We start from the raw sequence: 57671 nt of genomic DNA on the forward strand, positions 1-57671 counted from the left end.
CGCTGTTCTCCGCACCGCACACCACCGTGCTGCTGCGCGCCCAGTACGTCACCGCCGGCCTCGCCATCGAGGTCGAGGACCGCGGCCTGGGCATGCCGGTCACCGAGCAGAACAAGATGAACGCGCTCCTCGCCGACCCCGACCAGGTGAACGTGGCCCACCTGCTCCAGGACGGCCGCATCGGACTCTTCGTCGTCTCCGCGCTCGCCCGCCGCCACGGCATCGCGGTACGGCTCCAGTCCAACATCTACGGCGGTGTCCAGGCCGTTCTCGTCCTGCCGCAGGGACTCCTCGGTGCCGACCCCGAGGGGCTCGCGCGGAGTGAGAACCAGGCGGCCGCGGTGGCCGCGGGCCAGCAGGCCGCCCAGGCACGACAGACCCAGCCGATCCAGCAGGCCCAGCCGGCTCACGCGGGCCAGGCCCAGCCGATCCAGGCTCACACCGGCCAGGCCCAGCATGCTCAGCAGGCCCAGCCGCACGGCGGCCAGGTCCAGCATGCTCAGCCGCACGGCGGCCAGGCCCAGCACGTCCAGCGGGCTCCCCAGGCGATGCCCCCGGCCGTCCACGGAGGCCCCCCGGCCCCTGCACCGGCCCCGGTCGCCGCCCCCGCTCCCGTACAGCCGCCCGCGCACACCCCCGTACAGCCCCCCGTGCACGAGCCCGTGCGGACCTCCGCCCACCTGCCCGCGCCGACGCCGGCCGAACTCCCGCACCGGCCCCTGACGTACACCACCTCCGCCCCCGCGATCCCCCTCCAGCAGGCGGAGACCAACGAGCGAGCCCAGCCGCCGGGGCGCCCCACGCTCCCCAAGCGGCGTGCCCAGGAGCACCTCGTCCCGCAGCTGCGCGACGAGCCCGTGGCCCGCAAGCCCGAGGAGCACGCCCTGCACGACCCGGGTCTGATGGCCGCGTTCCAGCGCGGCATCGGGCTCGCCGAATCCCAGCCGTCCCCCCAAGAACCGCTGCGTCCCGGTGACGCGCGCAAGGAGTAGATGCACCATGGCGAGCAATGTGCCGACCGGCCATTCCTCGGATCTCGACTGGCTGCTGAGCGGTCTGGTCCAGCGCGTCCCGTACACGCGGAGCGCGGTTCTGCTCTCCTCCGACGGCCTGGTCAAGTCCGTCCACGGCCTCGACACCGATGCCGCCGACCACATGGCCGCGCTCGCCTCCGGGCTGTACTCGCTCGGGCGCAGCGCCGGCGCGCGGTTCGGGGACGGCGGGGAGGTGCGGCAGGTGGTCGTCGAACTCGACTCCACCCTGCTGTTCGTCTCGACGGCCGGTTCCGGCACGTGTCTGGCGGTCCTCGCCGGGCGGGAGGCGGACGCCGCCGTCCTCGGCTACGAGATGGCGATGCTGGTCAAGAGCGTGCGACCGTATCTCGTCACTCCCGCCAGACAGGCGGCGGGCGCCGCGGGCAGCACGGGACGGTGAGCGTGGTGTCCCCCCAGGAGGGGCCCTGGCTCGACGACGCGGCAGGCCGGCTGATCCGTCCGTACACCGTCATCGGAGGCCGGACCCAGCCGACCACCGCGCTGGACCTCCTCTCCATGGTGATGGCGACCGGCTCCTCCCCGCAGCCACATATGGGTCCCGAACACAGCCTGGCCCTCGGGCTGTGCGGCGGACCCACCTCGGTGGCGGAGATCGCGGCGCACTTACGGTTGCCGGCCGTCGTCACCAAGGTCCTGCTCTCCGATCTCGTGGACTGCGGGGCGCTCACCGCCCGCGCGCCCCGCTTCCACGCCAACCCAACCGACCGTTCCTTGCTGGAGGCAGTGCTCGATGGCCTACGACAACGGCTCTGAGCGCCACGAGAGTTTCGCGGCCGACCCGTTCCCCACCGCGCTCAAGATCCTTGTGGCGGGTGGCTTCGGCGTGGGCAAGACGACCTTCGTGGGCGCGGTCAGCGAGATCGAACCGCTGAGCACGGAAGAGCTGCTGACCCAGGTCAGCGCGGCCACCGACAGCCTGGAGGGCGTGGAGTCCAAGACCACGACCACGGTCGCGATGGACTTCGGGCGCATCACGCTCGACGACAGGAACGTGCTGTACCTGTTCGGCACCCCCGGCCAGGAACGTTTCTGGTTCATGTGGGACGAGCTCTCCGAGGGAGCCCTCGGAGCGGTCGTCCTCGCCGACACCCGCCGGCTGCAGGAGTGCTTCTCCGCCGTCGACTTCTTCGAGCGGCGGGGCATCGGATTCGTCGTCGCGGTCAACGAGTTCGACGGCGCCTACCGCTACGAGCCCGACGAGGTCAGGGCCGCGCTCGACCTCAAGCCCGAGGTGCCGGTCGTGCTCTGCGACGCCCGGATCTCCAGCGCCGGCATCCGGACCCTCCTCACCCTCGTCAAGCATCTGCTCACCACCCTTCCGGCCCCCGTGCCGAGCTACGGAGCACCGTCATGACCTACGACCCGACCGGTCATCTGCTGCTGACCCCCGTCGACCAGGAGGCGCCCGCCCGTGTGCGGCGGCTGCGGGAACTGGGTCTCGGGGAGCGGCCGGAGCCGGCGTTCGACGAGTTCGCCCGGCGGCTCGCGGAGGTGACCGGCGCCCCGTTCTCGATGGTCAACTTCATCGACGAGAACCAGCAGTTCTTCGCCGGGCTGCACACCCCGGCAGGCACCCACACCGGCAGCGACCTGGGCGCGGCGGCGGCCGGCGGGAACGTAGGCCGCTATATGGCCCGCGACCATGGTTACTGCCCCCATGTGGTGGTGCGACGCAAGGCGCTCGTCCTGGAGGACGTCTGCGACTACCCGCGGTTCGCGGGGAACCCGGTCGTGGACGAGATCGGCATCCGCTCGTATATGGGCGCGCCGCTGATCGACCGTACGGGGATAGCGCTGGGCACGATCTGCGTGGTCGACACGGACGTACGACCGTGGGGCCGGGCAGGTCTGGAGACCATCAAGTCGCTCGCGGCGGAGCTGGTGGAGAAGATCCACCGCCGCGAGGAGGGCCTGATCTGAGGCCTGCCACGGACGGGTGGCGCCCCGGGACGGCTTTCATGGGAGCCGGGCCGGGGCGCCTCTGTGTCCGTGTGCGGTCATGCGTGGGCGGGCTCCAGCCTGAGCAGGTCCGAGAGCTTCTCCGACCAACTGCCCTTGCCGTGGCCGAGAGCGACCTCGGCCAGGCGCAGCAACTGGATGTCGGAGGTGCCGGCCGGGGCGAAGATGTGGTGCGCGTCGCGGAGGTAGCGCTCGATCGGGCGGTCGGTGAAGAGACCGGCGGCCGCGTGGATCTCCATGGCGTTGCGGCCGGAATCGATCGCCGACTCCACGTTGACCAGCTTCGCGTTCATCAACTCGGCGTCGCAGGAGAGGCCTTGGTCGAGCAGGTGGACGGCGTGGTACGCGGCCAGCCGGGCGGTCATCAGCCGGGACTGCATCTGACCCAGCTTCAGCTTGACGGTGGGCAGGTGGTGCAGCGGGTTGCCGTAGCGGTGCCGCTCCGCGCAGAACCGGGTGGTCTCCTCCATGATCGCCTGGTGGATGCCGAGCGAGACGGCGGTGAGGTTGGCCCGGCCGTACAGCACGCTGGAGGAGTACGCGACGGACAGCCCGTCGCCCTCGTCCCCCAGCCGGTTTGCGGCCGGGACCCGGCAGTTCTCGAAGATGAGCTCGCCGAAGCTGAAGCCGTGCAGGCCCATGGCGGGCTGCTGGGGGCCCGTCCTGAACCCGGGGCGATCGGATTCGACCAGGAAGGCGGTCAGGCCCTTCGATCCGGGTCCGGTCCTGACCACGACGCCGTGCAGATCGCCGACATGGCTGTTGCCCACATACACCTTGCTGCCGTTGAGGATGTAGTCGTCGCCGTCGCGAACCGCGGTGGCGGACATCCCGAGAACGTGCCCGCCGGACTCCGGCTCGGTGACCGCGATGGTCGGCAGGCACTCACCGGCGGCGACGGCGGGCAGCCAGGTCTTGCGCTGCTCGTCGCTGCCGAAGTGGACGATCTTGGCGGTGCCGAGCTGGGAGGCCTGGACCATGGCGCCCATCGCGCCGCTGACCCGGGAGAGCTCCTCGATGATGATCGTCTTGGCGAGATGTCCCGCCCCCATTCCTCCGTACTCCTGGCTGATTGTCGCTCCCAGCCAGCCCTGTTCGGCGATCATCCGGGACAGTTCGTGGTGCACCGTCCTGGACGCTTCCATCTCGGCTATTCGTGGCCGAACCTCACGCTCTGCGAAGTCCCTTACTGTTGCTCGGAGTTGATGATGAAGTCGACTGCTGAAGTAGCTGTCCACGCGAGTCCCTCCCCTGCGAATCTCCTGCTCGATCGAGTGTTCGAGCAGGGTGTGCATCGGCAGTGGTCCCGTCCCGAACAGGCCGACACTTCATGGTGTTGATCTTTCCGGGGCGGAGCAATATCGCCACCGAGTTTGTCTGAAACCGGAGTGGTTGACGCCAGCAACTGAACGTGTTTGGGGTGGAGTTGGCCTGTTCGAGCGGGTCACCAGGGCATTCCCTGTGGGCATCTTTCTGCCACATGCCAACGGCAAACGGTTCGAGGGCATATGGCGGTGAGGGGGGTCGGTTCGCCTCATAGGCCACCTGTTCACCAAAGGGGCGGTATCTCGGAAGAGTCCCGGAGTGTGGACGGAGCCGGAATCCCGGGGCCGGGTGCGCGCGAACCCTCGCGGCGGGGGCGGTGAGCGGCGTACCGGTGTGCGTGGAGGCGTAAGGGCGCGTAACGGGGAGTGACGGGCGCGCGCCTCGGCGCAGAGGGGGAGGCAGGCGCCGGAAGGCCTCGGGTCTCCGCTCCTCGGGGAGTGTGGCTGTCAGTGGGGGGTCGTACGGTCGCGGTATGGCCACTGCCGACGACGTACGCCGCATCGCACTCTCGCTGCCCGGGGCGGTCGAGAAGCTCGCCTGGGGCATGCCCACGTTCCGGGCGGGCCCCGGCGGCAGGATATCCGCCTCGCTGGACGACGACGACCAGGCGATCGGGGTGAAATGCCCCAAGGAGGAGCGCGCGGAGCTCCTCGCGACCGAGCCCGCCAAGTTCTTCATCCGCGAGGGCCACGACGACGGCTACGCCTGGATACGTGTCCGGATCGGCGCCCTTGACGACGAGGACGAGTTGCGCGCCATCCTGGCCGATTCCTGGCGCCAGGCGGCCCCGCGCCGGCTGGCGGCGGAGTATCCGGAAGTGGGCGTACCGCCGGAGTCGGAGGAGGAGCGCTGAGTCGGCGCCGCCGAGCGCGCTGGGGCGGCTGAGCCTGCGGGGTCGGCTGGATCGGCCGGATGTCTCAGCCCTGCCGCGTCAGCTGGGCCGACCGGGGCCGAGGTCCAGGAAGGCCGAGACGCGCTCGCGCAGTCCGGCCGGGTCGAGGCCCTGCCCCGCCAGGTGCTCGTCGAGCGTGCCGTACCGGCGCAGCTCCCGGCGGGCGACCCCGAGCCCGAGGACCCGGTGGGGGAGCGCGGCGAGGGCGTCGTTGGCGGCGGCGGTCGACGTACCGGCGAGGTACGGCTCGACCAGGACGACGTCCGGGCGGGCCGCGCCGACCGCCCGGCGCAGGGCGGCGGCGTCGAACGGGCGGACGGTGGTGGCGTAGAGGACGGTCACGTCCAGGCCCTCGGTCGCCGCGAGGACGTTGTCGAGCATGGGCCCGACGGCGACGACGACGCCGGCGCTCCCCTCGCGGACGGTACGGAAGCCGAAGGAGCCGGGGGAGCCGGTGGAGACCGGGCGGGCGGCGGCGTTGGACTGGTTCGAGAGCCGGACGTAGACGAGGCCGTCGCCCACGACGGCCTGCCGCAGCAGGGCCTCCGCCTCGTCCGGGTGACCGGGGACGTGGATCGTCCAGCCGTCCAGGGTGTCGAGCAGGGCCACGTCTCCGGGCGCCATGTGGGTCAGGCCGCCGGCGGGCCAGTCGTACGACGCGCCCGCGCTCACCAGCACGCCGCCCACTCCCTGGTGGCCGAAGTCCAGCTTGACCTGTTCGAAGGGCCGCTCGACCAGGAAGCTCGCGAAGGTGTGCACCACCGGCCGCATCCCCGCCAGCGCCAGCCCGCCGCCGACACCGATCTGCAGTTGCTCCCGGATACCGACGTTGATCACGCGGTCCGGATGGCGCCGCTCGGCCTCCTTGAAGCCGTCCCTGCTGATCTCGGCGAGAACGAGCGAGAGGCGGGGGTCCTCGTCGAGCAGACGGCTGGTGGTGGAGATGAAGCGGTCACGCATCGTGTCCATGGGACGGGCTCCTCAGACGGGTCTTGTGGTGTGTGGGGGATCAGGCGTTCTTGGGCTCGACACGGGCGACGACGGCACGCGGCCGGCCGGGGTGCGGCGCGGTGAAGGCGGCGTACAGCGCGTCGTGGTCCCGGCCGTCGACGGTCTCGGCGGACCATCCGGCGGCCTCGAACCGGGAGGCGATCCCGCCGGGCCAGCCGTATGTGGCGGAGCCGTTGTCGATCACCAGCGTGTGCAGCTGCTCCAGGCCGGCGGGGCCGGCGTAGGCGATGGCCTCGTGATTGCTGCCCTCGTCCAGCTCGGCGTCGCCGATCAGCACCCACACCCGCGGCTCGGTGAGCCCCCGCGCCCGCAGTCCGAGGGCGCTCCCCACGGCGAGCGGCAACCCGTGCCCGAGCGACCCGCTGCCGATCTCGGCCCCCGGCACGAGGGTCCGGTCGGGATGGTGCCCGAGGGGCGAGTCGTACGAGCCGAAGCCGGTGAGGAGCTCCTCGGGGAAGAACCCCTTGGCGGCGAGCACGGCGTAGTACGCCATCGGCCCGTGCCCCTTCGAGAGCAGGAACCGATCCCGGTCCGCCCGGTCGGCGGTCGCGGGCGAGACGCGCAGGACCCGGTCGTAGAGCACCCAGAGGGCGTCGAGCGTGGAGGTGGCGGCGGGCGAGTGCTTCTCGTCACCGGTCATCAGGCCCATGAGGCCGTGAAGCCGTTCGATGTCCGTGTTCGTCATGCCACCCACCGTGCAACCTCAAGCAAGCTTGAGGTCAACCGCGCAAAGCGGTTCGTGACCACCCAGGGAAGTGCGGTATTGTTCTCATGCGCGTTCGACCTGGGGAAACCCCAGGTCAGGCGGGCACCGGGACGTGGCGCAGCTTGGTAGCGCACTTGACTGGGGGTCAAGGGGTCGCAGGTTCAAATCCTGTCGTCCCGACTGTGCGGAAACGCAGGTCGGAGGCCGTTCTCTCATCCATGAGAGGACGGCCTTTCGTGCGTCCGGGGTCGTGCTGGCCGAGGTGTGGTCGCACGACCGATACGGGGCCGGTTCGCGGCAGCGGTGAAGGGGCCATCTCGGGATCGGCCCGGTGGAAATGGGGAGGAAACGGGCGGCCCTCTCCGTGGCCCGGATCCGCCGTTCCGGGGGCGGCGGTCGGCTCGCGGGACAGTCGGGGCAACGAACTGCATACGTGAGTCAGGCTGCGTCGGGTGTCTGTTGTCGGCTCATCCGGTCCTGCATGTGACCGAAGAACTCCTCGGGCGGGGTCATCCCCGCTGTGACTCTGACGAACTCGTCGCATGCCGAGGGACTTTGGGACACGGCGAGGAGCAGTTGCTGCATCTCAGGGGGAGGCGGTTCCATCGTCGCGAACTCGGCCGTGAACTCGTACATGCTCGTGACCTGGGCGTCCCTGGCTGACTGGGCGGTCTGCATCGCTTCGTCGAAGGACTGGTGTCCGGTGAGTACGTCGTCGAGTGCGCGGGTGCACCGCTCCGCGTCCCGGAAGGCATCCAGGATGCCCTGGGCGGTGATGGGGTCCTTCAGATATCCGGCGTCGCCGACCAGGACCCAGCCGGGTCCGTAGGGCTTGCGGAAGTAGTTCGGGATGGCCGTCCCGACGAATCGCTCGGACCGGGTCGCCTCGGCGACCCGTTCGGCGAAGGCCGGCGCCCGCGCCAGCGTGGCGTGGTAATTGCCTTCGACGTCGCCGCGGTTGGCCTCGAAGTCACGCATGGGCCAGCCGCAAATGACCATGGTCAGGCCCTCGTTGGTGGGCCACGCGGCGAAGGCGCGGTCGCCCCGGTCGTATGCCTCGAAGGTGCCGTGCATGGGCAGTCCCGCCCAGTACGTGTAGTAGTAGGCGTTGATCTTCGGTTTCTGCGCGTAGCCGACGGCATCGGTCGCCCTGGCGACGGACGAGTGAAGTCCGTCCGCGCCCACGGTGATTCGGGCGTGGTCGATGGCTTTACCGCCGTCCTTGCTGTGGCCCTTTACCCCGGTCACCGTAGGCCCGTCGAACAGAAGCTCCTCGACGGTGAACTCCTCGCGCACCTCGGCACCATCTTCCGCGGCGGCGTCGACGAGGATCTTGTCGAGGACCGTACGCCGCGGCGCGTACGAGGCGTCGAAGCCCTCGCCGGCCGGGACCCCACGATCGCGAACGGCCCGAGGTCGAACGCATAGGTGTCGATGGGTGGACATCCCGTCGCTATGACCCGCTCCAGCAGTCCCCACCGGTCCAGCGCGGCCAGTCCGGGGGATGGATCAGATGCATGGAGATCGTGTCGCTCGGGAATGTCGCCCGGTCGACCAGAAGAACCCGGTGACCCAGACGGGCCAGAAGCATCGCGGTCGGTGCGCCCGCACAGCGTGCGCCGACGACGATCACGTCGTGCTGGTGGTTTGCGTCACCGACCGAGCCGGCTGTGCTGGTCATTGCTCTCACCTGTCGATCGGACGCATCGCCTGAGGGCGGCCCCGCCGGACGAGTGGAAGGTCCCTGCCATCGCGGCTGCGGCGTGTATGTCCCCTTCTACGCTAGAACAGCTTCCCCCTCCGGTCTCGGCGCGGCGGCCCCGGACCAGCTCAGGCGTAGGACAACCAGGTCGAGCGGGCGGACGGCAAGGGCTGTGGGAGGCTTTCGCGGCACGAGATGGGGTCGGCGAGTTCCTCGGCGCGGACGGCCGGCGCGCCGCGGGTGCACCCGGTAGCGGTCGCAACTAGGACGTTTGCTGTCTACGGTGAGATTGGGGCAGTCGATCGGCTGGGCTGAGAGGAGTGGTCATCATGGCCGGCCGTAGCCGAGGCGAAGTCGAATCGGAGATCAAGGAGACGCTGGGACTTGTTCCGCATTTCTTCTCCCAGATCCCCGACGAGCTGCTGGACTACGAGTGGGAGATATTCAAGAAGATCGAGCTCGGCGAGACACTCATCCCGAACAAGTACAAGGAATTGATCGGGATCGCTCTGCACTCCGAGACGAAGTGCCGGTACTGCACGCTCTTCCATACGGAGGCCGCGAAGCTGTTCGGAGCCACGGACGCAGAGATTCAGGAAGCCGTCCACTACGCGAAGAACAGCCTCGGCTGGAGCGCCTACCTCAACGGTATGCGTGAGGACTACGACGAATTCGCGCAGGAGCTGGGGCAGATCAAGGACTACCTCGCGTCGAAGGGCTGAGCATGCAACTCGAGTGGGCGCGGCCAGGTGTTCTGCGTGCGACTGCTCACGCCTTCGAATTCGCGGCGCTTGTGGCCGCAGCTCGATTCGTGGCCGAGTCCGCTCCGTCCGAAATCCCTGCCGAGGCGCTTGACCAGCTTCGGAGGATCCTGGACGAGTACGATGCGCAGACAGCGCGCCTCCGCGACGATACGCCTGCTGCGGACGGCGGCTGATTCGGCGAACAGCACCGTGTAGCTGAGCACGCCGTCGACGATTGCCGTCAGGGGTGGCGGCCGGGAGAGGGCGGCCTTTCGTGCGTCCGGGGTCGTGCCGGCCGCAGTGTGGTCGCACGACCGGGGCGGGGTCGGCGACCGCGTCGTCCCGCTCGTCCGCGCACTCGAACCCTTCACCGGACACCACATGGTCACATCGGTCCGTAACTACCGCACCGCGTGACGGCAGGAGCGCTTCCACCCGCTGAGCCTCCGCAACGCGGCACCAGCGGACAGGGACCACGGCTGCGGTGTCAGTCTGCTGAGCTATCCTTCCCGCCACCGCACACCGACTGTAGGGATCACGAGAATTGACCGGCCTGTCTGCTTTCCCGCTGCCCTTTCACGCTTCCCGTTCCATATCGTTCGCAACACCCCGAACGCTGCGGGAAGTTCAGATGATGCAGTGCAGCGCGCACATTCGGGCGAAGCCCGGGTGGTTCGACAAGATCAACGATCCCGACATCGTCGCCAGGTGGACGCAGGAAGCGGTCGCCCAGGGTCTCACCGAAGCGCAGGTTCGTTACGTGCTCGCCGAACTCGGGCACTACGCCGCGCTGCGGGACGGACGAACCGGCATCGAGGTGTCCGCCGTCGACGGGGTGTGGCAGTCGGACACACTGGTCGACGACAAGCTCGGATCCCGGCTGCGCGAGGCGGTTCGGGTTCTGGAGCAGGTCCCCGAAGCAGAACTGGACTGGCATCCCGGATCCGACGGGCAGGTGCTGGATCTGGTTCATCCCTCACTGTTCTGCCTGGTGAGAGAGGCGAGCGGCACGCCCGAACGGGCCTGGCAGAACCCGACGGACCGCTACTCGAAGTACGAGTTCTCGGAGAAGTTCCAGTGGCTGCCCACGGAAGTCGACGTCAGTGACGACGGCGATGTCGCCTTCCGTTCGTACGTCAACAACGTCCACCCCGAGACTCATCACGAACTGGCCTCCGTCCTGCCGGACTTGTTCGCGCGCATGCGCCCGCTGTGGGAGAACGTGCTCACCGATCTGCGCCATCCGCGGCCCCTGCGGATCGAGGCCGATCCTTACGGGTGGTACGACTCGGAACCGGAGTATCCGGACAGGTCTTCCTACGGCGATGCTGCGGCCTACGCAGAAGCCCGCAGTGCATGGGGAGAGGCCCATGACGAGTGGTGGGAGAACCGCCGCCCGACCATCCCGGACGCCCCGGCCTTCACCCCGCCCGAGTCGCCCGATGAATCCGTCCGGGTCGACCTGCGCGGCCGCCGTCTTCAGGTCATCGTCAAGCTCGCCACCGTTCATCTCACCCCGGAGAAGCCCGAGTACCCGGGCGGTTCCTGGCATGTGGAGGGGATGTTGAACGAGCGGATCGTCTCGACCGGCATCTACTACTGGGACAGCGAGAACATCACCGAAAGCCGGCTGAGTTTCCGGGCGGCACTCGACGACCCGCAATACGAACAGAGCGACGACGACGGTATGCGTGAGGTCTACGGCCTGGAGAACGAAGACGCACTGAACCAGGTGCTGGGATCGGCGTCGACGCCGGCGGGTCGCTGCCTGGCGTTCCCGAACATCCTGCAACACCGCGTCGGCTCGTTCCGCCTCATGGACCCCACCCGCCCGGGGCACCGCAAGATTCTTGCGTTCTTCCTGGTCGACCCGTCGGAGAAGATCGTCTCGACATCCGATGTGCCGCCGCAGCAACCGTGGTCCGACACCTCGACCATGACGCTTGAACAGGCGAAGAGCTACCGCGAACAACTCATGCAGGAACGCAAGTTCTTCGTCGCCGAACACAACGAGCAGCTCTACGAGCGAGAGTTCTCCCTCTGCGAGCACTGAACCTGTTCTGTCCGGGCATGGACTGAGGGGTGAGCGCGTGGCCGAGGGGCCGTTTCAGAGTGATCTGAAGCGGCCCTCGGTCGTTGCGCATGTGGTCAGGCGTGGGGGAGGGGTTCGGGGAGGAGTTCGTCGAGGAGGGTGCGGACGCGGGACTCGATGGCGTCGCGGATCGGGCGGACGGCCTCGATGCCCTGGCCGGCCGGGTCGTCGAGTTCCCAGTCGAGGTAGGTCTTTCCGGGGAAGACCGGGCAGGTGTCGCCGCAGCCCATGGTGATGACGATGTCGGAGGCCTGGACCGCTTCGGTGGCGAGGATCTTCGGGGTCTCGGCCGAGATGTCGATGCCGACTTCGGCCATCGTCGCGACGGCGGTCGGGTTCACGGTGTCGGCCGGCGCCGAGCCCGCCGAGCGGACCTCCACGCGGCCTTCGGCGAGGTGGGTGAGGAAGGCGGCGGCCATCTGCGAGCGGCCCGCGTTGTGGACGCAGACGAACAGGACCGATGGGCGCGGCGGGGGCGGCGGGGGCGGGTTCACGGCTGGGGGCTCCTGGAATCAGCGGGTGGGGGCGGCGGTGGGTGAGGCTTCGAGGCCGGGTGACTCGGCGGCTGCCGGGCCGGGCGGCGCCGATCAGTTGCGCGGCGATGAACGGGGTGACCGAGGCCGGGGCGATGCCGGCGAAGGAGTCGGTGAAGGCGCGGCCGATGGTCACCGCCGGGTTCGCGAACGAGGTGGACGAGGTGAACCAGTAGGCCGCGCCGATGAACGCCGCCACCCCGGCCGGCGCCAGGTTCGCCCGGCCGACCCGGGCCAGGCCGTCGCCGGTGTCGGGGGTGCCGGACGCGCCGCCGGCGTCGGAGGCTGCGCCCGTCTCCCGCCCGAGCACCACGAACTCCTGATTCGACATGCCTCTATGTTGACGAAGTTCGATCCAAGGCGCAAGCTTGCATTGAGAACCGTCGATACAGCCTGGCTGGTCCAGCGGGCCGGCCCGTCCGCCGGGAGTCGTCGTCATGACCGAGCAGTCCACCGACCTGCGCGAGACCGTCCGTCGCCGCTATGCCGCCGCAGCCGTCCAGGTCGCCGAAGGAGGGACCGCCTGCTGCGGACCACAGGCTGTCGAGATCGACGAGAACTTCGGTTCCACCCGGTACGGAGCCGCCGATCGGGACGTGCTGCCGGCCGAGGCCGTCGCCGCCTCGCTCGGCTGCGGCAACCCCCTCGCCGTCGCCGACCTCGGCGAGGGCGAGCGTGTCCTCGACCTCGGCTGCGGCGGCGGTATCGACGTCCTGCTCTCCGCCGCCCGCGTCGGTCCCACAGGCAAGGCGTACGGCCTGGACATGACCAACGAGATGCTGGCCCTGGCCCTGAACAGCGCCGAGAAGGCAGGCGCCACCAACGTCGAGTTCCTGAAGGGGACCATCGAGGCCATCCCCCTGCCCGCCGCCACCGTCGACGTCGTGATCTCGAACTGAGTTGTGGTGCCTTGCCGCCGCCGTCGCCGACCAGTTGGACGTCGGCGGCCGGCAGGACCCCCGCTCCAGGAGGAGCAGGGCCGCCATCGAGACCGAGTCGGCCGGCTCCGCCGCGCGGGCCGGGTGCTCGTACGGGTCGCTGAGCAGCGGCTCAGCTCAGTCGCCCGTGTCCGTCGGCTGTTCGAAGGCGCGCAGGAGGCGTTCGGCTGCCGTCGTGGCGGTCAACTTGCCGTCTCTGAGCTGTTGTTCGACCGAAGGGGCCGCGGCGCGTACGGCGGGGTGGGTGTGGAGGCGGTCGAGGAGTTCGTCGCGGACCATCGTCCAGGTCCAGTCGACCTGCTGGTCCCGGCGGCGGGCGGTGAGGCGGCCGGTCGAGTCGAGCAGGGTGCGGTGCTGTTCGAGCCGCTCCCAGACGGTGTCGAGGCCCGTCGACTCGCGGGCGCTGCAGTGCAGGACGGGTGGGGTCCACGCGGCGTCCGCGCCGTGCATCAGGCGGAGTGCGCCCGAGAGTTCGCGCGCGGCGGCGCGGGCGTCGCGTTCGTGCGGGCCGTCCGCCTTGTTGACGGCGATCACGTCCGCCAGCTCCAGGACGCCCTTCTTGATGCCCTGGAGCTGGTCGCCCGTACGCGCCAACGTGAGCAGCAGGAAGGAGTCGACCATCTCGGCCACGGTCGTCTCGGACTGGCCCACGCCCACGGTCTCGACGAGGATCACGTCGTACCCCGCGGCCTCCATCACCAGGATCGACTCGCGCGTCGCCTTCGCGACCCCGCCGAGCGTCCCGGCCGTCGGCGAGGGCCGGACGAAGGCCGCCGGGTCCACGGCCAGGCGCTCCATCCGCGTCTTGTCGCCCAGGATCGAGCCGCCCGTCCGCGTCGACGACGGGTCGACGGCGAGCACCGCGACCCGGTGGCCCAGGCCGGTCAGCATCGTGCCGAAGGCGTCGATGAACGTGGACTTGCCCACGCCCGGCACGCCGCTGATGCCGATCCGCCGCGCCTTGCCGCTGTGCGGCAGCAGTTCGGTCAGCAACTGCTGGGCGAGGAACCGGTGTTGGGGGCGGGTGGACTCGACGAGCGTGATCGCGCGCGCGACGATCGCCCGCTTCCCGTCGAGTACCCCCTTCACATACGCGTCGAGGTCGATCACAGCTCGTGCCCGAGGCCGTCCGACAGTCGCCGTACCAGGTCGTGGGCCGCGTCCGGGATCACCGTCCCGGGCGGGAACACGGCGGCGGCGCCCATCTCCAGGAGGGTCGGCACGTCCTGCGGCGGGATCACGCCGCCGACGACGATCATGATGTCCTCGCGGCCCTCCGCCGCCAGCTCCTCGCGCAGCGCCGGTACGAGCGTGAGGTGGCCGGCGGCCAGCGACGACACCCCGACGATGTGCACGTCCGCCTCGACGGCCTGCCGCGCGACCTCGCCCGGGGTCTGGAACAGCGGGCCGACGTCGACGTCGAAGCCCAGGTCGGCGAAGGCGGTGGCGATCACCTTCTGGCCGCGGTCGTGCCCGTCCTGGCCCATCTTGGCCACCAGGATGCGCGGTCGGCGGCCCTCGGCCTCGGCGAAGGCGTCGACCAGGGTGCGGGTGCGTTCGACGGACGGGGACTCGCCGGCTTCGGTGCGGTACACACCGGAGATCGTACGGATCTGGCTCGCGTGCCGCCCGTACACCTTCTCCAGGGCGTCGGAAATCTCGCCGACCGTCGCCTTCGCGCGGGCCGCGCGCACCGCCAGCTCCAGCAGGTTGCCCTCGCCGCCCGCCGCCCGGGTGAGCGCGTCCAGCGCGTCCCGGCACGCCGTCTCGTCCCGCTCCTCACGCAGCCGCCGCAACTTGGCGATCTGCTGGGTGCGTACGGAGGAGTTGTCGACCTTGAGCACGTCGATCTGCTCGTCGGAGTCCACCCGGTACTTGTTCACACCGATCACCGGCTGGCGCCCGGAGTCGATGCGCGCCTGGGTACGGGCGGCGGCCTCCTCCACGCGCAGCTTGGGGATGCCGGCGTCGATGGCCTGTGCCATGCCGCCCGCCCGCTCGACCTCCTGGATGTGCTTCCAGGCGCGGCGGGCCAGGTCGTACGTCAGCTTCTCGACGTACGCGCTGCCGCCCCAGGGGTCGATGGACCGGGTCGTGCCGGACTCCTGCTGGATGAGCAGCTGGGTGTTGCGGGCGATCCGCGCCGAGAAGTCGGTCGGCAGGGCGAGCGCCTCGTCGAGGGCGTTGGTGTGCAGCGACTGGGTGTGGCCCTGGGTCGCCGCCATCGCCTCGACACACGTCCGCGTCACGTTGTTGAAGACGTCCTGCGCGGTCAGCGACCAGCCGGAGGTCTGCGAATGGGTGCGCAGGGAGAGCGACTTGGCGTTCTGCGGATCGAACTGCTTCACCAGCTTGGCCCACAGCAGCCTGGCCGCCCGCATCTTGGCGATCTCCATGAAGAAGTTCATGCCGATCGCCCAGAAGAAGGAGAGTCGCGGCGCGAACGCGTCGACGTCCAGGCCCGCTTCGCGCCCGGCCCGGATGTACTCCACGCCGTCGGCGAGGGTGTACGCCAGCTCCAGGTCGGCTGTCGCGCCCGCCTCCTGGATGTGGTAGCCCGAGATGGAGATCGAGTTGTAGCGCGGCATCCGCTGCGAGGTGAAGGCGAAGATGTCGGAGATGATCCGCATCGACGGCTTCGGCGGATAGATGTAGGTGTTGCGGACCATGAACTCCTTGAGGATGTCGTTCTGGATGGTCCCGGCCAACTTCTCGGGCGGTACGCCCTGTTCCTCCGCCGCGACGATGTACAGCGCGAGGACCGGCAGCACTGCGCCGTTCATCGTCATCGACACGGTCATCTTGTCCAGCGGGATGCCGTCGAAGAGCTGGCGCATGTCGTAGATCGAGTCGATCGCCACGCCCGCCATGCCGACGTCACCGGTCACGCGCGGGTGGTCGCTGTCGTAACCCCGGTGCGTGGGCAGGTCGAAGGCGACGGACAGGCCTTTCTGACCGGCCGCCAGATTGCGCCGGTAGAACGCGTTGGACTCCTCGGCCGTGGAGAAGCCCGCGTACTGACGGATCGTCCAGGGCTGGTTGACGTACATCGTCGGGTACGGGCCGCGCAGGTACGGCGCCATGCCCGGGTGCGTCCCCAGGAAGTCGAGGCCCTCCAGGTCCTGCCCGGTGTACAGCGGCTTGACCGCGATGCCCTCCGGGGTCTCCCAGAGCAGATCGTCACCGCCGGCGGCCTTCTTCACCGCCGTACGCCACTCGTCGGCGCTTCCGTCGGCGGCCGGGGTACCCAGCTCGATCCCGGAGAAGTCGGGGACGGACATCAGGACACTCCCATCCGGTCAAGGGTGGCGGCGAGCACGGCGACCGTGTCGCAGCCCGCGAAGACATAGGTGTCGACACCCGCGTACGGCCCGGGCCGGCCCGCGAGGAGCACATGCCCCGCGCCCGCTGCGGCGAGCTCGCGCGCGCGGTCCTCCGCCTGCTCCTCGTAGAGCGCGTCGCTGGAGCAGAGGCACGCCTCGCTCGCCCCGCTCTCCTCGAAGCTGCCTTCCGTGACGGCCTCGATGCCGCCCGCCTGGAAGAGGTTGGCGGCGAAGGTGGCCCGCGCGGTGTGCGCGGCGGCGGGGCCGAGCGTGGCCAGGTAGATGCGCGGCCGGGCGCCGGTCGCGGCGAGATGGGCGTCGGAGCGGGCGCGCAGCTCCTCGAACGCGTCGTCGCGACGCACCCGGGGAAGCCCGCCGGACGGCGGCTCGGGCGCGGGCTCGCGGACGACGGGTTTCTCGGCGAGGTTCGGGAACTCGCTGACGCCGGTGACGGGTTCGCGCCGCTTGGCGAGCTTGGCGCTGCGCGCCGCCCAGGTCTCGGCGAGCCGATCGCCGATCATCCCGGACCGCAGCGCGGCCTCCTGTCCACCGGCGCGCTCGATCGTACGGAAGAACTCCCAGCCCGCGTGGGCGAGTTCGTCCGTCAGCCGCTCCACGTACCAGGAGCCGCCCGCCGGGTCGATCACCCGGGCGAGGTGCGACTCCTCGATGAGGATCGTCGAGGTGTTGCGGGCGATGCGCCGCGCGAACGCGTCCGGCAGGCCGAGCGCGTGGTCGAACGGCAGTACGGTGACGGAGTCGGCGCCGCCGACCCCGGCGGCCAGGGTGGCCACGGTCGTGCGGAGCATGTTCACCCAGGGGTCCCGGCGGGACATCATCACCGGTGAGGTGACGGCGTGTTGGCGCTGTGCGCCCGCGCCGCCACTCGTACTGCCGCTCGCCCCGCTGACCTCGGCCACCCGGGCCCAGAGCCTGCGGGCGGCGCGGAGCTTGGCGATGGTGAGGAACTGGTCGGCGGTGGCCGCGTAGCGGAACTCCAGCTGCCCGAGGGCCTGTTCGATGCTCAGACCCGCCTCCGTGAGCTTACGGAGATACCCGACGCCGGTCGCCAGCGAGCAGCCCAGCTCCTGCGCGGCCGAGCCGCCGGCCTCGTGGTACGGCAGCGTGTCCACGGTCAGCGCCCGCAGCCCCGGGTACTCCTCGACGCAGCGGCGCGCGAGCCCGGCGACGGGGGAGAAGTCGTACGACCGGCCGGTACGGGCCTCGAAACCGAGGGGATCGGCGCCGAGGTTGCCGCGCGCCGCCTCCGGGGCGACGCCCCGCTCCTCGTACAGCCGCAGCAGCTCCCGCGCCGCCCCCTCGACGTCCTGCCCCGCGTCGAGGACGACGGGCGCGAGGTCGAGGTAGACCCCGTCGAGGACCTGGCCGAGCCGCGCGACCGGGATGCCGCCCTCGCCGACGACCAGCCAGAGGGAGGTGACGCCGTTCTCCAGGTCGGCGAGGACCGTCCCGGCGACGTCGGTGGTGTGCCGCTGGCGTACGTCCCAGCCGCCGAGGGTGTTCCCCTCGGCCCGGCCGGACCGTACGAAGGGGGCGAAGCCGGGAAGGCCGGGCTCCGGGGCGGTGTCGTCGGCCGCATAGAGGGGATGGACGCGGAGCCCGTCCTCAAGGGCGGTGGACAGGGCGTCCTCGGCTGCCGGACCCTCGACGTCCTTCCCCGACTTGCGCAGCACACCGGCCACCAGGTGCTGCCACTGTTCACGGGAGGTGTCGGGGAATTCGGCGGCGAGGGCGAGCCCGTCGTCGGGAAGGACTGTCATGCTCGGATGTTAGGTCAGCTCGCTCAAATGACAGCAGTGCGCACGGCTGTGACCTTGCCCTCTCCGGGAAGGTCTTGAAGCCCCGGCGGAATCCGGACTAGGAAGGGAGCCGCCGGGGTGCGCGCATGAATCGGACAGACCCGGAGGGCCGGGGCACCCGTACGCGCCCCGACCCCTGAGTGGCTCGCCCGAGGCGTCAGGACGCCGGCAGCTCGCTCCGTACCGTGCGGGCCGCCGCGACCAGGTTCTCCAGCGAGGCGCGGGTCTCCGGCCAGCCCCGGGTCTTCAGACCGCAGTCGGGGTTGACCCAGAGCCGCTCGGCGGGGATGGCCTTCAGTCCTGTACGGAGCAGCTCGGCCGCCTCCTCGGCGCTCGGGACGCGCGGGGAGTGGATGTCGTACACCCCGGGGCCGGCCTCGCGCGGGTAGCCGTGCGCGGCCAGCTCGCGGGCGACCTGCATGTGCGAGCGGGCGGCCTCCAGGCTGATCACGTCCGCGTCGAGGTCGTCGATGGCCCGGACGATGTCACCGAACTCCGCGTAGCACATGTGCGTGTGGATCTGGGTGTCCGGCCGGACCCCGCCGGTGCTGAGCCGGAACGCCTCCGTCGCCCACGCCAGGTACTCCGGGTGGTCAGCCCGGCGGAGCGGAAGGGTCTCCCGCAGCGCGGGCTCGTCGACCTGGATGACCGACGTGCCCGCCGCCTCCAGGTCGTCCACCTCGTCGCGCAGGGCGAGCGCGACCTGCCGGGCGGTCTCGCCGAGCGGCTGGTCGTCCCGGACGAAGGACCAGGCGAGCATGGTGACCGGGCCCGTGAGCATGCCCTTGACCGGGCGGTGGGTGAGGGACTGCGCGTACGTCGTCCAGCGCACCGTCATCGGCGTGGGGCGGGAGATGTCACCGGCCAGGATCGGCGGGCGGACGTACCGGGTGCCGTAGGACTGGACCCAGCCGTGCTGGGTGGCGAGGTAGCCGGTCAGCTGCTCGGCGAAGTACTGCACCATGTCGTTGCGTTCGGGCTCGCCGTGCACCAGGACGTCCAGGCCGGTCTTCTCCTGGAAGGCGATCACCTCCTGGATCTCGGCCTTGACCCGCTCCTCGTACCCGGCCGTGTCGATCCGGCTCGCGCGCAGGTCGGCGCGGGCGGTGCGCAGTTCGGTGGTCTGCGGGAACGACCCGATGGTGGTCGTCGGCAGCAGGGGCAGGCCGAGGTGGGCGTGCTGGGCCACCGCCCGCTCGGCGTACGGCTGGGAGCGGCGGGCGTCGGCGGCGGAGACGGCGCCGGTACGGGCGCGCACGGCCGGATCGCGGGTGAGCGGCGACTCCGCGCGGGAGGCGAGGTCGGCCCGGTTGGCGGCCAGCTCGGCGGTGATCGCGGAGGTGCCGTGGGCCAGGCCCTTGGCGAGGGTGACGATCTCGGCGGTCTTCTGCCGGGCGAAGGCGAGCCAGCGCAGGATCTGCGGGTCGATGTCCCGTTCGGCGGTGGCGTCGAGGGGAACGTGCAGCAGGGAGCAGGACGCCGACACGTCGACCCGGTCGGCGAGACCGAGCAGGGTGCCGAGGGTCGTGAGGGACTTCGTCAGATCGTTGACCCAGATGTTGCGGCCGTCGACCACCCCGGCGACCAGCCGCTTGCCGGGCAGCCCGCCGACGGCGGCGAGGCCGTCGAGGTTGGCGGCGGCGGAGCCGGTGAAGTCGAGTGCGAGGCCCTCGACCGGCGCCTTGGCCAGCACCGGCAGGGCCTCGCCCAGCCGGTCGAAGTACGAGGCGACCAGCAGCTTCGGCCGGTCCGCCAGGCCGCCGAGGTCGCGGTAGGCGCGGGCGGCGGCGTTCAGCTCGGCCGGGGTGCGGTCCTGCACCAGGGCCGGTTCGTCCAGCTGGACCCACGTGGCGCCGGCGGCCCTCAGGTCGGCGAGGACCTCGGCGTACACCGGCAGCAGCCGGTCGAGCAGCGTCAGCGGGTCGAAGTCGGCGGCCACCCCGGGCGCGGGCTTGGCGAGCAGCAGGTAGGTGACGGGGCCGACGAGGACCGGGCGGGCCGTCAGGCCGAGGGAGAGGGCCTCCGCCAGCTCTCCGACCTGCTTCCCGGAGTCGGCGGTGAAGACCGTGTCAGGTCCCAACTCCGGGACCAGGTAGTGGTAGTTGGTGTCGAACCACTTGGTCATCTCCAGCGGCGCGACGTCCTGCGTGCCGCGCGCCATGGCGAAGAGGCCGTCGAGCGGCCCGGCGGCGACGGCGTCCCGGTGCCGCTCGGGGATCGCGCCGACCATGACGGTGGTGTCGAGGACGTGGTCGTAGAGCGAGAAGTCGCCGGTCGGCACCTCGTGGATGCCGGCCTCGGCGAGTCGAAGCCAGTGGGTGCGGCGCAGTTCGGCGGTGGTGGCCCGGAGGGCGTCGGCGGTGACGCGGCCCTTCCAGTACCCCTCGATCGCCTTCTTCAGCTCCCGGTGCTGTCCCTGCCGGGGGTAGCCGTACACGGTGGCGCGTGCTGCCGCGGCTGCGGGCTTGGTGGTCACGGAGAATCTCCTTCGCGAGATGAATCCCTGGATCCCGGCGACGGGACGAGGGCGCGAAGGGGTGACGAACCGGACGGTACGGGCGCACGGGAGGTGCGGCCGCCGTTCGGTATGGTCGCCGACCCGCCCTCGAGGTCACCGGAATGTCCGCGTACGAATGGTCCGTACGCGGGCAGATGGCAGGTCTTCGGACTCGCGGGCACGTCCTCTCGGGGAGGACACCTACTGGCCGTCGCTTCCCAGACCCGTACGGGTCCAGTGCGTATGACGGCGGTCGTTCACGCTCACCGCTGCGGGGCAGTCCCGGATTCCCACCGGGTTCCCTCTTACGACGCGTCCCGTCCGGCTGACGGGGGCGAACCAGCTGCACCGACCACCCTAAGGGGCAGCTCAGAGCGGTGACAGGGGAATTCCACCGTACGGATGGTGACTTGAGACACCCCTGTCGATCAGCTCACGTCCGCCCGGCTGTGCCGTCGTCCACGGGTTCCAAGGTCTCCTCCGGCGGTGCCTCGACCGGTGTCGCCGGGGCGGGAGTGGGGGTGGGAGTGGGGGCGGCAGTGGAAGCGGGCGCTTTGCGGAGGCGGCCGGTCAGAGCGGTGGCGATCGGTTCGGTGTAGCGGGCGGTGAGCGGGCCGAGGACGACGAGCACGAGGACGTAGGCCGTCGCGAGCGGACCGAGGGCCGGTTCGACACCGGCGGTGACGGCGAGACCCGCGATGACGATGGAGAACTCGCCCCGGGCGACCAGGGTGCCGCCGGCCCGCCAGCGGCCCTTGACCGAGATCCCGGCCCGGCGGGCGGCCCAGTAGCCCGTGGCGATCTTCGTCGCAGCCGTGACGACGGCGAGGGCGAGCGCGGGCAGGATCACCGGCGGGATGCTCGCCGGGTCGGTGTGCAGCCCGAAGAAGACGAAGAACACCGCGGCGAACAGGTCCCGCAGCGGGCTGAGCAGATTGTGCGCGCCTTCCGCGACCTCGCCCGAGAGGGCGATGCCGACGAGGAAGGCGCCGACGGCGGCGGAGACCTGGAGCTGCTGGGCGATGCCGGCGACCAGCAGGGTCAGGCCGAGCACGACGAGGAGGAGTTTCTCCGGGTCGTCGCTGGAGACGAAGCGCGAGATGACCCGTCCGTAGCGGACGGCGACGAAGAGGACCGTGCCCGCCACACCGAGCGCGATGGCGAGGGTGAGGCTGCCGGCGGCCAGACTCACCCCGGCGAGCAGGGCGGTGACGATCGGCAGGTAGACCGCCATGGCGAGGTCTTCCAGGACCAGGATGCTCAGGATGGCCGGGGTCTCGCGGTTGCCGAGGCGGCCGAGGTCGCCCATCACCTTGGCGATGACGCCGGAGGAGGATATCCAGGTGACGCCGGCCAGGACGACGGCGGCGACCGGACCCCAGCCGAGGAGCAGCGCCATTCCCGCACCGGGCAGTGCGTTGAGGGTGAAGTCGACGAGTCCCGCCGGGTATTGGGTCTTGAGGTTGGTCACCAGGTCACTGGCGGTGTACTCGAGTCCGAGCATCAACAGCAGCAGGATGACGCCGATCTCGGCGCCGATCGCGACGAACTCCTCGCTGGTGCCCAGCGGGAGCAGGCCGCCCTCGCCGAACGCGAGACCGGCGAGCAGATAGAGGGGTATCGGGGAGAACTGGAAGCGTCCGGCGAGCCGGCCGAGCAGGCCCAGGGCGAGGATGATCGCGCCGAACTCGATCAGGAAGACGGCGGAGGAGTGCATGACCTTCACTCCCGGCCGAGGATCGCGGCGGCCGCCTCGACGCCCTCGCGGGTGCCGATCACGATGAGGGTGTCGCCGCCGGCCAGCCGGAAGTCCGGGGCGGGCGACGGTATCGCGTCGGCCCGCCGCAGTACGGCGACGATGGAGGCGCCCGTCTCCGTGCGCATCCGGGTCTCGCCCAGCACCCGCCCGTTCCACTGCGAGTGCGCCGACAGCTCGATCCGCTCGGCGACCAGCCCCAGGTCCGTGGTGGAGAGCAGATTGGGGCTGTGGTGCGAGGGCATGAGCGCGTCGATCAGCGCCTCCGCCTCCTTCGCGGTCAGCTTCGCCGAAAGCGCGCATTCGTCCGGGTCGTCGCGCCGGTATGCGTTGAGGGTCCGGCTGCCGTCCCGGTGGGCTATCACCGAGAGACGGCGGTGCTCGCGGGTGGTCAGGTCGTAGCGGACCCCGATGCCGGGGAGCGGTGTGTTGCTCATGCGTGGAACGGGCACGGGAAACCCCCATGGACGTGCTGGCGCCGGACTGAGGTGCGAAAACGGACCCCCGAACATCACCCTATCGAGCGCTCTACGGCGCGAGGGTCGCGATCTCGTGCTCGAACAGGGCCTCCGCGACGACTCTCTCCATCCCCGTGAAGTGGCCCGCGAGTTCGAGCGAGAGCACCCGTGGAGCCGGGTCCAGAAGGCCATCGCCGTGGCGAAGGGGTCGCCCGCGCCCGCCGCCTCGCCGGCCCGGAGCAGCGCGCCCATGATCTCGGATGGTCGCCATGGAGGCGACCGGGGTCTCCTTCGCGGAGCAGCAGATGCGGCGGGGCCGGTACTACGACCAGCCGCCGTTCCCGTTCGTCCCCGGGTACGACCTGGTGGGCACGGTCGCCGCCGTGGGGGCCGGGGTCGGTCCGGAGCTGCTCGGCACCCGGGTGGCCGCGCTGACCAAGACCGGCGGCTGGGCCAGCCACGTCGTGCTCGACGCGGCGGACGTCGTTCCCGTGCCGGAGGGTCTCGGGGCCGCCGAGGCGGAGACCGCCGTCGTCAACGGGATCACCGCTACGGCAGCGCCGCCACCCGTGACGACTCGGGCTCGAAGCAGTGGCCGGTCCTCAAGATCCTCGGCCGGGTGTGGGTGTGGCACGTGCTGCCCAACGGCCGTAGCGCGTATTTCTACAACGTCTGGGGTGGCCGGGCCTTCGCCGCGGACCGCTTCCGGAGCCGTCTGCGTACCGACCTCGGTCAGGTCTTCGAGGCGATGCGGCGCGGCGATGTCAGGGCCCGGATAGCGGCCGAACTCCCGCTGAGTCAGGTCGCCGAGGCGCTGCGGCTCGCCGAGTCGGGCACGGTGAACGGCAAGGTCGTCCTGACTCCGTGACGCTGCTGCTACGCGGCGCCGTGACGCTCGGTCCCGGGCTGGACAGTGTCCCGTCCCGGCCATAGCCTCCTCCCAACCTATTCAATTAATTGAGTATTGCGAGGGTTCATGCACCCGTTCCGCAAGGCCGTCGAGAACCGTGACGCGGCCGCCATCGAGGCGCTGCTGGCCGAGGACGTCGTCTTCACCAGCCCCGTGGCCTTCAAGCCGTACGCGGGCAAGGCGATCACCGCCGCCATCATCCGGGGCGTGACCCGCGTCTTCGAGGACTTCGCCTACGAGCGCGAGATCGCCAACCCCGACGGCCGAGACCACGCCCTCGTCTTCACCGCGGCCGTGAACGGCCGTCAGATCCAGGGCTGCGACTTCCTCCACTTCGACGAGGACGGGCGGATCGACGACTTCATGGTGATGGTCCGACCGTTGTCCGCCGCCCAGGCACTCGCCGAGGCGATGGGCGCGCAGTTCGACCGCATAGCACGGGAGGCGGCGGGGGACGCCGAGTGACGGGGTCCTACCAGGTCGGTCCCAGGGCGAGGAGCCGAACCTCGACCACGGTGACGTGCGGGTTGGCGGGAACGCCCGGCCGCCGGGCCCTCGGTGGCGACCCGGCCGCGCCGAGGCGGTCGGCCAAGACCGGGGCGGCAGGGGCTTTCGCCGCCGGATCCTGACCGGTCACCTCAAGCAGGGCGTCGGCGCGGGTCGGCGACCCGCGCCGACAGATCCTGGGCGTACGGCGTGGGCGCGACGCCGCGCGGCAAAGGGGGGCTACGGATCAGGCCAGCTTCTTCACCAGTTCGGCGGCGAGCGGGGCGGCGGAGGACGGGTTCTGGCCGGTGAGGAGGTTGCGGTCGACGACCACGTGCGGGGCCCACGGCTCGCCGACCTGGACGTCGATGCCTGCCTCGACCAGACGGGTCTCCAGGAGCCACCTGGCCTTGTCGGCCAAGCCCGCCTGCGCCTCCTCGGCGTTGGTGAACGCGGTGACCTTGTACCCCGCGAAGGCGTTCGTACCGTCCTCCTTCGTGGCGGCCAGCATCGCGGCCGGGGCGTGGCACACGACGGCCAGCGGCCGGCCCGAGGCGAGGGCGTCGACGAGGAGCCGTCCGGACACCGGGTCGACGGCGAGGTCCTCCATCGGACCGTGGCCGCCGGGGTAGAAGACGGCCGCGTAGTCGTCGAGGCGTACGTCCTTCAGGGCGATCGGCTGCCCGAGCTCGGTGATCGACGCGAGGGTGGCGGCGACCCGGTCGGCGCCCTCCTGGCCGCCGTTGAACTCCGGCGCGAGGCTGCCCCGGTCGACGGTCGGGACGACCCCGCCGGGGGTCGCGACGACGATCTCGTGCCCGGCGGCCTTGAACGCCTCGTACGGGGCGACGGCCTCCTCGGCCCAGAAGCCGGTGGGGTGCTTGGTGCCGTCGGCGAGGGTCCAGTGGTCGGCGCCGGTCATCACAAAAAGGATCTTGGCCATGGTGAGGTCACTCCGAGGGTGTCGCTGACGTGGCTGACGTTCCGCAATCGAAGCTATGCCCGCCACGGAAAGATCTCCCTCACCCGGTCGGCGACCCGCCGGAATGCGTCGTGCGGAGCAGCGGGAGGTTCTTCTCCACGGCCGCCGCCCACGAGCCGTCCGCCACCATGGCCTTCAGCGCCGCCTCGATCCGCGCCCGCAGGGGGCTGCCCTTCGGCAGGCCCACGCCGTAGCGCTCGTCGCTCCACCGGAAACCCGCGAGTTTGAACTTCCCCCGGTACGGGTCCTGTGCGGCGTATCCCGCGAGAAGCGCGTTGTCCGTGGTGACGGCGTCGACCGCGCCGGAGGCCAGGTCCTCCACGCACTGCTCGTACGTGTAGCGCCCCTTCACGGACGCCCACGTGCGGATCTTCGCCAGGGCGTTCTCCGCAGAGCCGGACCCCGTGGCCGAGCACACGCTCTTGTCGCGCAGATCGGCCTCCCGGGTGACGGCCGTATCGTCGGCGCGGAGCAGGACGTCCTGGTGGGCCGTGAGGTACGGGCCGACGAAGTCGACCTGCTCCGCGCGCCGGTCCGTCATCGCGTAGGCCGCCACGACGAGGTCGACCTCACCGCTGGAGAGGAGTCGCTCCCGGTCGACGCTCGTGACCTCCTTCCAGGCGATGTCGGCAGAGTCATGGCCGAGGGCGCGGGCGAGGTACCTCGCGACGTCCGCGTCCAGGCCGGTGATGGTCCCGTCCGGCTGTCGCCCACCGAAGCCGGGCTGGAACCTGAACCCGACCGTGAGCGAGGGCGTACGGGAGGTGCTGGGTGATAGGGAAGAGGTGGAGGCCGAGGGGGACACGGAGGGTTTGTCGCCCGCCTGGCCGTCCGCGCCGCCGTCGGGCCACAACGTCCAGGCCAGTACGCCGGTCAGCGCCACCGCCCCGACCGCCGCGAGCCAGGTCTTCCGAACACGGCGGGGCGCCGGGGCCGGTGCCGGTGGCGCGATCCGGTACGAGGTCGAGGTGTCGGGATCCTCCGGCCGAGCGTCGGAAGGTTCCCCGTCCGCCGGCTCCGGAACTCTCTCCGCGCTCTCCGCCTCCGCGAGCAGCCGGTCGAGCGTGTCCGTGTCCGGCCGGGCTTCCGGGTCCCGTACGAGGACGGCTGTCAGCGCCCCGGCCAGTGGCCCCGCCTCGCGCGGCGGCGGCACGTCCTCCCGAGGACGGCCGCGAGCGTGGCCGGCGTGCCGCCCCGGCGCAGCGGGTGGTGTCCCTCCACGGCGACGTACAGGGTCATCGCCAGCGACCAGAGGTCGGCGGCCGGGCCGCCCTCCTCGCCGCCGACGCGTTCGGGCGCCATGAACTCGGGGGTGCCGATGAGGGAGCCGGCGGCGGTGAGGGCGGTCGAGCCGTGGATCGCCGCGATGCCGAAGTCCGTGAGGACCGGCGCCCCGTCCGGGCGCAGCAGGACGTTCGCCGGCTTGATGTCCCGGTGCTGGACGCCCGCCGCGTGCGCGGCGCCCAGCCCGGCCAGGATCCCCCGCCCGAGCGTGGCGGCCTCGCCGGGCGTGAGCCGCCCCCGGTCGAGCCGGTCCTGGAGGGAGCCCCCGGTGACCAGTTCCATCACGAGCCAGGGGAACGACTCCTCGCCACCGTCCGCGATGTGATGGATCGTCACCACATTCGGATGGGCGACCCGGGCGAGCGCCCTGGCCTCGCGCAGGACCCGGGCGCGCAGGTCGCGGGCGCCCGCCGGGTCGTACTCGGCGAGCGCCGGATCAGGCGGCCGTACCTCCTTCAGCGCCACGTCGCGGCGCAGCATCAGATCCCGGGCCTGACACACCAGCCCCATCCCGCCGCCGCCGAGCCGAGTCACCAGCTCGAACCGGCCGTCGATCACCCGCGCCACACCGCCCCCTCCGCCCCGCATCCCTCCGCCCCGCATCCCTACGCCCCCGCACCCCGTCGCACCGGCCCGACTCTGCCACAGGGGAAGGGAGTTCAGCGAGGTGAGGGAGGGGGGCGACGCGGCGGAACGGAGCCAGGCGTCGGCTCGCCCCGCGCCGGCTCCGGCACGTCAGTCCTGCATGACGATGTCGTCGAACGACTCGAGGCGCCGCCAGCGGTCCTCCGGTGTACGGAACGGTGGCATCAGGTCGACGTCCGGCAGCGGGCCGAACTCCAGCTCGGTCAGCTCCGCGACGTCCGAGACCGGCACCTGGTACGTACGGAACGGGCCGAGCGGCGGCGGCGCGCCCGGCTTGGCCCCGGCGAGTGCCCGCTCCGCGTCACGGCTCAGCTCCGGGCTCTGGTCGAGGATGTACGCGGTCGATGCGAGCGCCCCGTCCTGCATCGAGGCGACCACCTTCCAGAAGCGCAGCGGCAATTGGATACCCCGGTAGGGCGGGTCGGAGTCGTGCAGCACCGGACCCGTGAGCACCGTCAGACGCCGGTCGAACTCGGGTGCGTGGCCCAGGAGATGGGTCTCCAGGCCCTGCCAGAGCTGCTTGCCCTGGTTGAACACGTCCGACTGCGGCGCCGCGTTCGGGTAGTGGTACGTGTCGGTGCCCGCCCGGGCCGCGACCGCCGCCGCGCCCCACACCGGGTCGAGCCGGCCCACCAGATGGCCCCGGACCAGACTGTTGTTCCGGTAGACGTCGGTGCCGGCCTGCTGCTCCTCGGGCAGTCGCCCGTCGAACTCCCAGCCGTCGGCACCGTCGACCCCGTCGACATGGGGGACGTCCTCGGCCCGCAGCCCGCCCTCGATACAGACGGCGGCCGAGGCCGCGAGCCGCCGGTCCGGCCGGAAGACCACCGTGAAATGGGTGTACGGCAGGATCACCGTCTCCACCGTGGGGCGCACGGGCAGCGGCAGCGGCACGGTCGGGCCCAGGAAGTCCTCGTCGTAACCCGTACGGTCGTCGAACGAGTCATGGCGCTGGCCGCCCGCGCGCGGGTGCGGCGGAGACGGCGGGGGATCGGTCGGTTCCATACGGAGTACGTACCGCAACGTGAAGGGTCGCGCTCGGCACCTGGCCCGCAGGCCACTCGATCAGCCGTCGCCCGGCTCAGCCTCCGCCCGGCCGCCGTCGCCCGGCTCAGCCTCCGCCCGGCCGCCGTCGCCCGGCTCAGCCTCCGCCCGGCCGCCTCCGCCCGGCTCAGCCGCGGAGGGCCGTCGCCAGCTGGGCGCGGGAGCGGACGTCGAGCTTCTGGTAGATCCGGGTGAGGCGCGCCTCGACCGTCTTCACGCTCAGATACAGCTTGGCCGCCGCCTCCTGGTTGCTGGCGCCCTGCCCCACCAGATGGGCCAGCCGCAGCTCGGCGTCGGTGAGCGAGGAGAGCGCGGGCAGCGCGTCCTCCCCGGCCGGGGTCTCGCTCGTCAGCGCCAGCCAGGGGGCCGCCCCGGCCCGCTCGAACACCGTCGCCGCCGCCTGGAGCGCGCTCTGCGCCGCCGACCTGCGCCGGCGCCGCCGCTCCACCCGGGCCAGCGAGACCAGCGCCCGCCCGTGCTCCAGCGGCAGCCCCGCCTCGGCGAACCGCTCGGCGGTGACGGTGAGCAGCTCCGCCGCCTCGTCCGGCCGCCCGCACCCGGCGAGGTGCAGGGCGTACGCCCGGTCGCAGCCCAGGAGTACGGTCGTACGGCCCAGCTCCTCGGCCGCCGGCCGCACCTCCGCCAGGAGGTCCACGCCCTCCTGGGCGGCGTCGTTGGCGAGCAGGGCCTCCGCCAGCTCCTCGTGCCAGCGGAGCATCGACGGGTCGACGGTCGACTGCGCCCGCTCGTTGGCCTGCACCCGGCGCAGTGTCTCCAGGGCCGAGGCGACATCGCCGTTGACCAGCTGTACCCGCCCCAGGGCGTAGAGGCTGCGGGAGAGGAAGACCCGGTCGCCCTCCTCCTCCGAGGCCTGGACGCTGCGCCGGGCGTAGCTCGCGGCCCGGGCGAAGCTGCCGCCGGCCGTCTCCGCGAGCGCCAGCGTGTACCAGGCGGGGCCGGGGGAGAGGCCCGCCTCCAAGGTCAGCGCGAGCGACTGGCCCGCGTGCACGAGCGCCGCGGGGCAGGCCCCGATCCGGGACTCGATCGCGGCGAGCGTGGAGAACAGCTCGATCGTGTCCTCCACCGAGCCACGCCGCTGCACCAGCGGAAGCAGGGCGTTCACCTGGTCGCGGGCGTCGGTGAGCCGGTCGTCGAAGAGTGCGTGACGGATCGTCAGGATCTGTGCCGCGTTACGGATTCCGAGCGGGCGCTCGGCCATCTCCAGGCCGCGCGCCTGCGCCAGGACCGATTCCGCGTCCGACGCCCCGAGCGCCCGGTCCATCCGCGCCTGTACGGTCAGGGCCTGGGCGGCCGTCCGTGGATCGCCCACCGAGGCGGCCAGCGCGGCGGATTCGACCGCGGCCGCATGCGAGCGCAGCGGATCCCCGTCCGCCAGCACGTATTTGACGGCCAGTCGCAGGAGTACCCCCGCCCGCAGTGCGGTGTCGCCCTCGGAGTCCTCCATCGCGTGCACGTACATCTCGTCGAGTCCGGTCAGCCCCTGGCCGGCGGTGTCCAGGACGGCGAGCCGGGCCCGTACCCGGTCGGACGGGGCCGCGTCACGGGCCAGCAGATCGGTGGCGGCCCGCATCGCGAGGTCGGCGCGGGCTGCGCGGGCGGCCTCCTCGGCCGCGTCCACCAGCCGCGTGATCCGCTGCTCGGCGTGCTGGACCGGGGTCGACTCGGCGGCGAGCAGCGCCAGTTCGGCGGCGAGCGCGCTGTTGCCGCGCCGGCGTGCCAGATCGGCCGCCGCGGCGACCTCGGCGGCCAGGGCCTCGTCGGGGATGTCGGTGGCCAGCGCCCGGTGCCGTACCGCCTCGACCGAGTCGTCCACCACCCCGGCCAGCGCGGCGTGCCCGGCGCTGCGCTCGGCCCAGCAGGCGTCGTGGACGAGCGTCGAGGGGAGCAGCCCGGCGGTGAAGGCGACCGTGCCGTCCTCGGCGAGCGACACCAGGTCGGCCCGCTCGGCGGCGGCGAGGTCCGCCTCCGCGTTGGGCCGCCCGGCCCGGCGGATCAGCGCCGCCGTGGGACGCAGCGCGAGGGCGGCCAGCAGCAGCGTCTCCCGTACGGCGGGCGGCGCCGCGCGCAGCAGCTGCCGGGCCAGGTCGCGGGCCCGGCCGGACAGGGTCAGTGCCTCGGCGTGGTGGACGGGGGTGCGGGCGTCGGCCAGCGAGCGGCCCACGGCGAGCGCGAGGCGCGGGTTGCCGCCGCTCGCCTTGTGGATCCGGCCGGCCATCCGGGACGGCAGCCGGTGGTGGATGAGGAGCTCGGCGATCTCGTCGGCCTGCAGCGGAGGCACGAGCAGGATGTCGGCCTCCGACGGCACCCAGAGCCGGGTGTCGTGGCCGTCCTCGGCGCCGTACGCCTCCGGGGTCTCGACGGCGATGACGCGCAGCGCGGGCGGGGCCAGGTGCAGGGCGAAACGCAGCAGGTCGGCGCTGTCGGCGTCGATGTGCTGCACCCCGTCCACGACGAGCAGGGCCGGGCCGCGGGCGGTGAGGGCCCGCAGGATCTGGGCGATGCCGAGGCGCAGCGCGATCGGGTCCCAGCCGCCTTCGTGCAGCGGCGCCTCCCGGCAGAGCATGGCGACCGCGGTCCGCTGGGGCCCGGGCAGCCCGTCGAACACCCCGGACGCGAGGTCGGTGCGGGGCGCGGGTATGCGCGGAGGCGCCGTTGCCGCGGCCTTCGGCCCGGCAGGCTTCGTCGCTTTGGCCGAGGTGGCCGAGATGGCCGAGGTGGCCGAGGTGGCGGCTTCGGTCGCCCTGCTCGGGTCGGCCGGGTCCGCAGCGGTCGGCCAGGTCACCGTCGCCGCCGCCGAGGCGACGAGGGCGGCGGCGGCCGCGCCCGGTATGTCACGGTCGGACGGCAGGGTCGGCAGCCAGAGGACCGTTTCGCCGCGGGCCTCCGCCCGGGCCGCCTCCGCGAGCGCGACCTCGGTCTTGCCGACACCCGTGGTGCCGGTGAGGAGCGCGCGGCCGCGCGAGGTGAGGACGCGTTCGAGGCGGGAGAGCAGTTCCTCCCGGCCCACCGGCGCGGGGGATCCCGCCGGTCCCGTGGGGCGCAGCGGAAGGTGGGGCGCTGTCGTCACCTGTCCACCCCCTCCGGCACTCGGGGCCCGGCCCGTGAGCCCCGTGGGGCAGAGAATACGGAGCGTACCGGCACAGTCCAGGCCCGTTGTCCGGCATACGGACAACGGGCGGCGGCCGCCACGCCAGGACGCGCCCGTGGTGTAGACCACGAGCGCGTCGCTGACCAGCAATAATGCTGTTGTGGGGGGTGGGTCAGGTGGGGCTAGAAGGTCAGGCTCCACGAGTTGATGTAGCCGGTGTCACCCGAGGCCACATCGCGGACCTGCAGCTTCCAGGCACCGTTGGCGACCTCGCTCGACGCGTCGACCGTGTACGTGGCCGTGACGTTGTCGGCGCTGTCCGAGCCGGAGGAGGCCTTCAGGTTGCGCACCGTGCCGTCGGGGGCGACCAGGTCGACGACCAGGTCCCCGCGCCAGGTGTGCTTGATGTCCACGTCGACCTTGAGGGCGGCGGGGGCGTTGCCGGTGCGGCCGGTGACGGAGATCGTGGACGACACGGTGGTGTTGTCGGCGATCGCCACGTCGGTCGCGTTGGTGAAGACGGTACCGGTCGGCGGCGTCGTGGTGGTGACGGCGTTCACGGTCTTCGCGGCGTCGGCGATGCCGGCTCCGCAGCCGCCGGTGCACGTACCGGGCAGCGGGCGGGCGTTGGCCTTGATCGCGGACTCGATCTCGGCCGGGGTGAGGCTCGTCTTCGCCGACTTGAGCAGCGCGGCCAGGCCGGCGATGTGCGGCGCGGCCATCGAGGTGCCCTGGTAGGGCGCGTAGTTCTCCGTCGACTGGGTCGTCGCGCCGGAGTTCAGCGTGGAGAGGATGCCGTTCTGCGGGGTGGTGATGGTGCCCGGCGTGTCGGTCGCGCGGCGGGTCTCGCCGCCCGGCGCGGCCACGTCCACGATGGTGCCGTAGTTCGAGTAGAACGAACGGTTGCCCTCGCGGCTGGTGGACGCCACCGAAATGACGTTCGCGCAGTTGGCGGGGGTGAAGCCGGAGGTGTTGGCGTTGCTGTTGCCCGCGGCGACGACGACCGTGGTACCGCGCGAGACGGCGCCGTTGATCGCGTTCTGGTACACGCTCGGGCAGGTGGAACTGGCGCCGCCCAGGCTCAGGTTGATGACCTTCGCCGGGGTCGCGTTGGCCGCGACACCCGGGACGGAGCCGCCGGACGCCCACGTGATGGCATCGGCGATGTCGGCGGACGAGCCGCCGCACTTGCCGAGCACGCGCACGGGCTGGATCTTCGCGTTGTACGCGATGCCCGCGATGCCCTTGGAGTTGTTGGTGACCGCGCCGATGGTGCCGGCCACGTGGGTGCCGTGCCAGGAGGAGTTGGAGGCCGGGGAGCCGGCTCCGCACTCGTTGGCGGTGGCGTTCCAGTCGCCCTCGTCCTTGGCGTTCGCGTCACGGCCGTTGCCGTCGCGGGCGTCAGCGGAGTCGGAGATGAAGTCGTAACCGTTGACGACGTTGGCCGCGAGGTCGCTGTGGTCCGCGTAGCCGGTGTCGATCACGGCGACCGTGACGCCGGAGCCGGTCGTCTTGTCCCAGGCGGTCGGGACGTTCATGCCGCCGGTGGCCTCGACGAGGTCCCACTGCTTGGCGTAGTCGGTGTCGTTCGGGGTGACCGCCATCGCGTACGCGCGGATGTCGGGCTCGACCGAGGCGACCTGCGGGTCGGCGCGGAAGGCCTTCATGACCTCGGCGACGTCCTGCTTGGTGGCGCTGCCACCCAGGTCGACCAGCGCGCCGCCGCCGGCGAGGCGGCGTTCGAAGGCGAGGCGCTCGCCGGTCGCGGCGCCCTTGGCGGCCGCGTCCGTCTTCGCCGCGGCGTTGGAGCCGGCCTCGGCGGTGCGGGACTTGTAGGTGACGATGACCTTCTCGACGGGCGCGTCGGGCAGTGCGGTCATCGCCTGCGCGGCCGGAACCGGCTTCGGGGTGACCGCGGCCGGGGCGGCGGCGAACGCCCCGGTGGAAGTGGCAGCGGCGCCGATGATCGAGGCGCTCGCGACCACGACGGATATGAGTCTCCGCCTGGAACTGTTCAAGGTGTTCCCTTTCGGCACGACGTAGGTGCGGAGCAGTGGCGGCGGCGCGGGAGCCACGGGGCGAAGTGGGGTCGCCTCCGTCGGTCCCTTGGGCTTGGGGAGCCCGTGCGCCGCCACCGGCGACGCGACGGCCCGGGTCAAGGCCGCCACCGGCGGACACTACCCACCGCTCCACATGGACCTGACAGGCGGGTGGCTCGGGGGGCGGGGTTTCTGCCGGTGCGGCAGACAGTAGGGAACGCCGAGATGAACCCGATACGGGGAAAACCCTTGTCACCCCCCGAGGGGGGTGGGGGTGGGCGTGAAGGGTGCGCGGGGGGTTGCGGAAGGCCGGGGGCGGGGGGCGCGGTCGGGCGTGGTGAGGCGCCGGCCGTTGTAGAGGGCGCGGTCATGCGCGGTGCGGCGTCGGCCGAGAGGGAGGGCGCCGGCGCGTCGGCCGCTGGGGAGGGCGCGGTACGTCAGCCGAGTTCGAGGGTGGTGACGCCGAAGACCCGGTCCTGCGTGATCGGCCGGACCGGCCCGGTGTACATCCGGGCCGTCTCGAACGTCGGCTCAAGGCCCCGGTCGAGCGCGAGGCGGGCCGCCGCCTGATTGGCCTCCGGCATGTCGATCGCGATCCGCGCCGAGCCGAACGCCCGCGCCTCGGCGGCCAGGGCGTCGAGGAGGGCGGCAGCGTCGACGGGCGTGTCGGCGAACAGGTGCCCGACGCGCGCCTCGTCCTCGGAGGGCCGCACCACGCCGTACCCCGTCACGCGCCCGTCGACGACCCGGGCCAGGGCCCGGTGGCCGGGCGTGGCCAGCCACGGCGCGAGGAAGCGGGGGCGCTCGGCGTGGTGGCAGGCGCTGTCGTACGCGGCGAGGGCGGCGGGGTCGACGTCGTGGGCCGGGACGACGGACGGGTCGGGCGCGCCGGGAGCACCGGGGGCCCCGGGGACGGCCGGGCCGGTGGGCTCGCCGACGTACCGAGCCGTGCGGTGGGCGGAGGAGAAGCCGGAGCGGCGGTAGTTGTCCTGCTGGTCGGGCACCCCGTCGAGCCCGACGGTCCGGTCGCCGGCGTGGGTGAGGGCGGTGCGCCAGGTGGCGAGGCCGTGGCCGAGGCCGCGGAGGTCCGGGCGGACGAGATAGAAGCCGAGGAAGGCGTACGTCTCGCTGTAGTTGACCACCGAGATGGCGGAGACGGGCTCCCCGTCGACCCGCCCGAGGAAGAACCCCTCGGGATCCTGCGCGAAGAACGCCGCCGAGTCCGACACCCCCGGGTTCCACCCCTCGGCGACGGCCCACCGCCGGACTACATCCCAGTCCTGGAGGGTTGCGCGGGAGACCTGGAGCGAGCCGGTGGCGGGGAGCGTCACGAGGGTCCTTCGGCGGCCGAGGGAGTATCAGAAACCGGTCAAAGCGCACCGAGCATAGCGACCACCGGAACCTCCCGAACGCCCCGGCGAAGCTTTCCGGCCGCGGGCCGGGGGCCGGGGGCCGGGGACCGCGCCGCGGACCGGGGCCGCGGTGCCGGTCGCGCCGAGGGCCGGGTCGCGCTGCGGGGAGGCCGGGGCCGCGTAGCCGGACTCACCCCGCCAGCCGCAAGGTCGTCGCCGCGACGCCCACGTGGATCGTCTGGCCCCACGTCAGGGCCAGGATGTCCGATTCCATACCGTCGCCGAAGGCGACCAGGCGGTCCGACTCCACCGTGAGGCGCAGGGTCGTGCCGGACGGAAGGACGCCCTCCACCCGCGTCGTGCCCGTCGTCGGCGAGGGCCACGCCTCTCGGACGAACCAGGCGAGGCGCCGGGCCGTCGGGCCGGGGAGCGCAAGGGAGCTGGACCGCTCGTGCCAGAGGGAACGCAGCCAGCCCGTCGCGCCCGTGCCCGTACCGACCAGGACGCCCGAGGACGCCTGGGCTTCGGGGGGTGCCGGCGCCGTGCCGCCGCCCTCGACCGCGAGGGTGTAGCGGGCGGTCTGGTGGCTCGGCGGCCCGAGGTAGACCTCGTTCAGGGCGAGGAGCCGCTGCGCGTCGTCCGTCACGGCCTCCACCATCGTGAGCTCGTCCACCCCTGCCCCGGCCCCCGGCCGGGCGGCCGACCTCAGCAACGCCGCCGTGTCCGCCGCCCGGTGCCGGACGAGGACGCCCGGGTTCCGGCCCGGGTCGGTGTCGATGCCGACGACCGGCTGCCCGTCCAGGTACTTGGCGGCGTTGGCCACCAGACCGTCCTGGCCGACCACCACGACAACGTCCTCGGGACCGAATAGGAACCGGTCCAGGTCCGCCCGCTCCACCCGCGCCTGCCGCCACGACAACGGCACCGCCGCCGCGACCTCCGCGAGGCCCGCCCGGTTCCGCTCGTGCCGCCGCCGTACGTCCTCGATGCTCCGGCCCCGGCTCGACAGGAAGAAGGCCGCCTGTCCGTGCGTACCGTGCCGGGCGAGCAACTCCTCGTACTCCGAGGTGCGGTGCACGAGCACCGCGCGCGGCGCCAGGCTCACGACGCCGTCCCGCCGCCGCCCCCGCCCAGCCTGCCGAGCAGCGTGGTCAGTACATCCGGGGACACGGTCACGCTCTCGATCCGGGGCAGGTTCTCCGCCGCCCGGGTCGCCGCCAGCGCGTGCAGCGTGCCCGCGTCGACCTCCCCGTGCACGCGCAGCCACGCCGCCTGGGCCTCCGCCCGTGCCGCGCCGACCTCGCGCGCCGCCTCCGCCTCGGCCCGCGCGAGCCGCACCTTCCGTACCGCCTCGGCCTCCGCCCGTACGGAGTCGGCGGCGGCGCTCTCCTCCGCCTCCCGCCGCGCGTTGGTGCCGCGCTGGTCGACGAGCCGCTCCTCCTGCCGGGCCAGTTCGATCTTGCTGGCGAGCTCGTTCTCGGCGATGGTCCGCTCGCGTTCGACGGCCACGGCCCGGCGCTCGTAGGTGGCCCGGTCGGCCTCCTGCTGGATCTGCTCGCGGGCGGGCGTGCGCAGCGCCCGCTCGACCTCCGGCTCCGGGCGGATCGCCACCACCCGTACCGCGACCACCTCGATCCCGGTGGCGGGCAGCCGCGGTTCGGCCGCCAGCCCGTCCGCGATCCGGTCCCGCACCGCCGCCACCCCGTCGACGAGCGCCGCCGCCAGCAGGGTGCGCGCGAGGACGTCGAGGGCATGCTGCTGGGCCGTCTCGGTGAGCAGCGTGGCGATCTGCTCCAGCGGCGCGCCGCGCCACGCGCCCGTGTCCGGGTCGATGGAGAAGTCGAGGCGGGTGGCGGCCGCGTCCGGTTCGCCGATCCGGTACGTGACGGTGGACTGCACGCTCACGTCCTGGAAGTCGGCGGTCCGGGCGTGGAACGCCATCGCCAACTCCCGGTCGTTCACCGGCACTTCGGAGAGCGCGGCGGACAGCGAGCGGTACCAGAAGCTGAGCCCGGCCCCGTCGTGGACCAGGCGTCCGCGCCGGTGGTGGCGGATGTGCGCGGTGGGCGCGGACCGCAGATGGCGCCAGCCGGCGCGGCGGGTGATGTCGGCCATGGGAACTCCCCCTTGTCGTCATCTTGACGATAGGGGTCCTGGGTCCTTTTGGTCAAGATGACGAAATCGGCGGCTCCGGGGTCGGCGGCTCCGGGGGTGGGGGCGGGGAAAACCCGTGCAGGTGGGCCGAGACGTCCTCGTGCGCGAGGCGGCGCAGGGACAGCAGGATCGGCTCGTACAGCATCGTGTACGCGACCGCCGCCTCGATCGCCTCCTCCAGGACCGGGTATTCCTCCATCGTCGCGTACTCCTCGGCGGCGATCGGGTGCATGACCTCGGCGTACCGCCGGATGTGTTCGGTGGCGCCGTTGTAGCCCAGGGAGCGGAGCGTCATGACCGCACGGGTCAGCGTGGCGAGCGCGGGTGCCTCGTCGAACACCTGCCAGCCCATCTCGGTGAGCAGCCCGCGCATCTCGGCGAAGACCTCGTCCCAGCGGGCGCGTTCCGGGTCGGCGGGGTCGGGCGGGGAGACGTGGGGGCCCAGCATGTACGCGGCGATGCCGACGCGCTCGTGGCGGCCGAAGGCGGGGTCGTCCGCGACCGCCAGGACGTCCCGGGCCTGCTGGATCGTCATCCCGCCGACCGTGAGGAGGGCCCGGACCAGCCGCAGCCTGCGCAGGTGCTCCTCGCCGTAGTCGGACTGGCGGGCGGTGACGGGGGTGCCCGGCGGCAGGAGTCCCTCACGCAGGTAGTACTTCACGGTGGCCACGGACACGCCGCCGCGGTCGCTCAACTCGGAGAGGCGCAAAAGGGGTTCACCGTTCCCATCGTCTCGACACGGTTACCGGGGAGTTCTACTCTGAGGTCCAAGGATAGTTCAGCTATCCAACTAGCGGAGGGTGGCAGACCATGTCTCGGAACTTCGGCGTCGGGCAGGCGATGAGACTCCTGGGCTCGCCCGAGTGGAACCGTGGCGGCCCGGAGCGTCGCGCCGAGCGCCGACGGGTGCGGAGGGGCCGCTTCATGGCGGCGAACGGTGAGCCGGTGGCGGTGCTGCTGATCGGCGCCCGCGTGAACCGCTGGCGCTCGCCGCGCGGCTGGTTCCCGGTGTTCACGGCCATGCCGCGCATGCTGAAGGAGTTGCGGGCGGACCCGGAGAGCGGGCTGCTCGGGTACCGGATGCTGCTCGGGCCGTCGTTCGGCGAGGTGACGATCGTGCAGTACTGGCGCCGGGCCGGCGACATCCGGGCGTACGCGGGGGACGCGGGGCGCAAGCACCGCCCGGCGCAGAGCGCGTACTGGCGGCGGTACTTCGCGAGCAACGGTGCGGTGGGGATCTGGCACGAGATGTACTCGGTACGGGCGGGCGCCTACTCGGCGCTCTACGGGGACATGCCCCCGACGGGCCTGGGCGCGCTGCTCGGCCTCGAACCGGCCGTCCCGTCGGAGCACGGCGGCTACCAACGCTCGACGGATCCGATCTTCGCAGCCCAGGTGAGGGGGGACGGGCCGGGGGAGGCGGGGCCGACGGGTGGGGGTGAGGCGGGATAGCCGGGCTGAGGGTACTGCCGGGGGGCGAGGGGCGGGCGGCCGAGGGTGGGGTGAGCCGCGTGGTCGTGTTGCCGTGCCGCGAGAGGTGGGGCCGCCAGAGGTCAAGCGAGCCGCGCTGCGGGCGCTGACGAGGGGCGGGGGAGCCGGGGCGGCGGATCGGCTCGCGGGCCGGTCGGCCGGCGACGGGCCGGGCATGGGGGATCGGCTCGCGGGCCCGTCAGCCGGCAATGGGTGCGGGCGCGGGGGTGGTGGCGGGGGGTGTCTCCTCCGTACGGGAGGAGAGGAGTGGCTGCCCGGAGGCGACGACCGGGGACGGGGACGGGGTTACGGGGGCGGTTCTCGTCCCGGTCGTGAGGAGCACCACCCCGCGTGCTGCCACCACCGACGCGGCGGCCGCGACCAGCCATCCCCACACGCCCGCGCGGAACGTCTCACCGAGCAGCGCCATGCCGATGACGGCCGCGGCGGCAGGGTTGGAGAGGTTCACGACGGCCAGCGGGGCGGCGAGGCCGCCCTGATAGGCGGTCTGCGAGAGCAGGAGCCCGCCCACGGCGAACGCGGCGATCAGTACCGCGACGAGGGTCGTCTGCCACCAGGCCGGCACCCCGCCCGGCAACTCGCGCGCGAGCGCGGCGGTGAGCGTCTGGGTCAGCGCGGACCCGACTCCGGAAGCAACCCCGGAAGCCGTCGCAAACCCCAGCCCCCGCCCCCGCCGCGGCGCGTGTGCCGAGTCGGCGGGCGCGGTCGGTTGGACGGGTGCCGCGTCGCTGGGCGCAGGCGGCTGGGCTTGTGCCAAGCCGCCGGGCGCTGCCGGGCCGCTGTGCGAGCCCGTGTTGCCTCGCGTTGCCGGGCGGGGTTGCGTTGCCGCACTGGCTTGCGCTGCTGTGCCGCCAAGAGCCGCCGGGCCTGGTTGCGTCGTCGTGCCGCCCTGCGCTGTCGCGACGATTCGCGGTGCCGCGTCGGTCTGCGGCTGTCCGCCGGTCTGCGCCGCCGGGCTGGCGCGCGGCATGTCAACGAACCGCGTCGCCGCGCCGACCTGCGGCTGCCCGCCGACCCGCGCCGCCGGTCCGGTCCGGGCTGGCCCGCCGATGCGTACCCCCGGGCCGGACGGCGCCGGCCCGCCGGTCATCGCCTCCGCGTTGGCCTGAGGCTGTCCGCCGGTGCGCGCCGTCGCGCTGGTGTGCGGCTGACCGCCGGTCTGCCCATTCGCGATGGCCTGCGCTGGCTCGCCCGCCATCGCCTCCGTGCCGGCCTCCGGTCGTCGGCCGGTCTGCGCCTCCGCGTTGGCCTCCAGCTGTCCGCCGGTGCGCGGCGTCGCGCCGGCCTCCAGTCGCCCGCCGATCCGCGCCTCCGCGCCGGCCTCCGGCCACTCGTCACCCCGCGAGGTCTCCGCGCCCGGCGCCTCCGTGCCGCCACGCCTCCGTACGTGTCCGAGTAGGCCACCGACGCGGGTGCCGGACGTCAGGGTTGCGATCAGGAGGGCTGTCGCCGCCGCGACGATCAGGGCTTCGCGGAGGGTCAGGGCGTCGCCGGGGGTTGCCGGGCCGGTGACCGAGATCAGGGCGACGAGGCCGGCCAGTGTCCAGAGGGCGCCGCGCCACTCCGTGCGGGTCACCCGTCGACGGGCGCAGTACGCGCCGAGGGGCAGCGCCGCCACGAGCGTGAGTGCGCCGAGCGGCTGAACGAGCGTCAGCGGGCCGTAGTGCAGCGCGGCCACGTGCGCGAGCGCGCCCGCCGCGTTGAGGCCGACCGCCCACCACCACTGCCCGCGCGCCAGCAGCGCCCGGAGTGCGCCGCCGGCGGAGGCCGAGGCCAGCCGGGACTGGGCGACCGCCGCCAGGGCGTACCCGGCCGCGGAGACGAGGGAGAGCAGGACCGCGAGCACGGTGCCCTGAGCGCCGCCGCTCATCGCACAACCCTCGCCGGGAGAGCTGCCCCGACGCGCCGCTGCTCGGCGGGACCCGTGCCCGGGGCCCGTACCACCGCGAGCGCGATCCCCAGCAGCGCCGCCGCCGCGAGCGCGTCGAACCAGTAGTGGTTGGCCGTCCCGACGATCACCAGCAGGGTCAGCGCCGGGTGCAGCAGCCACCACCACCGCGCCCGCGAGCGCGTCGCCGCGATCAGGCCGATGGCGACCATCAGCGCCCAGCCGAAGTGGAGCGACGGCATCGCCGCGAACTGGTTCGCCATCGAGTCGGTCTCGGGCGTCGCGCCGTAGACCGACGGCCCGTACACCCGCGCGGTGTCGACGAGCCCCGTCGCCGCGAGCATCCGCGGCGGCGCCAGCGGCATCAGCAGATGCAGGGCGAGCGCGGCGGCCGTGAGGAGCGCCAGGACCCGGCGGGACCAGAGGTAGTGGGCGGGCCTGCGCCAGTAGAGCCAGGCCAGGAAGGCGGCGGTGGCCGGGAAGTGCACGGCCGCGTAATAGGTGTTGGCCGCCCGTACGAGCGGTTCGCCGTTCATCAGGAGCGCCTGTACCGAACCCTCGCCGGGCAGATGGAACGCCCGCTCCACGTCCCAGATCCGGTCCGCGTTGCGGAAGGCCCGCAGCTCGTGGCCGTTCGCGAAGAGCCGGCCGAACTTGTAGACGAGGAAGAGCGCGGTGACCAGCAGCAGCTCGCGCAGCAGCGGCGGCCGAGCGGGAGCGGGAGCGTGACCGGGAGCGGTGCCCCCTGGCTCTGCCGACTGCGACCCCCGCTCCGTCGCTATCGGCTCCGGCTCCGCCGCCTCCGGCCTCGGCTCCGGTCCGGCGGGACGTGGCCCTGCTGTCCCGCGTACCCCGGTAGCCATGGCGCGGCCCCTTATCCGTCAAATCGGCAACAAACGGAGGAAGCCTAGGCTCGAATCCATCGAGACGCAACCGTCTCGATACGTTTGCGTCTCGATTGTGCACCCTCTACTCTCGTATGTGCAGACAGCTGTCCGGGAGGAAGCCATGTCCACGCAGGCCGCGACCGCCGCCGCCCGCCGTAGCAAGATCACCCCTGAGCGGGAGACCGAGCTGTACGAGGCCGTGCTCTGCCTGCTCCGCGAGGGCGGTTACGACGCGGTGACCATGGAGGGCGTCGCGTCCCGCACCAAGTGCGGAAAGGCGACGCTCTACCGCCAGTGGGGGACCAAGCCGCAGCTCGTCACGGCCGCCCTCGCCAAGCAGCGCTGCACGTTCTTCGCCGGCATCGACACCGGTTCCCTCGCGGGCGACCTCCGTGAGGCCGCGCACGTCGCCGCGACCCGCCGCGACCGGGACGCCGAGCTGATGGAGGCCGTCAGCCAGGCGTACATCCAGCACCCCGACCTGCGCGCGGCGCTCCGCGAGACCGTCATCAGCCCGGAGGTGGCGGCGCTCGACGCGATCCTCCGCCGGGCCGTCGAGCGCGGTGAGATCGACGGCGACAACCCGGCCATCGGCTTCGTCGCGCCCTGCTTCCTCGGCATGCTCCGCATCGAGCGGCTCTTCGAGGAGCGGTTCGCCGACGCCTCGACCATGCGCGTCTTCGTCGACTCCGTACTGCTGCCCGCACTGCTGCCGGCGGGGCGCGTCGCGGTGTGACCGCCCGGGCCGTCCGGCACGCTGGACCCATGTCCTCCCGCGCACCCGGCGCCGACGTACACGTCCGACGGGTCTACGAAACCCCGTCCCCGGACGACGGCGTCCGCGTCCTCGTCGACCGCCTCTGGCCGCGTGGCCTCGCCAAGGCCGACGCCCACGTCGACGAGTGGCCCAAGGCGCTCACCCCGTCCACCGAACTGCGCCGCTGGTACCACGGCTCGGAGGGCACGTACGAGGAGTTCTGCCGACGGTACGAGGCCGAGCTCGCCGAACCCGCCGCCGCCGAGGCCCTCGACCGGCTGCGGACCCTCGCCGACCAGGGCCGCGTCACCCTCCTCACCGCCGCCAAGGACCCGGCCGTCAGCCACACCTCCGTACTCGAACGTGCGCTGAACGACTCCGCGGCGTAGCCAGGGGTGCTCGGTGCCGGTCACCATGGTTGCCCGAGTTCCGCACCTTCCCGTACCGGAGGCGCCGCGTGGACCCGACATCGGAAGGCGACCAGGACCAGGAGCACCAGCACCGCGAGCACCAGCACCGCGAGCACCAGCGGCTCGACGCGCTCCAGGGCGACCCGTACCCCCTCTACGCCCGTGCGCGACAGACCGACGGACTGACCTTCGTCCCCGAACTCGACGCCTGGCTGGTCGCCCGCGACGCCGACGTCCGCGAGGTACTGCTGCGGCCCGAGGGCTTCTCCTCCACCCACGCCCTGCGCCCCGACATCCTGCCGACGCCCGCCGTCTTCGGCGTCCTCGCCCGCGGCTTCGGCGGACGGCCCACCGTCGTCTCCACCGACGGCGCCGCCCACCGGCGCCACCGCGCCCCGATCAACAGCGGCCTCTCCGCCGCGCGCGTCGCCGCCCTCACGCCGTACGCCACCGAGGTCGCCACCGCCCTCGTGGACGGCTTCGCCGACGACGGCCACACCGAACTGATGGCCTCCTACGCCGGCCGGCTCCCCGGAGCCGTCATAGGCCGGCTCATCGGCTTCGCCCCCGAGGACGTTCCGGCCGCCGTGCACGGCGGACACCGCGCCGAACAGCTCCTCTTCCGCCCGATGGACGAGGACGAACAGCTCGCCGCGGCCGAGGACGTGGTCGCCCTCCAGCACCTCCTGGAGCGCTACGCCCGCGACCGTCGCGCCCACCCGCGCGACGACCTCTGCTCAGCGATGGTCGCCGCACTCGCGCCGGCAGCCGCCCCCGGAACGACCCCCGACCTCGCCCCCGACCTCACCTCCGACCAGCGCGCCGAACTCGTCGCCAACCTCCAGAACTTCCTCATCGCCGGACACCTCACCACCACCGCCCTCATCGGCACCGCAGTCCTCCACCTCCTGCGCCACCGCGACCAGTGGGAACTGCTCTGCTCCCGGCCCGACCTCATACCCGGGGCGGTGGAGGAAGCCGTCCGATACGACACCGCCGTCCAGGGATTCCGCCGTACGACCACCCGGCAGCTCGTGCTCGCGGGCACCGAACTGCCCGCCGGGGCAACCGTCTTCGTCGCGTACGGCTCCGCCAACCGCGACGCGGCACGCCACCGGGACGCCGACACCTTCGACATCACGCGGCCCGCGAGCCCCACCCGCCATGTCGGCTTCGGCCACGGCACGCACGGCTGCCCGGGATCCCAGCTGGCCCGTACGCAACTCCAGCTCACCCTGGAGCTGTTCACCCGCCGCTTCCCCGGACTGCGGCCGGCCGAGGACCGGGAGGTCGTGATGCGGCCGACCCTGATCCACCGCTCACCCCAGGAACTGCCACTCGTCTGGTGAAACCCGGTCACTCCCCGAGCAGCCGTGGCGCCTCGGCGGCGGCGTCCGTCACCTCGCCCGCACGGGCCGCCAACGCACGCGCCCACCGGACGAGTCCGCCGACATCGATCCCGTACGGGCGGACATCCGGATCGTTCTGCCCGGAGATCCGCGCCGCCCCGCGCAGCAGCAGCCGTGCCCCGCCGGCCGCGTTGCCCCGTGCGGCGTGCGTCAGCCCCACCGCCAGCTGGGCGAGCCCCTGCCACAGGTCCCGCTCGCCCGCCGGGCCGCTCTTCCAGGCGTCCTCGAAGACCTCGTGCGCGTGGAACGGCATCCCCGCGTCGAGCAGCCGCTGCGCCTCGCGCACGGTCTCGGCCGGCGTCCGCACGACGCCCTCGGGCTGCCTGGGCACACCCTCGACCCCGTACGGCAACGGCCGCCCGAGCCCGTCCCGTGGCCGCTCACTGCGCGCCCGACCCTCCGCGTCCCGGTCCCTCGGCATCCTGTCCACGGCCCCATTCTCCCCCCGAGGGCGCCCGGCCTGCGCGAATGCGTGCCGCCACGTGTCCGGGGGTGCGTCCCGCGGTCGCACGGAGTGAGGTAATGTTCTCTTGCACGCCGCCACCGGGGAACAGACCGGGGGCACGGGCATCGGGACGTGGCGCAGCTTGGTAGCGCACTTGACTGGGGGTCAAGGGGTCGCAGGTTCAAATCCTGTCGTCCCGACTTTTCGAAGTCGCAGGTCAGGGGCCGTTTCAGAGCAATCTGAAACGGCCCCTTGATCGTTTTTGGGGACCAGTTGGGGACCAACGCACTTGACCGGGGTGAAGCGCACCTTGACCCGGTCAAGATGCGCCAGTTCTCTCCTGTCACGGATGGCAGCGCGCCCCGGTCCTTCGGTGTCGGCAAGGGTGGAAATGGCGGTGCGTCAGCCGCCGCAGGTCGAGCAGGGCAGTGACCTCCACGGAGCCCGTCCGGTAGTTCTTGCGTACCCCGGTGGCGACAGGGAGTGCCCGGTCGGGGGGACCTGCCCAACGCGTTCGCCACCGGACGCGAAGCCGACCACGCCGTGGTCTGCGTGACCACGGGCCTCATGCGCCGCCTGGAGACCGTGACTGACTTGACATCGCTGCACCGAGAGAGGCCATTTGGGTGATGGTGCTGTCGGCACCGGCGGCCACCTCGCGTAGCCTCGTTACCAGAGAGGCACCGACAACTATTCCGCCACCGCTTCGCCGGTCGCGGTGTAAAGGGGTGCTGGATGTCGATGACGAGTCGGCGTGATCTGCTGGCGAGATCTGCGGGAGCGGTGGCGGTCGCCCTCGTGCCCGGCTCCGGCGTGGCAAGGGTGCCCACACCACGGGAGCGGCCGGTCACTACGCCCGATGGGCGCGTGGACTGGGACGCCTTGCGGGCGCAGTTTCGTCTGGAGCCGGGATGGGTGAACCTTGCGTTGTTCTACCTGGCCTCGCATCCGAAGGTGGTGCGGGATGCGGTGGATCATCTGAGCGCACAGGTCGACGCGAATCCTCTGTCGGTGCCCACGGGGATGGCGTTGCCCGACGGTCCGACCGGATGGCCTCGGGTACGTCAGGCGCTCGCGGCCTATCTGGGAGGCCGGGCCGAGGACATCGCGATGACGGCGAGCACGAGTATCGGGCTGGGAGTCGTCTACAACGGCGTCGTGACCCGTCCGGGACAAGAGTTCCTGCTGACGGAGCACGACCACATCTCCCATCGCACCGCCGCCCGGTTGGCCGCCGAAAAGCATGGCAACTCGGTGCGGCTGGTGTCCTGGTTCGCTGACCCGGCCACCGCGACGGTGGACGGCATCGCAGCGGCAGTCGGCGAGGCGATACGCCCGAACACCCGAGTCGTAGGGATCACCTGGGTGCAGTCGAGCACGGGGCTTCGGATGCCGGTGCGTGCGGTGGCCGAGGTGGTACGCCGGGCCAATGAAGGGCGCAGCCCTGCCGAACGGTGCCTGCTGGTCGTCGACGGCGTGCACGGGCTGGCGGCGGTCGACGAGGACGCCGCCGGCCTGGGCGCGGACGTGGTGATCGCCGGAACGCACAAATGGCTGTTCGGTCCCAGGGGAACGGGGCTGGTCTGGGTGGCGCCGGACGTCCTCGAGCAGCTGCGGCCCGCGTTCGTGAGCTTCATCGGGAGCGGGGGAGCGGCGGCCCTGTCCCCTGGCGGGTTCCTGGCGTTCGAGCATGCCTTCGCCCTGCCGGTGGCGGTAGCGCTGCATGAGCAGTTGAGCCGAGCACGCGTCGCCGCCCGCATCACGCAGCTGTCGACGCGGGTGAAGCAAGGACTGAGCCGCATCCCCCGTGTCACAGTGCACACCCCTGCTGACCCGGAGCTGTCAGCGGGCATCACGTGTTTCAGCGTGGCCGGACACACTCATCACCAGGTCGTCGACCACGCCGCCGCCCGCCGCGTGCGGCTATCCACCTTGACCTACACCCGCATCGGCACCGCCGTCATCAACACCCCAGCAGAGATTGACACCGCACTCGACAGCCTGGCTGATCTCACCCGCTGAAAGCCGTTCTGGGCTTCCCCCGGGCCTCACTGGGGCGTTCGGCACGGGGCCCGGCGACGGGCGGGAGAGGGTTCCGTAGAGCGCAGGGCGGCGAAGGCCCACATGTAGCCGACAGCGGCCAAGCGTCGGTTCATGTCCCGGCCGGGCCCTGACCCTGCTCGCGATCGCGGTAGGGCCGTATACCCGAAATTGCTCGATCCTGCAGGTCAACCCAGCGGCAACCCCGACTTCTTCAGGGGCAGACAGCTACGCCTCCTACCAGAGAATCCAGGGCATTCACGCTGCCCGATCAGACCTCCACCTTGCTGTCGGGCCGCATTGCCGGCGGACGCCTGAGGGCGACCAGGTTCGGCCCGCCGATGACCGCCGGGCCGGCCCGATGCCTCGCCGTATGTCAGTGGTGATCGCCGCTTGCCACAGAGAGGCGCTAGGTCTTCCCCGCGTCCTGGGACTCGTAGATCCCGTCCTGGGTAGCCGCGAGGATGTGCCGCTCGTCGACGGCGGTCAGGGCCTGGGGTTGTCCTCCCGGCACCGTAGCCGTCTTCTTCCATGTGGCCCCGCCGTCCGAACTGCTGCTCAGAGCGCCGGTGAAGTCGACGCCGAACAACGCGCCCGGCGATCCCCAGGACAGGTACTCCATCCCCGCCCCCTCGCCGGAACCGAAGGTTGCACCTCCGTCCGTGCTCCGTGCGACGCCCTCCGCCGTGGTGGCGACGACCTGGCTCGGGTCCTCTGGGTTGACTGCGAAACGGCCGACGGTGTGCATGACGAACACGGCGAATGCGAGCAGTCCGACGAGCAGGAGGTGCCCCAGGACACAGCCTGTGCGTACATCTGGGCTCGCGTTCACTTTCGACCTCCGCGCGGGACACTATCAACCGCCGCAGGGCGTCATCTGTGGTGAGACCCACCATGGAACCCTGCTGGCAGTCGGCCCGAGCACGTCATGACGGGCACCGGATCGCGATTCGAGATCCTCGGCATGACGCACCCAAGATCCTGAGGGCGTCGGCGGACAGCAGAAGAACTGTGCACTAGGAGAGGGCACTGCCGGCGGCGGGAAGGACCTGTTCGGCCCAGATGACCTTGCCTTCCGGTGTGTACCGGGTGCCCCAGTGCTCGCTGAGCTGCGCCACCAGGAACAGTCCGCGGCCTCCCTCGTCCGTGGTGGCGGCGTACCGCAGGTGCGGGGCGGTACTGCTGCCGTCCCACACCTCGCAGGTCAGAGTGCGATCGCGCAACAGACGAACCCGAACTGGCGCGGCGCCGTACCGTATGGCGTTGGTGATGAGCTCGCTGAGGATCAGTTCCGTGGTGAAAGCGAGTTCCTGCAGGCCCCACTCCTCGAGTTGCTCGGCCGCGAGGCTGCGCATGGCGCCCACCTCGCTCGGGTCGAACGGTACGTCCCACTGTGCGACCCGGCCGGGGCCCAGAGTCCGTGTCCGGGCGATGAGCAGCGCGATGTCGTCGGCCGGCCGGCCGGGGAGCAAGGCGCCGAGTACGGCGCGGCGGCTGGCTTGCGGGTCTCGGTCAGCGTGGCTCAGCGCCGTGCGCAGCATTTCCACGCCCTCTGAAATGTCCCGGCTCCGCTCCTCGACCAGCCCGTCGGTGTACAGGACGAGCTGACTGCCTTCCGCCAGGTGCAGCTCCATGGTCTCGAACGGCATCCCTCCCAGCCCCAGCGGGGGGCCGGCCGGCAGTTCCGAGATCGTCGTCGTGCCGTCCGGGGCGACCACAAGCGGTGGCATGTGTCCTGCCCGCGCCATGGTGCAGTTCTGGGAGACCGGGTCGTAGACGGCGTACAGGCAGGTCGCGCCCAGGACGCCGCCGTCCGAGGCAGCGCTGTCGCCTTCCTGGTCCATGCGCTGGACCAGGTTGTCGAGACGGGCGAGGAGTTCGTCGGGGGGCAGGTCCAAGGAGGAGAAGTTGTGCACGGCCGTGCGCAGCCGCCCCATGGTGGCCGCGGCGTGCAGGCCGTGCCCGACGACGTCTCCGACGACGAGCCCGACGCGGCTGCCCGGCAGCGGGATAACGTCGAACCAGTCCCCGCCCACTCCGGACTGGGCCGGCTGGTAGAAGTGCGCGACGTCCACGGCGCTCTGCTCGGGCAGATCCCGCGGCAGCAGGCTGCGCTGGAGCGTTACGGCGAGATTGTGCTCGCGGGTGTAGCGGCGGGCGTTGTCCATGGTGACCGCGGCGCGGCCGACAAGCTCCTCGGCCAGGGACAGGTCGTCCTCGTCGAACGGTTCCGGCTTCTGCGACCGCCAGAAGTTGACCACCCCGAGCACAACGCCCCTGGCCTTCAGCGGAGCCGCGATGAGCGAGTGGATCCCGTAGCCGACGATCGCCGATGCCCGCGGCGCGTCCTGGGCGTGCCAGCCCGGCGCGTCATGGAGATCGGGCACGAGTTCGGCTGTGCCCGTGCCGTATCCGCGGGCCTGCGGCGTGGACGGCAGGAATTCGATCAGACTGCCGAGCGGGTACAGCGGGTGATCGGAGCGGATGCCGCTGACCGCGGTGCGCCGCATGTCGGCGCCCGGGCCGGGCTCGTCGCCCTTCAGTACCGGGTCGGCCAGGTCGACCGTGACGAAGTCCGCGAACTGGGGAACGGCGACGTCGGCCAGTTCCTCCGCGGTGCGCGCCACGTCGAGGGTGGTGCCGATGTCACCCCCGGCCTCGTAGAGCAGCTTGAGCCGCCTGCGGGCCGCCTCCACCCGGCTGCTCAGGAGCTGCATCTCGGTGGAGTCGCGGATGGTGACCGCCGAGCCCTGCGGGCGGCCCCGGGGGCGGGTGGGCCGCTGATTGACCACGAGCAGCCGGTTCCCGGCCTCCAGCACCTCGTCGGTGGCCACCCGGCCGGACAGCAGCAGTTCCGCCATTCGGCGATCCATGCCGACCTTGTCGACGGGGCGTCCTTCGGCGTCGTCCGGCAGGCCGAGCAGCCGTCCGGCCTCGTCGTTCGCCAGGAGTAGTCGTCCTTCGCCGTCGGTAATCAGCACCCCTTCGCGGACGGCGTGGAGCACTGCGTCGTGGTGCTCGTACATGCGGGTCATCTCCTGCGTGCCGAGCCCGTGGGTCTGGCGGCGCAGTCTTCGGCTGATCAGCGCCGTGCCGACGGTGGCCAGAGCCAGACCGATGGCGATGGCCAGGAGGATGACCGGAAGCTGGCGGTCGGCGATGCCAGTCACGCTCTCCACCGTCAGACCTGCCGAGACCAGGGCGACGACATCGCCCCCGGGCGAGGTGACCGGCACGATCGCCTGGATCTCCTTGCCGAGCGGCCCCTGCACACTCTCGGTGTGCACCCGGCCGGCGAGCGAGGGCTCGATCGTGCCGACGAACCGCTCGCCGATGCGGTCGGGCTGGGGGTGGCTGTAGCGGATGCCGTGGGTGTCCATCACCACGATGAAGTCCACCCCTGCGGCCTTGCGCGTCTTCTCGGCGAGGGGCTGCAGGACCGCGGACGGGTCCGGCGACCTCAGCGCTTCCCGCAGGCCCAGGGAGTTCGCGAAGGTCTGCGCCACGGAAACCGACCGGTTGCGCGCTTCACGGTCGGTGTCGTACCGCGACTGCAGCACCAGGGCCAGTAGGGCCCCGGCGGCGAGCAGCACCACGATCGCCACCTGAAGGACGAAGACCTGTCCGGCGACGCTTCCGAATCTTCTGCCTAGGTTCGACCGCACCGGTACGCCGGGCACGAGAGACGAGACGGGCTCACAACCCCAGTTGTAACACCTCCCCGCGGCCAGGCTCCCGGCGTTCACGGTACGCATCAGGGCCACGACGCAAGGTTCCCATCGCGGCGGGTCAGGGGGATGGGCGTTGATCCATGATCTGGGAGACGAGGGCGTCCAGGTCGAGGTGCTCGCTCTCTCGGCCGCGGGACAATGCGTTCGGTCCAGCGCAGGAAGGCGGTGACGTCCGGCCTCCAGACGCGGAGCAGGGCGGTGCATCCTCTTCCGCGGCCAGCGAGCGAGAGGTGGACACGGCCCGAGCCGCCGCCGCGGCCGGGGGAGACCGATAAGTCGCCCGCGTGGTTCGTTCCTCGACTCCGGCCGTGAGTACTGTGCGCGAGAGGGCCCGCGCGAGGGACACCAGCGAGCCGGTGTGACTGGCGAGACAGCCCGTGCACGGGGTCCTCGGCCGCCTGCGCGCTCCTCACCCATGTTCCAGCCTGGCGGCAGGATGCTATCCGCACGCCACCGCAACGGGTGAAGGGAGCTCACTCCTCGGCTGAGGCGTCCTTCTCGCTGCCTTTCCGATGGTGGAACAGCACCGCCTCCGTGGGGACCAGTTGGGGACCACACGGCGTGCGCGGTGGTGAACGGCCTGGGTGTCCAAACACAACTCGCGCCCAGAATTGGTCCGTTATGTCACGACAATCCCCATGACCCCTACTCCTGGGGGTCAAGGGGTCGCAGGTTCAAATCCTGTCGTCCCGACTTTTCGAAGTCGCAGATCAGGGGCCGTTTCAGAGCAATCTGAAACGGCCCCTTGATCGTTTGGGGGGCGAGCCCGGCGAACGGATCGAGGTGGACGTCGTCCCTGTGGGGCCGAGGGCTTCGCCCTTGCTCAGGCCGGTGCCGATGAGGAACTCGAACAGATCGGTCATCTCGGGATCGCCCCGGTGGCAGTGCGCGTGGAAGCGGGCGGCAATCTCCGCCGTCCAGATCCGCCGTTCCGGTGGAGAAGCCCTCCGGTCCACAGCAGGCGCTGCCACCCCACCACGTCGAAACGGTCCACTTCCGGGTACCACCGGCCGGACTCGCCTTGGCACGCGAGTGTCGCCGACATCGACCGGGGCGGGCCGTTCTCTGCGTTCCCGGGCGTCGACCGGACGCGCACCCTGCTGGCGGGCCACGGCGTGCGGCTGGCCTGCCCGAGGGTGTTCGACCGGCTGTTGACGCGCGCGGGCGAGCGGTTCGGGTTCTCCGGCGGCCACGCTCTGGCCGCCGAACTGCCGGGGGCTCCTGCCGGGTGCTCAACATCATGGTGCGGCGCGGCCATTGGACGGCCCGGGTGGACTGGGTCACCGGCCCGGTCGTGCTGCCTGTCGGGCGGGTCGTGGGGCGTGGACGACAAGGCGTCGGGCGGAGCGGTCACACCGCTCTCACCCGACGCCGCCGCCGATGACCCAGGTCAGCCGACCGGGGCCGTCGCCCGGTCGCCGCTCCCGGCCGCGGCGGTGGGCGGGTGGATGGTCTCGGCGGGCGGGTTGGCGGTGCGCCGGGCCCACAGCCAGTACAGGACTGAGGTGACCATCAGCCCGACGATCCACGATATGTCGGCGCCGTCGAGCTTCTTGGTGATCGCGCCGGTGTACAGCTTGGTGGCCAGGAACGGGATCTGCACGGCGACGCCGACGACGTAGCAGGTCAGCGCGGTGACGTTCCAGCGCCCGTAGCGACCGTCCGGGTCGTACAGGGCGGGGATGTCGACGCGTTCGCGGGAGACCAGGTAGTAGTCGACCAGGTTGATCGCGCTCCACGGGGTGAACACCATCAGGAGCAGGAGCACGAAGTTCTTGAAGTTGGTCAGGAAGTCGTCGCTGGCGGCGAGCGCGATCACCATCGACACGGCGATGAAGCCGACGATGTAGGCGGCGCGTGCGGCGGCCGAGATGCGCGAGCGGCCGTCGAACGCGGTGACGGTGGTCAGGATCGACATGAAGCCGCCGTAAGCGTTCAGGCAGTTGACGGTCAGCTTGCCGACCACGATCACCAGGTAGATGAGGAACGCGAGAAACGCCGGGCCGGCCAGGTCACCGAGGAAGCCGACCTGGTCGGGCAGGAACGCCTTGCCTGCGACGGCTGCGGTGAGCACGCCGAGCGTCATGGCCCACTGAGAGCCGATGACGGATCCGGCGAACGTCGCCCAGAACGTCGCGCGCGTGCTGGTGTCGCGCGGCAGGTAGCGCGAGTAGTCGGCGACGTACGGGCCGAAGGTCAGCTGCCATCCGGCGCCCAGTCCCACGGCGAGCAAGAACGTCGCCGCCTCGAAGCCCTTGTTGCCGATGTGCGCGCCGACGTCGTACTGCGTGAACACCCGTACCAGCAGGTAGCCGAGGCCGAGCACGCCGACGACGGTCGCGATGCGGCCGGCGATGTGGATGAGCCGGTAGCCGGTGACGGCGACCACGGCGGTCAGCGCGCCGAAGATCAGGATGCCGGCGTCCGTGTTGTCGATGTGCAGCATCTCGGACACCGCCTGCCCGGCCAGCACGCTGCCGGTCGCGGCGAAGCCGAGGTACATCAGGATCACCAGCAGCAACGGCAGGATCGCGCCGTAGACGCCGAACTGCGCGCGGCTGGAGATCATCTGCGGTACGCCGAGCCGCGGCCCCTGCGCGGAGTGCAGCGCCATCACGATGCCGCCGAGCACGTTGCCGATCAGCAGCGCGGGTATCGCCCACAGCGCGTCGGCGCCGAAGACGACCGCCAGCGCGCCGTCGACGATCGCGGTGATCTGCATGTTGGCGCCGAACCACAGTGTGAACTGGCTACGCGGCGTGCCGTGCCGCTCGGCGTCAGGGATGACCTCGATGGTGCGCTTTTCCATCGCGAGTCGTTCCCCGGGGGCGTGTTGGACCGGCATTGTGGAGACCTCTCCCCGAAGCGATTCGTGTGTGTCTGGACGAACCGCAGCCGTTGACCCGCACTGCGGTGCGCTGAATCTCGCATAGAGGTCAACAGGTATCAAGGCTCTGAATGAACAATTTCAACCGGGCACATGACACCGCCGGGCACCTCGCGGTGCCCGGCGGTGGGCCAGGCCGGCGGTCAGCCGGCCTGGACGGTGCGGGTGGTTACTGCGCCCATGGGTCGAGGCCCTGCTCGAGCAGGCGTTCCTCCTCGTTCTCGCTCAGCAGGAGCGCGGGGTGCCTGCCCCAGAGCGCGAGGTCGCTCAGGGGGTTCGCCGGGAACTCCGCCCGCAGGACCCGGACGAGGAATTCGACCATCCCGCAGTCGTGGCGCCGCCAGACGCCCTTGCCCCGGTGGTACACGAGCACCGGCCATGCGGCCGGGTCGTCGCCGGAGGCGTCCCAGCAGATGATGTCCGCCGCCGCGTCGGAACCCCAGGCGATGAGCCGCGGCCGCGTCCCCTCGAGCTCGGGCTCCTTCCCGAAGTTCGCCCAGGCGTCCTCGGCGGTGAGGGTCTCCACGAGCATGCCGCCGTACGGCGACGTCAGCTCCTCCGCCTTCGGTTCGGGGACCTGGACCTGGAAGAAGTTGTCGATCGCCCCGGGTCCCCACACCTCCATGAACGCGCGGTAGTCGGGCGGGAACTCCGTCCCCCACGACTCGCCCATGCGGGCCCAGTCGACGGAGGTGTCGGGTGCCGCCTTCGGCGGCATGAGTTCCCGCAGCGTCTCCAGATCAGTCATCGCGGTGCCTCCTTCTCCTTCCGGTCAGCCGTCATCCCATCGATCCCGTCGGTACCTGCCGGCCGGTGGCCGGGTCGTCGAACGTGCCGAGGTTGCGGCCGGCCAGGGTGTTGGAGATGAACGTGTCGATGGATATTCCGGCACTCCCGTCCGGGTTCGTCCCCTGCGCGTAGATGGCGAACCCGGTCGGTACCGTCCGGCGGCCACTGTAGCGAGGGGTCACCGAGTAGTAGACGTCCTGTCCCGCCTGCACGGCCGCGGCGATGTCCGCCTCGTGCTTGGCCATGTTGTTGTCGCCCTGCTGGGACCCGATCTGCTTGGCGTTGGCTCCGCGGGCGCAGGTGGCGAGGTTCCGCGGGTCCGTGCCCGATCCGGTCAGCTGGTTGGCGAGGAGGTGACAGGCGTTGATGTTCTCCCGGACCGGACGCGCGCCGAGGAAGCCGGCGGTGCGCTGTGCCCACCGGTACCCCGGAGGCGTGAACACCCGGGTGTCCGTCTCCGAACCCGAGCGCGAGTCCACGTACTCCTTGGTGAGGCAGGAGGTCATGCCGGTGGCACGGCTGCCGTTCTTCTTGTCCACGTCGCCGTGCTGGACCCAGCCGGACCCGCACTTGTTGCTGTCGTCGTCCTCGTCCTCGGGCGAGGGCCTGGGCTGCGGCTTCGGCTTCGGCTGCCTGGCCCGGTCGATCGCGTCGTTGATGCTACGAGCGGAGGAGACCATCGCGTCGCCGAGACTGTCCGCGAGGCTCGGCCGGCCCTGCTGCTCGGCGACCACCTCGTCGGTGGCGACGACCGCGACCGCGACGAGGGCGATGACGATGGGGATCGCGATGGCGAAGTGCCCGTCGACCTCGACGTTGCTGATCGGGTTGCCGCCGGTGAAGGCGTAGCGGTTGCCGGTGAAGGGGTCGCTGCCGAGTCCCATGTCGGCGAGGGCGCCGTTGTACATGTCCCGGGTGGTGAAGCGGTTGAGCCCCGGGTCGTAGTTGCGGAAGCCCATGTCGTAGGTGCCGGACTGGGCGTCCCACCGCTTGGCGTTGTAGCGGTAGGAGTTGTACTCCTCCTTCGTCGGGTCGCCGGCGTCGGGCTTGTCGATGCCGGTGAACTCGGACGTGTCGTTGCTGCCGTAGGCGGTGTAGCCGTAGGTGGCCTTGGTGTCGCCGTTCTTGTCGGTCAGCGTGTCGACGTCGGTGCGGCTGTTGTAGCCGTAGAAGCCGTCCTCGGTCGTCCCGTCACCGTTGTGCTTGATCTGGGAGAGCCGCTGGCCCCACGGCGAGTACTGGTACGACTTGGTGAGCTTGCCGGCGACCTCCTCGTTCAGCACCTCGCCCGAAAGCCCGAGGTAGGTGTACTGCGTGGTCTTGCCGTCGGCCGTCTTCGACGTGGTGCGGTCCAGCGGGTCGAAGGTGTAGGTCGTCGACTTCATCGCGCCGGAGCCGTCCCGCTGCTGGGACTCCACGACACGGTCGAAACCGTCGTAGACGTTCCGGGAGGCGACCTGCCCGCCCTGCGTGACGGACTCCGTCCGGCCGAACGGGTCGTAGTTGAACGTGGACGTGGTGCCGCCGGTGGTCGACGTCTGCAGCCGGTTGCGGTCGTACGCGAAGGCGGTGGACGTGCCCTTCACGTTCTGGCTGACCACATTGGCGTTGTCGTCGTGGACGTACGTCTCGGTGCCCGCGCCGTTGCCCGTCTTGACCGACTTGGCGAGCCGGTCGGCCGGGTCGTACGAGTAGTCCGTGGTGGAGTCGAGGTACGCCGCGTGGTTGTCGGCGTTCATCTTCTTCACCGCGTCCTGCGCCTTGTTGCCGTTGGCGTCGTAGGCGTAGGTGTGCGAGGCGACGAGGGTGCCGTTGCCCTTCTTCTCCGTGGTGGTGCGGATCGCGCCGTCCAGGAAGTACGCCGTGTCGACGGTGTTGCCGTTGGCCTTGGTCTCCCGCGACACCTGGCCGCGGTCGGTGTAGGCGTACGACGACACCTTCGGGGACGGGTCCGTCGGGCTCGTGCCGACCGACACCGTCTTGACGAGCTCACGGGCGTCGTAGGTGTACCGGGAGAACTGGTCGCTGTGGGTGACCGTCTCCGGCTGGCTGTTGGCGTCGTAGGTGTAGGTGCTGGACTTCTTCTCCTGGCCCGCGAGCGCCTCGGTGACCTGCCGGACCTGGTTGAGGCCCGTGTAGGCGATCGTGTAGGCGTCGACCTTCGCTCCCGACGAGGTGTCGTCGATCGAGGTCAGGTTGCCGTTGAGGTCGTAGGCGTAGCCGAAGGTGTGGTTCTCCGTGTCGGACTCGGACGACGTGTCGCGCACGAGCTTGACACCGTCGGCGACGACGGTCCCGCCGCTGCTCTGGGCCAGCTGGAGCTTGGCCGTGTTGCCCTGGGTGAAGGCGTACGTGCCCAGCTGGACCCATGTGCCGGTGTCCGCGTTCTGGTCCTTGGTGACCTCCGTCGTGCCGCCGCCGTGGGTGACCGTGTACTTCGCGGCCGTCGTCGCGCCGGTGACCTTCGGGTACTTCACGTACGCGGTGTACGTGCCGTTCTTCGGGACGTTGAGCGTCCAGGTGTAGGCGTCCGTGCCCGCGCCCGCGGCGCGCGTCCGGTGGTCGTACCCGGTCTGGCCCGCGATGCTGCCGGCGGTCCAGGTGCCGGTCGAGGACGTGTGCTGGGTGTCGGAGTTGTCGACGAGCACGACCGCGCTGCCCACCGGCACGCCGTCGTCCGTCTTGGTCTTCAGCCTGCCGTTCGGATAGTACGACCAGCCCATCGTGCGGCTGGCGGAGCCGCCTGCCGAGGTCAGCGTCCGCGAGGTCTGCTGGCCGATGGCGTTGTAGTCGTAGGACGTGGCGATGTCCCACGGGTCGGTGGACCGCTTCGTCCAGCCGTTGTCGAAGTACTCGAGGACGGTGTCGTTGCGGACCGTCTGGCCCTCCGACGGCGGCATCGAGGTCCTGGCCACCCGGCCGGCCTCGTCGTAGAACGTCTGCGTGTAGACGTCCGGCTTGTTGTAGCGGGGGTCGGCGGGGTCGTACGGCTGGAACTGCTTGACCGGACGGTTCAGCGCGTCGTACTCGGTACGCGAGGTGAAGTCGTCGGCCGTGGTCGTGGCGGCGCCCCGCGGCGAGATCGCCTTGGTGGCGTTGCCGACCTGGTCGTACTCGTAGCGGGTCGTGCGGTACGTGATGTCCGCGCCGGTGCCGGAGTGCGGCGCCCTGACCTCGGCCTGCCGGCCGCGTTCGTCATAGGTGATGTACGACGTGTTGTTCTCGGCGTCCGTCGTGGACAGCAGCAGCGAGTCCTTGTCGTACGTGCGCTTGCTGGACTTGCCGAGAGCGTCGCTGACCTCGACCGCCCGGTGGTTCAGGTCGAAGACCGTCTTGGTGGTGTAGTCGGTGGTGTCGGCGGTGGCGTTCTTCTTCGGGTCGACGACCGTGACGACGTTGCCGACGTTGCCGACGTTGTCGTAGGTGTAGGAGATCCTGTCTCCCTCTCCGTTGATCACGGAGACGAGCTGGTAGATCTCGTCGTAGACGTTGGTGGTCGCGTAGTCGGACGGGTCCGCCGGGGTGGCGAGACCCTTCGGCTCGGTCGTCGTCCGGAGATGACCCGCCTTGTCGTAGGCGTAGGTCGTCGTCCGCTCCGGTGCCGTCGGCGAGTCCTTCGGGGCCGTGCCCGAGGTGATCTGGTCGGCGGCGTCGTAGACGGCCGTGGACACCGCGCCGTGCGGCGCCGTGACGGTCGTGACGTTGTCGTTGGCGTCGTAGACCGGTGCCGGCGTGGTGATCAGCTCGCCCGCGGCCCGGTCCTTGGGCACGGTGGAGGCCAGCGGGCGCCCGAAGGTGTCGTACGCCTGCGTGGTCTTCGTCCCCAGCGCGTCGGTGACCTCCGTGACCTGACCGCGTTCGTCGTAGACGTACGACGTGGACTTGCCCAGTGCGTCCGTGATCGTGGCCGGGTATCCGGTGACCACGAAGTCGCTGTTGGTCGTCGGGTTGCCGTTGGCGTCGGTCGCCTTGGTCAGCCGGCCGTAGGAGTCGTAGTCGTACGACGTGGTGTAGTCACCCGCCGTCGCGGTGGCGACGCCCTTCGGGTCGGTGACGGTCTTCAGGTTCCCGTACGTGTCGTAGCCGAACTGCCACTGGCGGCCCTCGGGGGACGTCTTGGT

The 57671-nt window shown here is 71.4% G+C and carries 44 protein-coding genes, 2 tRNA genes, 7 pseudogenes and 1 riboswitch (2 of these 54 cut by a window edge); of the genes and pseudogenes, 20 read left to right on the forward strand and 33 right to left on the reverse strand.

The window, feature by feature from the left end:
* The 5 genes in view from Q5762_RS16910 to Q5762_RS16930 are tightly spaced (at most 7 nt apart) and all read left to right on the forward strand, a layout consistent with a single transcriptional unit that may run on beyond the window.
* On the forward strand, positions 1 to 992 hold the 3' portion of the coding sequence (locus Q5762_RS16910; RefSeq protein WP_315892942.1) for an ATP-binding protein. Its footprint begins 943 nt before the window's first position; 992 of the gene's 1935 nt are visible here — the last part of the coding sequence; the start codon falls outside the window, past its left edge; it ends in the stop codon at positions 990 to 992.
* A 7-nt stretch (positions 993 to 999) separates the two neighbouring features.
* The gene (locus tag Q5762_RS16915; RefSeq protein ID WP_315892943.1) at positions 1000 to 1434 is read left to right on the forward strand and encodes a roadblock/LC7 domain-containing protein; all 435 of its coding nucleotides are present in this window, start codon (positions 1000 to 1002) and stop codon (positions 1432 to 1434) included.
* A gap of 2 nt (positions 1435 to 1436) precedes the next feature.
* Complete coding sequence (locus Q5762_RS16920; RefSeq protein WP_315893032.1) at positions 1437 to 1808, forward strand: DUF742 domain-containing protein; 372 nt, start codon at positions 1437 to 1439, stop codon at positions 1806 to 1808.
* The gene (locus tag Q5762_RS16925; RefSeq protein ID WP_315892944.1) at positions 1786 to 2409 is read left to right on the forward strand and encodes an ATP/GTP-binding protein; all 624 of its coding nucleotides are present in this window, start codon (positions 1786 to 1788) and stop codon (positions 2407 to 2409) included. The genes Q5762_RS16920 and Q5762_RS16925 overlap by 23 nt, the downstream gene beginning before the upstream one ends.
* A complete protein-coding gene (locus Q5762_RS16930; RefSeq protein ID WP_315892945.1) occupies positions 2406 to 2975 on the forward strand; it encodes a GAF domain-containing protein in 570 nt (189 codons plus the stop codon). Before Q5762_RS16925 ends, Q5762_RS16930 begins: the two co-directional genes overlap by 4 nt.
* Before the next feature lie 77 nt (positions 2976 to 3052).
* Here the strand turns inward: Q5762_RS16930 and Q5762_RS16935 are convergent, their stop codons facing one another.
* A complete protein-coding gene (locus tag Q5762_RS16935) occupies positions 3053 to 4252 on the reverse strand; it encodes an acyl-CoA dehydrogenase family protein (RefSeq protein WP_315892946.1) in 1200 nt (399 codons plus the stop codon).
* Between the two features lie 560 nt (positions 4253 to 4812).
* Between Q5762_RS16935 and Q5762_RS16940 the strand changes: the two genes are divergently transcribed.
* On the forward strand, positions 4813 to 5193 hold the full coding sequence (locus tag Q5762_RS16940) for an MmcQ/YjbR family DNA-binding protein (protein WP_315892947.1): 381 nt from the start codon (positions 4813 to 4815) through the stop codon (positions 5191 to 5193).
* Between the two features lie 78 nt (positions 5194 to 5271).
* Here Q5762_RS16940 and Q5762_RS16945 read toward each other — a convergent pair whose 3' ends face one another.
* Both Q5762_RS16945 and Q5762_RS16950 read right to left on the reverse strand, forming a co-directional pair.
* On the reverse strand, positions 5272 to 6201 hold the full coding sequence (locus Q5762_RS16945; RefSeq protein WP_315892948.1) for a transketolase C-terminal domain-containing protein: 930 nt from the start codon (positions 6199 to 6201) through the stop codon (positions 5272 to 5274).
* Positions 6202 to 6241: 40 nt separating this feature from the next.
* On the reverse strand, positions 6242 to 6928 hold the full coding sequence (locus Q5762_RS16950) for a transketolase (protein WP_315892949.1): 687 nt from the start codon (positions 6926 to 6928) through the stop codon (positions 6242 to 6244).
* Positions 6929 to 7055: 127 nt separating this feature from the next.
* Between Q5762_RS16950 and Q5762_RS16955 the strand changes: the two genes are divergently transcribed.
* A tRNA-Pro gene (locus Q5762_RS16955) sits at positions 7056 to 7129 on the forward strand.
* A gap of 258 nt (positions 7130 to 7387) precedes the next feature.
* On the opposite strand, the gene Q5762_RS16960 is transcribed toward Q5762_RS16955, so the two are convergent.
* Together Q5762_RS16960 and Q5762_RS16965 are read right to left on the reverse strand one after the other, a co-directional pair.
* Complete coding sequence (locus Q5762_RS16960; RefSeq protein WP_315892950.1) at positions 7388 to 8395, reverse strand: FAD-dependent monooxygenase; 1008 nt, start codon at positions 8393 to 8395, stop codon at positions 7388 to 7390.
* A 7-nt stretch (positions 8396 to 8402) separates the two neighbouring features.
* Positions 8403 to 8630 (reverse strand): FAD-dependent monooxygenase, encoded by a 228-nt coding sequence (locus tag Q5762_RS16965; protein ID WP_315892951.1) that lies wholly within the window; start codon positions 8628 to 8630, stop codon positions 8403 to 8405.
* 350 nt (positions 8631 to 8980) lie between these two features.
* Here Q5762_RS16965 and Q5762_RS16970 point away from each other — a divergent pair, with 350 nt between their 5' ends.
* Positions 8981 to 9373 (forward strand): carboxymuconolactone decarboxylase family protein, encoded by a 393-nt coding sequence (locus Q5762_RS16970; protein WP_315892952.1) that lies wholly within the window; start codon positions 8981 to 8983, stop codon positions 9371 to 9373.
* Here the strand turns inward: Q5762_RS16970 and Q5762_RS16975 are convergent.
* Complete coding sequence (locus tag Q5762_RS16975; protein ID WP_315892953.1) at positions 9352 to 9618, reverse strand: hypothetical protein; 267 nt, start codon at positions 9616 to 9618, stop codon at positions 9352 to 9354. The two genes, Q5762_RS16970 and Q5762_RS16975, sit on opposite strands and share 22 nt — an antisense overlap.
* A gap of 64 nt (positions 9619 to 9682) precedes the next feature.
* Here Q5762_RS16975 and Q5762_RS16980 point away from each other — a divergent pair, with 64 nt between their 5' ends.
* On the forward strand, positions 9683 to 9811 hold the full coding sequence (locus Q5762_RS16980) for a hypothetical protein (protein WP_315892954.1): 129 nt from the start codon (positions 9683 to 9685) through the stop codon (positions 9809 to 9811).
* 127 nt (positions 9812 to 9938) lie between these two features.
* A complete protein-coding gene (locus Q5762_RS16985) occupies positions 9939 to 11447 on the forward strand; it encodes a DUF4246 domain-containing protein (protein WP_315892955.1) in 1509 nt (502 codons plus the stop codon).
* A gap of 95 nt (positions 11448 to 11542) precedes the next feature.
* On the opposite strand, the gene Q5762_RS16990 is transcribed toward Q5762_RS16985, so the two are convergent.
* Positions 11543 to 11980, reverse strand: a complete 438-nt coding sequence (locus Q5762_RS16990) for an arsenate reductase ArsC (protein WP_315892956.1) — start codon at positions 11978 to 11980, stop codon at positions 11543 to 11545.
* A gap of 84 nt (positions 11981 to 12064) precedes the next feature.
* Positions 12065 to 12260, reverse strand: a pseudogene (locus Q5762_RS16995) (aquaporin family protein); the annotation flags it as partial.
* A gap of 196 nt (positions 12261 to 12456) precedes the next feature.
* On the opposite strand from Q5762_RS16995, the pseudogene Q5762_RS17000 reads away from it, so the two are divergent.
* Positions 12457 to 12915, forward strand: a pseudogene (locus Q5762_RS17000) (methyltransferase domain-containing protein); the annotation flags it as partial.
* A 63-nt stretch (positions 12916 to 12978) separates the two neighbouring features.
* Here Q5762_RS17000 and Q5762_RS17005 read toward each other — a convergent pair.
* The 7 genes and pseudogenes from Q5762_RS17005 to Q5762_RS17035 all read right to left on the reverse strand — a co-directional run.
* A pseudogene (locus tag Q5762_RS17005) lies at positions 12979 to 13071 on the reverse strand (RNA polymerase subunit sigma-24); the annotation flags it as partial.
* A gap of 3 nt (positions 13072 to 13074) precedes the next feature.
* Entirely contained in the window at positions 13075 to 14067 is a 993-nt protein-coding gene (gene meaB / locus Q5762_RS17010; RefSeq protein WP_315892957.1) for a methylmalonyl Co-A mutase-associated GTPase MeaB, read from the reverse strand.
* A complete protein-coding gene (gene scpA, locus Q5762_RS17015; protein ID WP_315892958.1) occupies positions 14064 to 16238 on the reverse strand; it encodes a methylmalonyl-CoA mutase in 2175 nt (724 codons plus the stop codon). The genes meaB and scpA overlap by 4 nt, the downstream gene beginning before the upstream one ends.
* Complete coding sequence (locus Q5762_RS17020) at positions 16238 to 18061, reverse strand: methylmalonyl-CoA mutase family protein (RefSeq protein ID WP_315892959.1); 1824 nt, start codon at positions 18059 to 18061, stop codon at positions 16238 to 16240. The genes scpA and Q5762_RS17020 overlap by 1 nt, the downstream gene beginning before the upstream one ends.
* A 196-nt stretch (positions 18062 to 18257) precedes the next feature.
* On the reverse strand, positions 18258 to 20576 hold the full coding sequence (gene metE / locus Q5762_RS17025; RefSeq protein ID WP_315892960.1) for a 5-methyltetrahydropteroyltriglutamate--homocysteine S-methyltransferase: 2319 nt from the start codon (positions 20574 to 20576) through the stop codon (positions 18258 to 18260).
* 160 nt (positions 20577 to 20736) lie between these two features.
* A riboswitch (cobalamin riboswitch) is annotated at positions 20737 to 20956 on the reverse strand.
* 74 nt (positions 20957 to 21030) lie between these two features.
* Complete coding sequence (locus Q5762_RS17030) at positions 21031 to 22314, reverse strand: cation:proton antiporter (RefSeq protein WP_315892961.1); 1284 nt, start codon at positions 22312 to 22314, stop codon at positions 21031 to 21033.
* 5 nt (positions 22315 to 22319) lie between these two features.
* On the reverse strand, positions 22320 to 22805 hold the full coding sequence (locus Q5762_RS17035; RefSeq protein ID WP_315892962.1) for a TrkA C-terminal domain-containing protein: 486 nt from the start codon (positions 22803 to 22805) through the stop codon (positions 22320 to 22322).
* Between the two features lie 266 nt (positions 22806 to 23071).
* Between Q5762_RS17035 and Q5762_RS17040 the strand changes: the two are divergent.
* A pseudogene (locus tag Q5762_RS17040) lies at positions 23072 to 23679 on the forward strand (alcohol dehydrogenase catalytic domain-containing protein); the annotation flags it as partial.
* A 108-nt stretch (positions 23680 to 23787) separates the two neighbouring features.
* On the forward strand, positions 23788 to 24186 hold the full coding sequence (locus tag Q5762_RS17045; protein ID WP_315892963.1) for a nuclear transport factor 2 family protein: 399 nt from the start codon (positions 23788 to 23790) through the stop codon (positions 24184 to 24186).
* A 268-nt stretch (positions 24187 to 24454) separates the two neighbouring features.
* Here Q5762_RS17045 and Q5762_RS17050 read toward each other — a convergent pair whose 3' ends face one another.
* The 10 genes from Q5762_RS17050 to Q5762_RS17095 all read right to left on the reverse strand — a co-directional run bounded on the left by Q5762_RS17050 (position 24455) and on the right by Q5762_RS17095 (position 37525).
* On the reverse strand, positions 24455 to 25150 hold the full coding sequence (locus Q5762_RS17050) for a type 1 glutamine amidotransferase domain-containing protein (RefSeq protein ID WP_315892964.1): 696 nt from the start codon (positions 25148 to 25150) through the stop codon (positions 24455 to 24457).
* A 79-nt stretch (positions 25151 to 25229) separates the two neighbouring features.
* Positions 25230 to 26342, reverse strand: a complete 1113-nt coding sequence (locus tag Q5762_RS17055) for a glutamate ABC transporter substrate-binding protein (protein ID WP_315892965.1) — start codon at positions 26340 to 26342, stop codon at positions 25230 to 25232.
* On the reverse strand, positions 26300 to 27040 hold the full coding sequence (locus tag Q5762_RS17060; RefSeq protein WP_315892966.1) for a serine/threonine-protein kinase: 741 nt from the start codon (positions 27038 to 27040) through the stop codon (positions 26300 to 26302). Before Q5762_RS17060 ends, Q5762_RS17055 begins: the two co-directional genes overlap by 43 nt.
* Positions 27041 to 27208: 168 nt before the next feature.
* Positions 27209 to 28123, reverse strand: a complete 915-nt coding sequence (locus tag Q5762_RS17065; protein WP_315892967.1) for a DNA/RNA non-specific endonuclease — start codon at positions 28121 to 28123, stop codon at positions 27209 to 27211.
* A gap of 166 nt (positions 28124 to 28289) precedes the next feature.
* Complete coding sequence (locus Q5762_RS17070) at positions 28290 to 31250, reverse strand: helix-turn-helix transcriptional regulator (protein WP_315892968.1); 2961 nt, start codon at positions 31248 to 31250, stop codon at positions 28290 to 28292.
* Between the two features lie 203 nt (positions 31251 to 31453).
* On the reverse strand, positions 31454 to 33151 hold the full coding sequence (locus Q5762_RS17075; protein ID WP_399495186.1) for a S8 family peptidase: 1698 nt from the start codon (positions 33149 to 33151) through the stop codon (positions 31454 to 31456).
* A gap of 596 nt (positions 33152 to 33747) precedes the next feature.
* Positions 33748 to 34641: a GNAT family N-acetyltransferase gene (locus Q5762_RS17080; RefSeq protein ID WP_315892970.1), complete on the reverse strand. Its 894-nt coding sequence runs from the start codon at positions 34639 to 34641 to the stop codon at positions 33748 to 33750.
* A 211-nt stretch (positions 34642 to 34852) separates the two neighbouring features.
* Positions 34853 to 35767 carry a hypothetical protein gene (locus Q5762_RS17085; RefSeq protein WP_315892971.1) on the reverse strand — a complete coding sequence of 305 codons (915 nt, stop codon included), beginning with the start codon at positions 35765 to 35767 and terminating at the stop codon, positions 34853 to 34855.
* On the reverse strand, positions 35764 to 36777 hold the full coding sequence (locus Q5762_RS17090; RefSeq protein WP_315892972.1) for an SPFH domain-containing protein: 1014 nt from the start codon (positions 36775 to 36777) through the stop codon (positions 35764 to 35766). Before Q5762_RS17090 ends, Q5762_RS17085 begins: the two co-directional genes overlap by 4 nt.
* A gap of 52 nt (positions 36778 to 36829) precedes the next feature.
* Entirely contained in the window at positions 36830 to 37525 is a 696-nt protein-coding gene (locus tag Q5762_RS17095; RefSeq protein WP_315892973.1) for a MerR family transcriptional regulator, read from the reverse strand.
* A gap of 101 nt (positions 37526 to 37626) precedes the next feature.
* Between Q5762_RS17095 and Q5762_RS17100 the strand changes: the two genes are divergently transcribed.
* Positions 37627 to 38268 (forward strand): DUF4188 domain-containing protein, encoded by a 642-nt coding sequence (locus tag Q5762_RS17100; protein ID WP_315892974.1) that lies wholly within the window; start codon positions 37627 to 37629, stop codon positions 38266 to 38268.
* 1441 nt (positions 38269 to 39709) lie between these two features.
* Here Q5762_RS17100 and Q5762_RS17110 read toward each other — a convergent pair.
* Both Q5762_RS17110 and Q5762_RS17115 read right to left on the reverse strand, forming a co-directional pair.
* A pseudogene (locus tag Q5762_RS17110) lies at positions 39710 to 40177 on the reverse strand (DMT family transporter); the annotation flags it as partial.
* On the reverse strand, positions 40174 to 41058 hold the full coding sequence (locus tag Q5762_RS17115) for a phosphatase PAP2 family protein (RefSeq protein WP_315892975.1): 885 nt from the start codon (positions 41056 to 41058) through the stop codon (positions 40174 to 40176). The pseudogene Q5762_RS17110 and the gene Q5762_RS17115, both read right to left, overlap by 4 nt.
* A 145-nt stretch (positions 41059 to 41203) precedes the next feature.
* Between Q5762_RS17115 and Q5762_RS17120 the strand changes: the two genes are divergently transcribed.
* From Q5762_RS17120 to Q5762_RS17130, 3 genes are all read left to right on the forward strand, one after another.
* Positions 41204 to 41818: a TetR/AcrR family transcriptional regulator gene (locus Q5762_RS17120; protein WP_315892976.1), complete on the forward strand. Its 615-nt coding sequence runs from the start codon at positions 41204 to 41206 to the stop codon at positions 41816 to 41818.
* Between the two features lie 29 nt (positions 41819 to 41847).
* Positions 41848 to 42228, forward strand: coding sequence for a DUF488 family protein (locus tag Q5762_RS17125; RefSeq protein WP_315892977.1), 381 nt, complete (start codon positions 41848 to 41850; stop codon positions 42226 to 42228).
* 68 nt (positions 42229 to 42296) lie between these two features.
* Entirely contained in the window at positions 42297 to 43598 is a 1302-nt protein-coding gene (locus Q5762_RS17130; RefSeq protein WP_315892978.1) for a cytochrome P450, read from the forward strand.
* 7 nt (positions 43599 to 43605) lie between these two features.
* Here Q5762_RS17130 and Q5762_RS17135 read toward each other — a convergent pair whose 3' ends face one another.
* Complete coding sequence (locus Q5762_RS17135; RefSeq protein ID WP_315893033.1) at positions 43606 to 44079, reverse strand: DUF309 domain-containing protein; 474 nt, start codon at positions 44077 to 44079, stop codon at positions 43606 to 43608.
* Between the two features lie 150 nt (positions 44080 to 44229).
* Between Q5762_RS17135 and Q5762_RS17140 the strand changes: the two genes are divergently transcribed.
* A tRNA-Pro gene (locus Q5762_RS17140) sits at positions 44230 to 44303 on the forward strand.
* 667 nt (positions 44304 to 44970) lie between these two features.
* Positions 44971 to 46125, forward strand: a complete 1155-nt coding sequence (locus Q5762_RS17145) for an aminotransferase class V-fold PLP-dependent enzyme (protein WP_315892979.1) — start codon at positions 44971 to 44973, stop codon at positions 46123 to 46125.
* Positions 46126 to 46552: 427 nt separating this feature from the next.
* On the opposite strand, the gene Q5762_RS17150 is transcribed toward Q5762_RS17145, so the two are convergent.
* Together Q5762_RS17150 and Q5762_RS17155 are read right to left on the reverse strand one after the other, a co-directional pair.
* The gene (locus Q5762_RS17150; RefSeq protein ID WP_315892980.1) at positions 46553 to 46975 is read right to left on the reverse strand and encodes a hypothetical protein; all 423 of its coding nucleotides are present in this window, start codon (positions 46973 to 46975) and stop codon (positions 46553 to 46555) included.
* 184 nt (positions 46976 to 47159) lie between these two features.
* A complete protein-coding gene (locus Q5762_RS17155; RefSeq protein ID WP_315892981.1) occupies positions 47160 to 49748 on the reverse strand; it encodes a SpoIIE family protein phosphatase in 2589 nt (862 codons plus the stop codon).
* A gap of 1016 nt (positions 49749 to 50764) precedes the next feature.
* Here Q5762_RS17155 and Q5762_RS17160 point away from each other — a divergent pair.
* Positions 50765 to 51085: pseudogene (locus Q5762_RS17160) on the forward strand (HutD family protein); the annotation flags it as partial.
* 179 nt (positions 51086 to 51264) lie between these two features.
* Here the strand turns inward: Q5762_RS17160 and Q5762_RS17165 are convergent.
* From Q5762_RS17165 to Q5762_RS17175, 3 genes and pseudogenes are all read right to left on the reverse strand, one after another.
* Positions 51265 to 52719 (reverse strand): cytosine permease, encoded by a 1455-nt coding sequence (locus Q5762_RS17165; protein ID WP_315892982.1) that lies wholly within the window; start codon positions 52717 to 52719, stop codon positions 51265 to 51267.
* A gap of 211 nt (positions 52720 to 52930) precedes the next feature.
* Positions 52931 to 53509 (reverse strand): hypothetical protein, encoded by a 579-nt coding sequence (locus Q5762_RS17170; protein ID WP_315892983.1) that lies wholly within the window; start codon positions 53507 to 53509, stop codon positions 52931 to 52933.
* Positions 53510 to 53540: 31 nt separating this feature from the next.
* Positions 53541 to 57671, reverse strand: a pseudogene (locus Q5762_RS17175) (DNRLRE domain-containing protein); it runs 4614 nt beyond the window's last position.

The organism is Streptomyces sp. P9(2023), from assembly GCF_032436795.1.
GTDB lineage: Bacteria > Actinomycetota > Actinomycetes > Streptomycetales > Streptomycetaceae > Streptomyces.

What these genes read in the sequence shown, in the direction of transcription:
- Q5762_RS16915 (WP_315892943.1), top strand. Translation starts at nt 1,000, where the DNA reads ATGGCGAGCAATGTGCCGACCGGCCATTCCTCGGATCTCGACTGGCTG.
- Q5762_RS16925 (WP_315892944.1), top strand. Translation starts at nt 1,786, where the DNA reads ATGGCCTACGACAACGGCTCTGAGCGCCACGAGAGTTTCGCGGCCGAC.
- Q5762_RS16930 (WP_315892945.1), top strand. Translation starts at nt 2,406, where the DNA reads ATGACCTACGACCCGACCGGTCATCTGCTGCTGACCCCCGTCGACCAG.
- Q5762_RS16940 (WP_315892947.1), top strand. Translation starts at nt 4,813, where the DNA reads ATGGCCACTGCCGACGACGTACGCCGCATCGCACTCTCGCTGCCCGGG.
- Q5762_RS16945 (WP_315892948.1), bottom strand. Translation starts at nt 6,201, where the DNA reads ATGGACACGATGCGTGACCGCTTCATCTCCACCACCAGCCGTCTGCTC.
- Q5762_RS16950 (WP_315892949.1), bottom strand. Translation starts at nt 6,928, where the DNA reads ATGACGAACACGGACATCGAACGGCTTCACGGCCTCATGGGCCTGATG.
- Q5762_RS16960 (WP_315892950.1), bottom strand. Translation starts at nt 8,395, where the DNA reads ATGTCCACCCATCGACACCTATGCGTTCGACCTCGGGCCGTTCGCGAT.
- Q5762_RS16965 (WP_315892951.1), bottom strand. Translation starts at nt 8,630, where the DNA reads ATGACCAGCACAGCCGGCTCGGTCGGTGACGCAAACCACCAGCACGAC.
- Q5762_RS16970 (WP_315892952.1), top strand. Translation starts at nt 8,981, where the DNA reads ATGGCCGGCCGTAGCCGAGGCGAAGTCGAATCGGAGATCAAGGAGACG.
- scpA (WP_315892958.1), bottom strand. Translation starts at nt 16,238, where the DNA reads ATGTCCGTCCCCGACTTCTCCGGGATCGAGCTGGGTACCCCGGCCGCC.
- Q5762_RS17020 (WP_315892959.1), bottom strand. Translation starts at nt 18,061, where the DNA reads ATGACAGTCCTTCCCGACGACGGGCTCGCCCTCGCCGCCGAATTCCCC.
- Q5762_RS17030 (WP_315892961.1), bottom strand. Translation starts at nt 22,314, where the DNA reads ATGCACTCCTCCGCCGTCTTCCTGATCGAGTTCGGCGCGATCATCCTC.
- Q5762_RS17045 (WP_315892963.1), top strand. Translation starts at nt 23,788, where the DNA reads ATGCACCCGTTCCGCAAGGCCGTCGAGAACCGTGACGCGGCCGCCATC.
- Q5762_RS17050 (WP_315892964.1), bottom strand. Translation starts at nt 25,150, where the DNA reads ATGGCCAAGATCCTTTTTGTGATGACCGGCGCCGACCACTGGACCCTC.
- Q5762_RS17065 (WP_315892967.1), bottom strand. Translation starts at nt 28,123, where the DNA reads ATGGAACCGACCGATCCCCCGCCGTCTCCGCCGCACCCGCGCGCGGGC.
- Q5762_RS17075 (WP_399495186.1), bottom strand. Translation starts at nt 33,151, where the DNA reads ATGACCGCACTGCCCGACGCGCCCGTCGAGAAGGTCATCGTCACCTAC.
- Q5762_RS17090 (WP_315892972.1), bottom strand. Translation starts at nt 36,777, where the DNA reads ATGGCCGACATCACCCGCCGCGCCGGCTGGCGCCATCTGCGGTCCGCG.
- Q5762_RS17100 (WP_315892974.1), top strand. Translation starts at nt 37,627, where the DNA reads ATGTCTCGGAACTTCGGCGTCGGGCAGGCGATGAGACTCCTGGGCTCG.
- Q5762_RS17115 (WP_315892975.1), bottom strand. Translation starts at nt 41,058, where the DNA reads ATGGCTACCGGGGTACGCGGGACAGCAGGGCCACGTCCCGCCGGACCG.
- Q5762_RS17120 (WP_315892976.1), top strand. Translation starts at nt 41,204, where the DNA reads ATGTCCACGCAGGCCGCGACCGCCGCCGCCCGCCGTAGCAAGATCACC.
- Q5762_RS17125 (WP_315892977.1), top strand. Translation starts at nt 41,848, where the DNA reads ATGTCCTCCCGCGCACCCGGCGCCGACGTACACGTCCGACGGGTCTAC.
- Q5762_RS17135 (WP_315893033.1), bottom strand. Translation starts at nt 44,079, where the DNA reads ATGCCGAGGGACCGGGACGCGGAGGGTCGGGCGCGCAGTGAGCGGCCA.
- Q5762_RS17165 (WP_315892982.1), bottom strand. Translation starts at nt 52,719, where the DNA reads ATGCCGGTCCAACACGCCCCCGGGGAACGACTCGCGATGGAAAAGCGC.
- Q5762_RS17170 (WP_315892983.1), bottom strand. Translation starts at nt 53,509, where the DNA reads ATGACTGATCTGGAGACGCTGCGGGAACTCATGCCGCCGAAGGCGGCA.